Source organism: Acidovorax sp. Root217, assembly GCF_001428645.1.
Lineage (GTDB): Bacteria > Pseudomonadota > Gammaproteobacteria > Burkholderiales > Burkholderiaceae_C > Acidovorax.
In genome coordinates this window covers 239-46,014 of record NZ_LMIH01000018.1, presented here as the reverse complement: position 1 = coordinate 46,014, position 45,776 = coordinate 239, and the positions used below count along the sequence as shown (strand labels likewise).

The window sequence follows — 45,776 nt, the reverse complement described above, 5'->3', positions numbered from 1 at the left end:
AGCGCAAGGCGCGGGCTGCGGCCAAGGCTGGCCGCCTTGGCAAAGCCCGCAACGCCGCGATGCGCCCGCTGCCGCCCCGGCCCGAAGGGTGAGGGCCTGGCAGGGCCGCACTCGTCGTTGCCGTGCTCGCCGGATGTGCAATCCGGCTGCGCCCGCCGCCCAGATTGCGGCCTTGCCAGACCCTCACGCACAGCCGATTCCTCGGTTTCAGTGGACTAGCCCAATCCAGGGCCCGTCTTCCATTGACCCAGGTCAATGGTGTCCAGGGCCAATGGGCCTAACGTGTGTGCACGGCAGGGCTTGGGCGTGCGTCGTCCAAAGCCACGGACCACCACGTAGATCGGAGACAAGCATGCGCATCGACTTTCTGGGCGGAACAGGCACCGTCACCGGTTCGAAATACCTGCTGACCCACCATGGGCGCCGGCTGTTGGTCGACTGCGGTCTTTTCCAGGGGCTCAAGCAGTTGAGGCTGCACAACTGGGATCCGTTGCCAGTGGATGCTGCCAGCATCGATGCCGTCTTGCTCACCCATGCGCACCTGGACCACAGTGGCTATGTGCCGCGGTTGGTGAAATCAGGATTTCGCGGAAAGGTGTATTGCACAGCGGCCACGCGCGAGCTGTGCCAATTGCTGCTGCCCGACTCGGGATGGCTGCAGGAAGAGGACGCAGAGTACGCCAACCGCCATGGCCATTCCAGGCACAAGCCTTCGCTGCCGCTCTACACCCAGGAGGATGCCCGCCTGGCACTCGAGGCGTTCGAGGAGATCCCCTTCGGGCATGAATGCTCGCCCTGGAGCGGCTGGTCATGGCGGCTGCAGCGTGCGGGGCACATCCTCGGGGCCGCCAGTGCGCGCATTGCCTGGGACGGTGGTAGCCTGCTGTTTTCGGGTGACGTGGGGCGAAGCGATGACCTGCTCATGCGGCCGCCGCAAACCCTCGAAAAGGCAGACTACGTGGTGGTCGAGTCCACCTACGGCAACCGCCAGCATCCCGACGAGGATGGGCTCGTCGAGCTCGCCTCGGTCATCAACCGCACGGCGGCCCGGGGCGGCATCGTGGTCGCACCCGCATTTGCCGTGGGTCGGGCGCAGACCTTGATCCATGCCATCCAGTTGCTCAAGTCAGCGCGGCGCATTCCGGACCTTCCGGTCTACCTCAACAGCCCGATGGCTGCGGACGTCACCGGCCTGTACAAGAACCACGCGGACGAACATCGGTTGGGGGCGATCGAGTGCGAGGCGATGAGCGTGCAGACCACCATCGTCAACACCGTGGAGGAGTCACGCCGGCTCAACAGCCTGAGCTACCCCTCGGTCATCGTCTCCGCCAGCGGCATGGCCACTGGCGGCAGGGTGCTGCACCACCTCAAAGCCTATGCGCCAGACCGCAAGAACGCGATCCTGTTTGCGGGCTTTCAGGCCGCGGGGACCCGGGGCCAGGCCCTGGTGGACGGTGCAGATGCCATCAAGATCCACGGCGCGTACGTGAAGGTGCGGGCGGAAGTCACCAACCTGGCGCAATTTTCTGCGCACGCGGACCGCCGTCAACTGCTCGACTGGCTCGGCGTGCAGCATTCACCGCGCCGCGTCTTTGTGACCCACGGAGAGCCGGTGGCAGCGGATGCGATGCGCTTGGCCATCGAGGAAACCTACGGCTGGGACTGCACCGTGCCCGAGTACCGGCAGTCCTTTGAGCTTTGAGTAACTACCGACAGTTGCCGGGCCACCACGGCCAAGGCAGGCAGGATCTGCAGGGGGCCGCACCATGATTGGTCAATTCGCCGCCTGCTTGGCGCTGTCGCGAATGCTCTGTGCCGTCTGCCCGAACAATACCTTCTTCTGCTCGTCCGTCATCGGCTTGCGCAGGTCCTTGGCCAGGTCCAGGCCGCGCTGCACGGCGGGGCGCTCCATCAACGTGTCGTGCCAGCGCTTGAGGTGCGGAAAGTTTTCGAGCGGGATCTCGTACGCCACATGCGAGCGGATCCAGGGCAGGCTGGCCATGTCGGCAATCGAATAGTCGTCGCCCGCCACGTAGGCGCCGGTGCGCTCCAACTGGCCGTCGAGCACGCCGTACAGGCGGTTCACTTCCTTGCCGTAGCGCTCGATAGCGTAGGGCACCTTCTCGGGCGCATACACCTTGAAGTGCCCGTTCTGCCCCGACATGGGCCCCAGGCCCCCCATCTGCCACATCAGCCACTGCATCTGCGCGTAGCGCTGGCGCATCTCGGTGGACCAGAATTGGCCGGTCTTCTCGGCCAGGTACATCAGGATGGCGCCGCTTTCGAACACCGACACCGGCGCGCCGCCGCCCGGCGGCGCGTGGTCCACGATGGCCGGCATGCGGTTGTTGGGGCTGATGGCCAGAAAGTCGGGCTTGAACTGCTCGCCCTGGCCGATGTTCACCGGCAGGGTGCGGTAGGGCAGGCCGCATTCCTCCAGCATGATGGAGATTTTCCAGCCATTGGGCGTGGGCCAGTAATGCAGGTCGATCATGGGGCGCTTCATCGGTGGTGGTTGAAGGAAGCGGCAGCGTAGCAGCCTTGGGGGAAGGTTGCAGGGGAGGGCCCGGCAAGACCATGTGGTGCTTGTCGTTCTGAAGGCGTCTGCGGCTTGCTTGAATCCGTTGGGCACCTTGCAGCCTCTGGCGGGCCGGAGACAGCCCCCAAGGGGGATCTCTGATGAAGGCAGTCTCGGTTCGCGGGGCCAACAGCAAGAGATCGTCATGGCCCCCTGAGGTACCTGCTGTTGCCACCTCAGCCGATGAGTGGCAGCGGCGCCTCGGGATGCACCAGCCCCGCAGCCCGCAGCTCACGCCAGAAATCCGCCGGCACGGCCAGCTGCAGCGCGGCGCGGTCCTCCGCAAGGCGTTCAGGCCGGCTGGCACCCGGGATCACCGCTGCCACGGCCGGGTGCGCCAGCGCGAACTGCAGGCCCGCGGCCTTCATCGACACGCCATGCCGGTCCGCAATCGCCTTGATGGCAGCCACCTTGGCCAGGATGGCGGGCGTGGCCGGGGCGTACTCAAAATTGGGCCCGCCGACCAGCGCGCCCGAGCTGTAGGGGCCACCGACGACGATGGACAGGCCCTGCTCGGCCACCTTGGGCATCACGCGCTGCAGCGCACGGCTGTGGTCCAGCAGCGTGTAGCGGCCCGCCAGCAAAAAGCCGTCCGGGCGCGGGCCCTGCAGGTCCAGTAGCAGCTCGATGGGCTCGACCCGGTTCACGCCCAGGCCCCAGGCCTTGATGACGCCCTCGTCGCGCAAGCGGTCCAGCGCCTTGAAGGCGCCCTTGCGCGCGGTCTCGAACACGCCCAGCCATTCGTCGCCGTAGAAGTCCTGCGCAACGTCGTGCACCCAGGCGATGTCGATGTGGTCGGTCTTCAGGCGTTTGAGGCTGTCTTCGATGGAGCGCAGCGTGGCGTCCTCCGAGTAGTCATTGACGATGCGGTTGGGGCGGCCGTGCCGGAACACGTCGCCTTTTTCGCCCAGGTCGCGCGCGGCCACGTCCTCCACCTCGTCCAGCACCAGGCGGCCGACCTTGGTGCTGATGACGTACTCGTTGCGCGGCCGGTCCGCCAGGGCCTCGCCCATGCGGATCTCGGCGAGGCCTGCGCCGTAGAAGGGTGCGTTATCGAAGTAGCGGATGCCGTCGTTCCAGGCAGCGTCCACCGTGGCGCGCGCCTCGGCCTCGGGGATGGCGCGGAACATGTTGCCCAGCGGGGCGGTGCCAAAGCCCAGCGGGCCGGGAAGAAGGTCTTTGAGGGTTGCTGTCATGGTGTTCTCCTGCGGATGGGTGATGGTAGGGGGCTCAGGCAGCCTGCATGGCCGTGAATTCCGTATAGCTCTCGGCGATCAGCAGGCCGGCGGGTGCACGCTCGGCGTGGTAGCGCGCTGCCAGGGCCGAGGGCGCGCCGTCCATGCCGGCGCGCGAGCGCGTCAGCGGGGCCATGGCGATGCGGTTCTTCACATCAATGGCGCCCAGGCGGGTGGGAGTGAACAGGGTTTCGGTGGTGGTCATGGTGGTTTCTTTCGATGGCAAAAGTGGATGGGTAAAGGCTTGCACAGGACGAAGGATGCGCGCCGCTGACAAATTCATCCAATTTATTTTCTGGATTCCAGATATTCCAGTAAAAGATATCTGATGCGCTACGACCTCAACCTCCTGCCCGTCTTTCTGACCCTGATGGAAGAGCGCAGCGTGACCCGCGCCGCGGAGCGCCTGGGCACCACGCAGCCCGCGCTGTCCAACGCGCTCACGCGCCTGCGCACGCTGCTGCAGGACCCGCTGTTCATCCGCGAGCGCTACGGCATGCAGCCCACCGCACGGGCCTTGGCCCTTGCGCCGCAGATCGCGCAGGCCCTGGCGGTGCTCGATGGCATCGTGCTGGGGCAGCAGGCGTTCGATCCGGCCAGTGCCGACCAGCTCGTGACCATCGCCGCCAACAGCTATATGGAGTTCGCGCTCATGCCGGCCATCGTCGCGCGGTTGCGCGCGCAGGCCCCCGGCATCCGCCTGCGCCTGGTACCGTTCGGCACCGACCTGGCCGAGACGGGCGTGGTCTCCGGCACCACCGCCCTGGTGCTTGGTCGCATCGTGGACGCGCCGGACAACCTGGTCGTGCAGCACCTGGGCGATGACGGCCTGGCCTGCGTGGTGCGGGCCGACCATCCGCAGGTCGCCGGCAACAAGCTGACCAAGAAGCTCTACGAGCAGTTGCGCCACGTCAACGTGCTGCCGCCGGGCCGGCTGCGCGCAGGCCTGTTCCAGGCGCTCGAGCGCCAGGGCCTGCAGCGCGATGTGGCCGTCTCGGTCACGCACTTCCTGGCCATTCCGGAGATGGTGGCCATGACCGACTACTGCACCACGCTGCCGCGGCTGATCTGCCACCGGCTGGCGCACGATGCGCGGCTCAAGGTGCTGCTGGCGCCTGTGGACCTGGGCACCTTTCCGCTGCACATGGGCTGGCACGTGCGCTACCGCGACGACCCGGCGCACCGCTGGCTGCGTGCGCTGGTCGCGCAGGTGGCGCAGGAGCTGGTGGGGGAGCAGGGCCCGAGTGGGGGCGCGCTGGCCACTGCGGCTGCAAGGCCATCCGCCCCTGCGCCAGAAGCACCTCGCAGGCGTCCTCGGCGCTGAAAATCCGCGCGGCCTTCTGAAACCCCAAACCGGTTTTTATTGCGCCATGCGCTTGGACAGGAACCGCATCGCAAACGGCAGCAAAATCCCCAGCGTGATCATGATGAAGCGCACCAGCGTCGGCTGGTTGCCCATGGCCCAGTGGCCGAACCAGGCGACGATGAACACCGAGTACACGTAGATGCGCAGCACCTGCATCACGTCCAGCGGCACGTCCTCGATGAACTCGTAGTTCGTGGTGCGCTTGAAGAAGGGCACACCTTCGCTGCCCAGTTCACGCAGCCGCGCACTGCCCATCGGGAAGATGGGAAAACCGATCAGAAACCACTTGGTGGTGACGAACGAGTCGTCCTGCTCGAATTTGCACTTGCCAAGATACGAGGTGCCTATGCCGTTGTAGGTGTTAGCCATGGAGGACAATCCCCTGCATGTTCCCCCGCCATGGGTGGACAGGGCGGGCTTGCCATCCGGTCGTGCACCGCATCCCGCGATCAAGCCGGCCGCAAAGGGCCATGGCGCCTTGATTCCTCATTGGTATTCCCCTTGTTGGATTTGATTTTTGGTTACCGCGTCCCGTTGCACTGGGGTCAGCCACGGCCAGCGGTGGCGCGATGGTGCCATGGCAGCGGGAGGGGAATCAATCCAGGGCGACAGGCGGACCGTTGTCGGGCGCCAACGGCTTGCGCATGTAGACAGTGAACCCGCCCATGAAGGGCTCCTCGCGGTCCACGGCGAAACCGTGGTGCAGGTACAGGTCGACGTTCGATGCAAACTGCTTGTTGGTGTACAGACGCAGGCCTTGGAGCTGCAGCGCCTTTGCGGTCTGTTCAGCCTGCGCGAGAAGGATGCGTGCACAACCGCGGCCCTGAAAGGCGGGCGCGACCGCCAGGTTCTCGATCAGCAGCCATTGCGGCTCCGGGATCATCTCGACCAGGCCGGCGAGCACGCCGTCGACGTGCAGCAAATCAACCAGGTGTTCCCTGACAGCCGTCTCGTAGTCCGCCTTCATCGGCAGGGGCTCCCGCCCGATCACCGGCACCCACTTGGCATAGGCGGCGCGGGTCAGCAAGGCCACTTCTGGTGCGTCGTTGGCGGTCGCGCGCCTGATTTGAAAGTCCATGGGATGTTTGCCGCTCAGTCTTTGCGCGCTTCGCCGGCCGCATACCACGCAGGCGCCGAACCCGCATGGATGCTGCGCAGCGCCTTCGCCGGCACGAACGGCGTATCCAGCGTGCCCAGCGAGAACGACATCCACGCCGCCGCATCGCCATGCTCGCTGTGCCAGGTCAGCGGCGAGCCGCATTCCGGGCAGAACGTGCGCGTGACGCCCGGCGATGACTCGCGGCGCTTGAGCAGCTCTGCGCCGCGTATGAAGGCAAAGCTGCCCACCGGCACGCTGCCATAGGACCCGAAGGCCGCGCCATGCGCCTTGCGGCACATGCTGCAGTGGCAGTGCGAGGCGGCCTTGATCTCGGCGCGGGCTTCGTAGTGGATGGCGCCGCACAGGCAACTGCCTCGGTACAGCGCAGCTGCGTTGCTGTTCTTGTCCATGGTGCTCTAGCGGTTGGATGTTGTACAGATTCTGCCGCAGGATTGGCTGGCGATACTTGCTGAACCGAGTCCCGTCGCAGCCGTATCGGCGTCGCCTGCAGAAGCGAACGGGTGCCTTTGCTTGTCTGGGAAGCTGCTTTCCACCTACGCCGCACTGGTGTATCTCCTCTCGACAGGGCTGGGCGCACGTGCACAATGTTCCAACAGCCATTGGCTCCGGGAGTGCATATGGCAAAGTTGCTGAAGCTGCGGCGCCGCTTTGAAAGAATGGTGCTCGCGGGTTTCATTGCGGCAACCATCGTGGTTGCCGCCCTGGCCTCGGTCACGTGGACACTTGCGCAGGACGCACGGGATGCGGCGCATCTGGTTTCGCACACCCACCAGGTGGTCAATGCCATCTCGCAGGCAAAATCCGATACGCTGCAGATCGAGCTGAGCACCCAGAACTACAGAATTTCAGGCGATACAAACGCCCTGGCCGATCGCAACAGGAAGATGGACGATCGCGAAAATGCGATGCGCTTGTTGCTGCAACTCATCGCCGACGACCCCGCGCAGGTGGAGCGCTGGACAAAGCTTCGCGCGGTGCTGGACCAGCGCATCACCATCGCCAAACAGGTGGAGGTACTGCGCACCACGCAAGGCGGCGATGCAGCCACAGCGTTCGCAACCCGGGCTCCGCTTCGGGAAACGCGCGAGCGCACCCATGCTCTTTTTGACGCGATGGGCGAGCAAGCACGAGCGGTTCTGCAAGTCCGTACCGCGGACCAGTTGAGGACGCAGGGGTTCCTGGCCGCAAGCGGGTTGGTTGCTGCTCTGCTGCTGGCGGCGCTTCTTGCGGGCACCTACGGCCTCATCCGCCGGCAGTTGATGGACAGCGAGTCGAATCAACGCGCCCTGATGAGAAGCGAGGCGAAACTCTCCACCACACTGCGCTCCCTGGGCGATGCAGTGCTGGAGTGCGATGTCCAGGGCCGCGTGACGGGCCTGAACCCCGTGGCCGAGCACCTGACGGGGTGGACCCTTTGCGACGCCCTTGGCCAGCATGCGGACGCGGTGTTCAAACTCATCCGGCAAGACGGGCAGTTTCTGGATCGGGCGCCGGTGGCCAGGGTGCTCGCCACCAATGAGAGTTATGAAGAAATGGATGGCGTGGCATTGGTGCGGCGCAGCGGTAGTGCGTGCCCCATTGGCGCCACTGCTGCGCCCATCCGCGATGAAACCGGCCAACTGCAGGGCGTGGTACTGGTATTCCGCGACATATCGGCAGAGCAGGAGGCCCGGCAGTTCATCCGCGACCAAAATGCTTTGTTGGAGAAACATGTACGCGAGCGCACCCTGCAACTGCTCGATACGCAGGAGCATCTGAGCAGCGTCATGAGCAGTGTGCCGGCCATGATTGCCTATGTGGATGCACAGCAGCGCTACGTGTACGTCAACGAACAGTACCGCGCCCGGTTTGCGCCGGACGGCGGCGATATCACCGGGCACTCCGTGAGCGAGGTGCTCGGGGAGGACCGCTATGCCATCGCCTCGCCGATCATCGACCAGGTAATGAGCGGTGCGCCCCAGAGCTACGACTGGCAGCCTTTTCCCGGCGTGTGGCAGGCCATCAGCTACGTGCCCAAGCGCGACACGCTCGATGGCATCGTCGGCTACTATGTGCTGGGCTCCGACATTACAGGGCGCAAGTTGTCCGAAGAGCGCATTCATAGTTTGAACGCAGAGCTAGGGCAACGCCTCGGCGATCTCGAGCGCGTAACCCGAGCCTGGAAGACCCTGAGCGCTGGCAACAGCGCCATGCTGCGCGCCACCGATGAACAGCAACTGCTGGAAACCATGTGCAAGGCCATCGTGGATGCAGGCGGATACCCGATTGCCATGGTGTGGTACCGCGTGGAGGACGCAGCGCGGTCCATGCGGCCCATGGCCGAGAGCGGCTTCGCTCCTGGCATAGCGGTGATGCGGACTTTGAACGTCACCTGGAGCGACGGCGAGTTCGGCCGCGGTGCAATTGCAACCTGCTTGCGCACAGGCATGACGCAGGTCGTCGGCGACATGCAGACCAACCCCAACTACCAGCACGTACGATCAATTTTGATGGGCAATGCATCGTGCATCGCCTGCCCGCTGGTTGTGGGAGGAGTCACCATCGGGACGATGGCTATTTTCGCGAAGGAGCCAGACACCTTTGGACCCGACGAAACGCGGCTGCTCACAGAGTCGGCAGAGGATCTGGCCTTCGGCATTGCCAGCTTGCGTGCCAATGCCCAGCACGCCAGAGCGGAACAAGAGATGCGCCGGCTGACCCGATTCGATGTGTTGACAGGGCTACCCAATGAGGCACAGTTCACCGAAATCATCACCCACGCCATCGAAGCGGCGCGGGCAACCCCGGGGGGACAATCGTTTGCGTTGCTGCAGGTGAATGTCGAGCGTCTTCGGGATATCAACGAGGCACTGGGCTTTGCGCATGGCGACCAGTTGCTGCAGGAGTTTGGTGAGCGGCTGCGCTCGGCATCACCCGACGCGAACTGCGTTGCGCGGCTGCGGGGTGACGAGTTTGCACTGCTGCTGTCGGCGGGTGACGAGCGGGCAGCGGTGGGGATGGTCAGCCGCATTCAGGCGCTGTTGCACCAACCATTTGCGATCGCGGACATTTTCCTGGATGTGTCCGCGCGCACTGGTATCGCCTTGTTCCCTGCCCATGGCATTGCCGCAGACGATCTGCTGAGGCACCTGGATTTTGCGGTCCACCAGGCCAAGAGCAGAGAGCTTCAATTTTACCTATACGACCCGCAAACTATTGAGAACCGACCCGAACGGCTCACCATGGCCGGCGAGTTGCGCCGCGCCATCGAGCGTGGAGACCTGCGCTTGTACCTTCAGCCCAAGATCGATTTCACCAGTGGCCGACTGCTGGGCTCCGAAGCCTTGGTGCGCTGGCAGCATGCTGACCGGGGGCTCATGCCGCCCGCTCAATTCATAGAGCTTGCCGAGCAGACTGGCCTCATCAAAAACCTCACGGAGTGGGTGATCGAGGCGGCCATGCGCGTGTGCCGTGAAGCCCAGGGCCGCGGCGATGCCCTGCCCATCGCAGTGAACCTGTCTGCAAGGAATCTGCGCGACGAGGAGCTGCTGGGCAGGGTGCAGCTACTCCACCAGAGCTGGGGTGTAGACCATGGACTGCTCGAATTCGAAATCACGGAAAGCACCGTGATGGATGACCCCGATTCCGCTTTGCGCATCCTGCGCGGCCTGCGCGATGAAGGCATCCCGCTGTACATCGACGACTTTGGCACCGGCTATTCATCACTCAGCTACCTGCTCAAATTGCCGGTGGAGTACATCAAGATCGACCAGTCCTTCGTGCGCGACATGTCCACCAACAACGACTCTGCCGTCATCGTCAAGTCCACCATCGACCTGGCCCACGCCCTGGGCCGCAAGGTGGTGGCCGAGGGCATCGAGACCCAGCGCGACTGGGATCGTTTGGCCGAGTTGGGGTGCGACGTAGCGCAAGGCTACTTCATCGCGCGGCCCATGCCTGCGGCAGAATTCCCGGCGTGGGCGCAGGCATTCGAAGAGCGCAGGGCGGTGGACCGCGCCGATGCGCTGGAGCATTCCTGAGCCGGTCCAGGTGATGCGGTGCATCATCGATCACCCCCGTCGGCAAAACGCAGGAGGCGGGTCAATAGGCGGGTGTGCAGAGGGCTCTCGATGCTGAAGCCAATGGGAATCCTGGCCCAAGAGGCATGTGCGACCCCGTTCGTCCGGGCGGGAATGAACTGGAACTGCCGGACCGATTGCAGCGCTGCCGCATCCAGCGACGGGTGCCCCGAGCTCTGGTGCACCTCCACCCGGCTGGCGGCACCCGATGCGCTGATGAGCACCCTGAGAACGGTCTTGCCCTCTGTGCCCGCCAGCAGTGCCTCAGGGGGATAGTCCGGCTTCTTCATGGCCGCATACCGTGCAGGTTCCTGGCGCAGCGGGGCGAGCGCGGGCTGCACCACGCCGTACAACGCCAGCGCCAGCACCGGCCAGAGTCTGGCCGCCCTGGGAAACTTCGGCATCCGCAAAACCATGGCGATCCCGATCAGGCTGGTGTGGGGCCGCAGGTCGCAGCCGGTGGCGGCGCCTGGCGCCGCCAGGGCGAAGCAGGTGCCGTCCTGGGGAGGCCGTGCTCCCCCGTTCCTGCCTTGCTCGCGCGGATCAATCCGTCTCTTCAAACACCAGCGAAGGCGTGGTCATGATGCGCGCCGTCTGCGACAGGTCCTCGATCATGCGGTTGGCGAAGTAGCTGTTTTGCGTGTCGGGCTCCAGCGCGGCCACGGCCAGGTGGGCCAGGGGCTGGTTCAGGGGCACATAGTAGCTGCCGGCGGGCACATCGATGGCGGCGCGCACGGGGGTGACCTGCACGCGGATGATGTCGGCGCTGTCGCTGATGGTGCCCAGCACGTCGCGGCGCTCCGAGGTTTCGCGCGCGGTCTCGCGGTAGGTGTCGGCCAGAAGCGAGCCGCCTTCGGCGATGCGCAGCACCTGCAGGCCCAGCAGCTTCAGGCGCTCCACCACCGGTGCGGCCTGGTTCGATACCCAGTAGCCGCAGGGGCGGGCGCGGGATTTGAGGGTACGCAGGTTCAGCGACGAATTCCAGTCCACGCGCACCAGGCGGTCCATGCCGGTCTCGGGGTCGATGAAGACCACTTCGCGCTGCGTGGGCGTGGGGCCGGCTTCGACCACCACGTTGTCGCGGCAGGCCTTGGCCGAGATGTCGCGCACCACGAAGCCGCGCACCTGCTCCAGGTTGGCGGCGCGCTCGGCGGTGGAGCGCAGCGCGCTGGCGATGGCCGTGACCTGGGTGTGCACGCGCCGCTGCATGTGCAGCGGGCCGATGCCCACGCCACGCGTCTCGATCAAGAGGCTCACGGTGTTTTTGAGGCCATGCACGTTGCGGCCCGTGTCGGGCTGCACGCCGCCCATCGACAGGGTGCGGTCGTCCGCGCCCGTGGCATTGGTGTAGTACCACTCGCTGGAGAGGTTCTGCGCCTTGAGCGCGGCCTGCATGGGCTGGTGGTACCACTCCTGCGAGGCCTTGGTCAGAAACTCGGGGTAGTTGGCCGTGGTGGTGTACTGCAGCAGCGCGTCATAGCGCTGCACGGCGTTGAACTTCTGCAGGTAGCGACCGGCCACGGTGTACTCGTGCGCGTCCACCACCAGGATGGGGCGGTAGTCGCGCACCAGGCGCGCAATGGCCTGGGCCTCGGGCGTCTTGAGCAGCAGGTGGTCGCGGTTCATGTCGATGCCATTGGCCGTGGCGCGGGTGTCGGCCTGCGCACCGTCGGGGTTGGCGCGCGGCACCACGATCACGTTGATGCGTTCGAGCAGCGGCTCCAGCAGGCCCTGGCCCAGCTCGCTGGCAATGACCAGCAGGGCCTCGGCGCCGGCGGGCTCGTTGCCGTGCTGCTGGCCGATCAGCACCACGGTCGGGCGCTTGCCGGCATCCAGGCTGGCCGGGTCGTCACCGGGGGCGCGGGTGAGCAGCAGGCCCACCAGGGGCTCGCCACGCTGCGAGGTGCCCAGGCGCAGCACGCTGGCGCGCGAAGGGCCGCCTGCCGTGCCCGAGGCCACGGACTGCAGCCACTGCTCCACCTCGGCATTGGTGGTGTAGGCGCGGCGGCCGGGCGCCAGGCCCGGCGTGCTGTAGCGCACCGTGGGGTCCGGGAAGCGTGCCATCACGGCGGGGCCGTAGGGCGGGGTGGCCAGGGGCTCGTTGCGGCCCACCACCGGTGCGGTGGGCGGCAGCGGGGCGGTGATGACGCCTGTGGCGCCGGGCTGCGGCGCGGGCGCCTGCTGCTGGGCGCCCAGGGGCGCGGGCACCACCCTGCCTGGCTGCGCGCGGGGCACTGGGGCGGGGGCATTGGGGCGCGGCGCTGTGGCACCCGGCGCATTCCAGGGCGGCAGCGGCGTGCTGCTGCAGGCCGCCAGCAGCAGGGCCACCAGGGCGGCTGCCGCCGTGCGGCCAGGCCCCCGGCTGGTCTGGGCGTCAGTGTGCTGCTGGGGTGGTGGGGAGATGTGGGCTCTGGGCATGGTCATATAGAGGTCTCGTCGCCCCTTGCTCAATCCGGGGCCTGGCCCGGCATCTTACTGGGCGCCTCGTTACCACATGTGTCAGCCGGCACGCCGTGTTGCAAGGTGTGCCGCAGCGCGGCGCGCCAGGGCGCAATTCCCAGGGTGGATGAGGGTTTTGGCAGCGTGCCTGACCGTTCAAGGGCAGATCGTCTGGGCTCCTACGCGCGAGCAGGTCTTGCCGGTGGCTGCATCCACGAAATCCGGGCCGCTTTTCATATGGATACCGCCCTTGTTGTCGTGGCAGAGGCCGGCCTCGCAGTAGACGAAGGCCACGGGCCCGGAAGCGGCAGGTGCCTTGCCGGCCACTGGCGGCGGGTTGGCGCCCGGTGGCTCGGCACCGCAGGCGGCGGCCACCCGCGTCTCCTGCCCCTGCACCCGGATGCGCTTTTCCTCGGTCGACACGGTGCGCAGGCCCACGAGCAGGGCCATTTCTTCCCTGGCCTTGCGGCACGGCACGGAGTTGGCGCTACCTGCCCCTTGCGCCCTGTTGCGCGCCTGCTCCCAGGCCACTTCCCGCACGCTGGGGTCGGGCAGTATCACCCCGCCCGTCTGGCTGCGGGTGCATGGCTGGTCGCTGTAGACCATCTTTCCGTCCGGCTGTTTGCAGCGGTGTACCTGTGCGCCTGCGGACAGGGCCGCAAGGCCCAGGCACGCGATGGCGATGGTTTTCCAACGCATCTGTCTTGTCCTCGATTTTTTCTCGGAGGAATGTAGCACCGGTATGCACCGGCGTGCGCAGGCAAATGGGTGATGCCGCGCCGCTGGCGGCGGGTGTGCTTTCAGGCCATCGGCGGGGCTGCGGGGGCAGGCTGCGCACGCTGCGGTTCCATCTGCAGCCGCAGCAGCGCACGCACGAACCCATGGTCCGAGCGGGTGCGGTCGCGGCCCTCGTGCAGGTGGTCGTTGAAATAGTCCACCCGGCGCACGTCGCCCAGGCTGTTGCGCCCGCGCGGCAAAAACTCCTCGCTCACCAGGATCTGGTCCAGCACCGAGGGTGAGCCCTGGTGGATGTGGGAAAAGGCCACGTCCTTCTTCAGCGCCATCTCGCCCTGCAGATCGTAGGCGTTGAACAGCGCCACGTCGCGGGCCGAGCGGTCGTAGGCGATTTCGGTGGTGGCGCAGATCAGCTGCGTGGTCACGCTGTCGGGCGTGTCGTTGAAATCGCCCATCACCACCAGCGGCACGCTGGTGCGCTGCAGCAGGTCGATCACCAGGCAGCGCAGGGCCATGGCCTCGGCGCCGCGCATCACCAGCGAGCGCAGCGAGGCCAGGGCGCCCACCTTGCGGTCGTCCTTGTCCTCCAGCGCGTGGCCTTGCGCATCCTGCAGAAACTTGGGGCGCTTGGACTTGAGGTGCGCCGTGAGCACGTTCACCCGCTGCCCATGCTTCATGCGCAGCGTGGCCACCAGGGGCGGGCGCTCGAAGCGCGTGTGCGGGCCCAGGCCCGGCACATCGACCTGAAAGGCCGGCGGAAAGTTCGCGAACGATTGCACCGCCTCCACCTTGAGCCGCGTGGCAATGCCCACGCGCGGCGTGCCCTGGGCTCCATGGCGCGTGGCGTCGTTCTCGGCACCGGGCACCGCCACGAAGTCATAGCGCAGCCCGCTGTGCGCGATGGCCGCCTTCAGCGCCGCCTCGTCCCACACCTCCTGCACGGCCAGCACGTCGGCGTTGAGCGTGCGAAACCGGTTGCCCAGCCACTCCACCTTGCGCCCGTACTCGGCCTCGGTATAGGCGTCCTGGTTGGGGTAGAACATGCGCCCGGGGTTGGCCAGGTTGAGCACATTGCAGGTGGCCACCATCAGCGTGTCCAGGGGCGGTGGCGTGTCGGCAGGGGTGGGGCGCATGGGGGCAGCAGGTGGAGGGTGGGAGGAGGGCGCTTGCCCAGGCGGTGTCTGCAAAGAGCCCATCCTAGCGGGCTTTGGTTGCAATGGCCTGCGCAATGGCCATGTGCGGCAGGCTTGACCAGGATCAAGCGCCGGCCGAATAAAGCAACTCCCAGCGAGATTCGTGCGCCAGCGCACTGACAGCTACCGGGATGGCGCACACAGTGGATTGGCACCCGACCACCCAAAGGACCCCTCACCATGCTCGCCCTCGTGTACCACGGCCCCGGCCAGAAAAGTCTGGACGAACGCGCCAAGCCCACCATCCAGGACGCCACCGACGCCGTCGTGCGCATCACCCGCACCACAATCTGCGGCACCGACCTGCACATCCTCAAGGGCGACGTGCCCACCTGCCAGCCCGGCACCACCCTGGGCCACGAAGGCGTGGGCGTGATCGACTCGGTGGGCCCCGGCGTCACCACCTTCAAGCCCGGCGACCGGGTGCTCATCTCCTGCATCAGCGCCTGCGGGCGCTGCGAGAACTGCCGCAAGGGCATGTACTCGCACTGCAGCACCGGTGGCTGGGTGCTGGGCAACCGCATCGACGGCACCCAGGCCGAGTTCGTGCGCATACCGCATGCCGACACCAGCCTGTATCCCATCCCCGACGGCGCGGACGAAGAGGCGCAGGTCATGCTCAGCGACATCCTGCCCACCGGCTTCGAGTGCGGCGTGCTCAACGGCAAGGTGCAGCCCGGCTCCACGGTGGCCATCGTCGGCGCCGGCCCCATCGGTCTGGCAGCGCTGCTCACGGCGCAGCTGTACTCGCCGTCAGAAATCATCATGGTCGACCTGGACGACAACCGCCTGGCCGTGGGCAAGCGCTTTGGCGCCACGGCCACGGTCAACAGCGCCGATGGCACCGCCGCCCAGCAGGTGATGGCGCTCACCGGCGGGCGTGGTGTGGACACGGCCATCGAGGCGGTCGGCATCCCGGCCACCTTCACGATGTGCGAGGACATCGTGGCAGCGGGCGGCACCATCGCCAACGTGGGCGTGCACGGCGTCAAGGCCGACCTGCACCTGGAGCGGCTGTGGTCGCACAACATCACCATCACCACGCGCCTGGTCGATACCGTGTCAATGCCCATGCTGCTCAAGACCGTGCAGTCCCAGCGCATCGACGCCAAACAGCTCATCACCCACCGCTTCAAGCTCGCGGACATCCTGCAGGCCTACGACACCTTCGGCCGGGCCGCAGAGACCAAGGCGCTCAAAGTGATCATCGAGGCGTAGCCCGCATGGCACAGCCGCAAGGACCGAACGACCCACCAACGCAAGGTGCCGAGGACCTGGCGCGCCTGCTGGGTACCGACCTGGTCAGCGGCCTGCCGGCACACGAAGCCGCGCGCAGACTGGCCCAGGACGGTCCCAACGAACTCCAGGCCACCCCCCGCACGGCCGCCTGGCGCCGCCTGTTGTCGCAGTTTCAGGACCCCCTCATCTACCTGCTGCTGGGCGCGATAGTGGTGTCGCTGCTGGCATGGGTGTTCGAGGGCCTGCACGGCTGGCCCGTGGACGCCATCGTCGTCGCGGCCATCGTCCTGCTCAACGGGGTGCTGGGCCATGTGCAGGAAGCCAAGGCGCACGACGCCGTGGCCGCGCTGGCGCGCATGAGCGCGCCCACGGCCTCGGTGGTGCGCGGCGGCCAGGTGCAGCGGGTGCCGAGCACGCAGTTGGTCAAGGGCGACCTGCTGGTGCTGGCCGAGGGCGATGCCACGCCCGCCGATGCCCGCCTGGTGCGCGCAGCCGCCCTGCGCATGCAGGAGAGCTCGCTCACCGGCGAGAGCGAGGCCGTGCTCAAGGACCCCGCGCCCCTGCCAGGCCCCGCCGCCCTGGGCGACCAGCTGAACATGGTGTTCAAGGGCACCTTCGTCGCCCAGGGCAGCGGCAGCGCACTGGTCGTCGCCACCGGCATGGCCACGCAGATGGGCGCGATTGCCGGCATGCTGGCCGCCACGGTGGAGCAGCCCACGCCGCTGGAAAAGGAAATCGTCCACATCGGGCGCATGCTGGGCGTGGCCGTGCTGGCCATCGCTGCCGTGGTGGTATGCACCATTTTGCTCATCTCCCGGCCCGACAGCATGGCCGAGGTCGTCGGTGTGCTGTTGCTGGGCGTGGCCCTGGCCGTGGCGGCCGTGCCCGAGGGGCTGCCGGCCATCCTCTCGGTGGTGCTGGCCCTGGGGGTGCAGCGCATGGCCGGGCACCACGCCATCATCAAGAACCTGTCGTCGGTGGAGACGCTGGGCGCCACCTCGGTCATCTGCACCGACAAGACCGGCACGCTCACGCGCTCGGAGATGACGGTGGTGCGCATCGTGACCGCCTCGGGCACCACGGACGTCACGGGCGTGGGCTACGCGCCCGGAGGCCAGGTGCAATGGGCCGGCACGCGCCTGCAGCCGGGCCCGCTGCATGCCGAGCAGGTGGTGCTGCTCAGCGGCGGCAGCCTGGCGGGCAACGCATCGCTGCAGCAGGCCGACAACGGCGCGTGGCAGGTCCACGGCGACCCCACCGAGGCCGCGTTCCTGGTGGCCGAGCACAAACTGGGCGCCACCGCGCGGCGCAAGCAGCGGTTCGAGCGCATTGCGGAGCACCCCTTCACCTCCGAGCGCAAGCGCATGTCCACCGTCGAGCGCGACCTGGAACACAGCGGCGAGCGGGTGCTCATCTGCAAGGGCGCGCCCGATGTGCTGCTGGGCCTGTGCACCCATGCCCGGGTGGGGATGGCCGTGGTCGCGCTCGACGCCACCTTGCGCGCGAAGATCCTGGCCGATGTGGACGCACTCTCGGGCGACGCCCTGCGCACGCTGGCGGTGGCCTACCGCCCGCTGGCCGCGCACGAGGAACTGCAAGAGGTGGATGCGCTGGAGCGCGGCCTCATCTTCGTGGGAACGGCAGGCATCATCGACCCCCCGCGCGAAGAGGCGGCGGTGGCGATCCGTGAGGCACGGCGGGCCGGCATACGGGTCATCATGATCACCGGCGACCACCCGCGCACAGCGGCACGCATCGCGGCCGACCTGGGGCTGGTGCCGCCCGGCGCCACGGCGCTCACCGGGGCCGAGCTCGATGTGCTGGACGCTGCGGCCTTCGCCCAGGCGGTGCGCCGCACCTCGGTCTTCGCCCGCGTGGCCCCCGCGCACAAGCTGCGCATCGTGGCCGCCCTGCAGGCCGACGGCCACATCGTCGCCATGACGGGGGACGGCGTGAACGATGCCCCCGCGCTCAAGGCCGCCGACATCGGCGTGGCCATGGGCGTAACCGGCACCGAGGTGGCCAAGGGCGCGGCCCGCATGATCCTGGCCGACGACAACTTCGCCTCCATCATCGAGGCGGTGCGCGAGGGGCGCGGAATCTTCGACAACATCCGCAAGTTCCTGCGTTACCTGCTGTCGTCCAACATGGGCGAGGTGCTGACCGTGTTCCTGGGTGTGGTGGGGGCTGGCGTCATCGGCCTGATCGCTCCGGGCGGCGCGCTGGTGCTGCCGCTGCTGGCCGCGCAGATCCTGTGGTTGAACCTGATCACCGACTCCTGGCCCGCGCTGGCGATGGGCATGGACCCCGCCAGCGACGACGCCATGGCGCGCAAGCCCCGCCACCCGGGCGAGCGGGTGATCGACGCCGCCATGTGGTGGGGCGTGGTGCAGATCGGCATTGTGGTGGCTGTGGCCACCCTGCTCACCATGGACATGTACCTGCCGGGCGGCCTGATCGAGGGCGACCGCGATCTGGCCAACGCCCGCACGGCAGGCTTCACCGTGCTGGTTTTCGCCCACCTGTTCAACTGCTTCAACGCCCGCTCGGAGACCGCCAGTGCGTTCGCCAACCTGGCCGCCAATCCCTGGCTGTGGGGCGCGGTGGCCCTGTCCGCCCTGCTGCAGGTGGCAGTGGTGCACCTGGAGGTCTTGAACCTGGCCTTCGGCACCGCACCGCTGTCGCCTGGCCAGTGGCTGGTCTGCGGCGCGATGGGCAGCACCGTGCTGTGGTTCAGCGAGTTGCGCAAGCTGCTCACAAGGAAACGACCATGAAACCCGCCTCGCCCCTTGTTCCTGTCCTCGTGCCTCCGGTGCTGCCCGTGCCTCCCGCTTCGGGCAGGCATGTTGTGAGAACGGTCGGGCTTTTTCTGGCCGTGGCCGCGCTCCTTGCCGTTCTGTGGATGCCCGCGGCGCAGGGCCTGCCGCCAGCCGGCCAGGCCATGCTGGCGATCCTGGCGTTTGCCGTCATCGTCTGGATGACTGAAGCGCTGGACTACGCGGTGAGCGCCGTGGTCATCGGCGCACTGATGATCTTCCTGCTGGCTGCCGTGCCCGATGCGGCCCGGCCTGCCGGCGCAGCCATGGGGACGGGCGCGGCGCTTGGCCTGGCCCTCTCGGGCTTCTCCAACAGTGCGGTGGCGCTGGTGGCTGCCGCCTGCTTCATCGCGGCGGCCATGACGGCCACGGGGCTCGACCGGCGCATCGCGCTGCTGGTGCTATCCCGGGTCGATGCGCGCACCAACCACATCGTCATCGGGGCCATGGGGGTAGGCTTTCTGCTGTCGTTCATCGTGCCCAGCACCACGGCGCGGGTGGCCTGCCTGGTGCCCATCATGATGGGCTTCATCCTGGCCTTTCAGGTGGACAAGCGCAGCCGTTTCGCCGGCCTGCTGGTCATCACCGCCGCGCAGACCGCCAGCGTGTGGAACGTGGGCATCAAAACCGCCGCCGCGCAGAACATGGTGGCCATCGGCTTCATCGAAAAGCAATTGCAGGCCAGCATCACCTGGCTCGAATGGTTCATCGCCGGAGCGCCGTTCTCCGCGCTGCTGAGCATTGCCGTCTATTTCCTCATGACGCGCATGATGAAGCCCGAGATGAAGGAGATCGCGGGCGGCCAGGCCACGATACGGCGGCAGCTCGACCTGATCGGCAAGACCAGCAGCAGGGAGTGGAAGCTGCTGGCCATCGTGCTGGCGCTGCTGGGCTTTTGGGCGACCGAGAAGGTGCTGCACGACTTCGACACCTCGTCCACCACCATCGCGGCCATCGCCCTGATGCTGCTGCCCCGCCTGGGCGTCATGGACTGGAAAGAGTCCCAGCGCGGCTTTCCCTGGGGCACGGTGGTGCTGTTCGCGGTCGGCATCAGCATCGGCACGGCCCTGCTCAAGACCCAGGCCGCCGGGTGGCTGGCCCACCTTATCGTGCAGAACCTGGGCCTGCAACAGGCCAGCGCGTTCGCCATCCTGATGCTGCTGTCGCTGTTCCTGATCGTGATCCACCTGGGGTTCGCGAGCGCCACGGCGCTGGCATCCACCATGATCCCCATCATCATGAGCGTGCTCCTGGCGGTGCAGACCCCGGGCATCAACGTGGTCGGCATGACCATGCTGCTGCAGTTCGTGGTGAGCTTTGGCTTCATCTTGCCCGTCAACGCACCGCAGAACATGATTGCCTATGGCACCGGTACCTTCGATGCCCGCGACTTCGTGCGCACCGGCATCGCCATCACGCTGGCGGCCACTGCCTTGCTGGTGCTCTTCTCGCTGACCTATTGGCCGTGGATGGGGTACATGACCAAGGCGGCCTGAAGATGCAGGCCGTGTTCAGGACGGCCTGTACTCGGCCGTGACGTCGATGGCCTCCGGCATCGCCTGCGGCAATGCGCCATGGGGGCGCGGCACCTGGCTTTCCAGTGTCCTGATGCGGTGCGTGAGCACCTCGATGCGCTGCAGCCCGTCCATCAGCAGCACCACCGTGAAGATGTCCAGGTCATAGGTGACGCGCAGCTTGACCGCCGCCCGCAGCGGGACGAGGCACTGCGCGCTGAAGTGCAGTTCCTCCTGCTCCGAGGCCAGCGGCGCGATGGCGCCATAGTCGACCAGCTCCGCCAGCTCCTGCGCGGTCAGCCCGCTTGCTCGGGACAGGTCGGACAGGCTTACGCTTGCGCGCTGGTCCAGCCAGTGCCAGTCATGTGCTTGTGGGGCCATTGGCATTCTCCAGGGTCGTTTCTTCACGGGGGTTGAAATCCGATGCACCGGCCAGTTCCTGGAAGAGCTCCCGCTCGCGGGCAGAAAGCGTCTTCGGAATGTCCAGGTGCACCACGGCATAGAAGTCTCCGCGCCCGCCATGGCCATTGGCAAGGCCTTGCCCTCGCACCCTGAGCTTGCGGGCGTGGCGGGTGCCCTCGGGCACCGTCAGCAGCATGGGGTTGCCCAGGGTGGGGATCTCCACCTGCGCACCCAGGGCCGCCTCCCAGGGGCTGAGCGCCAGGTGAAAGTACAGGTCCTGCTGCTGCACCTGGAACAGCGGGTGCGGCGCCAGGGCAATGTGCAGGTAGATGTCTCCATTGGGGCCACCCTGGTGGCCTTTGCCGCCTTGCCCACGCAGGCGCAGCTTCTGGCCGTCGCGCACGCCCGCCGGAATCGTCACTTCCAGCGCACGCCCGGCGCCACCGTCGTCAAGCTCCAGCGTGAGCTTGGCTCCCTGGTGCGCCTGCTCCAGGCTGATGCGGGCCGTGGTGTCGAAATCGCGGCCCGGCACCGGCCCGCGATCACTCTGGCGGCCCGCCCGCCCGTGCCCCATGGCCGCCAGCAGGTCGGCCAGGTCCATGTCCGCGAATGTGGGGCCGTTGCCGCCAGCAGAGCGGTCCCAGGCCGGCGGCGGCTGGAACTCCTCGCCGGGGACGTGCTTGCCGATGTTGTCGTAGGCACTGCGCTTGTCTGCATCCTTGAGGGTCACATAGGCTTCTGCCAGCTCCTTGAATTTTGCCTCGGCATCGGCGTCTTTTGAGAGATCGGGATGGTACTGGCGGGCCAGCTTGCGGTAGGCCTTCTTGATCTGGTCGAGGGTGGCATCGCGGGGCACCCCCAACGTGGCGTAGTAGTCTTTGTATTTCATGGGGAGCAGCGGGCCGCAGGGTTGTGGGTCATGTCACCGCCATAGGGTCGGCCGGCATCCTTTGGCTGCGCTCATGGCGGCTTTTGCAGCCCACGCAGCGCAGTGCCTGGGGTTCAATGCTCAGCCGCTGGAACGGGATGGCCGCCATGCAGTCGATGCACAGGCCGTACTCCTTGGCGTGAATACGTCGCAGGGCACTCACCACCGCATTGAACTCTTTGCTGTGCATGTCGGATAGTACGCCTTCCACCGTGCGTTCGTTCGCCTGTTGCGGTGCATCGCCAGCATCCTGCGCCAGGCCCTCGCGGGCCGAGTAGGCCTGCGACAGCCCTTGTCGGTGCAATGCCTGCAACACCAGCATTTCGGTGCGGCGCACTTGCAAAAGACCTGCAAGGGTTGTGCGCTGGGTGCGGGACAGATGGGCTATGGTGTTCATATCATCGTCCGATGCGGGTCCATCTCGCAACATAGTGCGGGGGTGCGGATGCCGTCTGTGCGTTGGCGGACGCAGTGGTGAAAGAGGCTGGTCTTCCGGGCCTTCATTCGAGCCATTGCTGCAAGGCCTATGGCATGGAATGCCGGGGCAGCGAGATGGTGAACACGAACCCTGAGCCCGGAACATCGCGCACGGTCAGGGTGCCGTGGTCGGCTTCGATGCTCTGGCGGGCAATGGACAGCCCAAGCCCCAGGCCCGCGCGGCTGTCGTCGTTCGGCCGGAACGGGATGAACATCCTGGCGGCGCCCCCTGCGGGCAGGCCGCCGCAATGGTCCTCGACGTCCATGTGGACTTGCTCGCCGAAGGCATAAGTCGTCAGCGTCACCACGGTGTTCTCGTGCGTGAACTTGAAGGCGTTCTGCAGCAGGTTGGCCAGCGCGGCATGCAGCAGGTCGCGGTTGGCTTCGACCGCCAGCGCGGGGTCCACGGCACTGACTTCCAGCACGACTCCTTTGAGGCCTACATCCAGGCGCGCTGCCAGTTCGACGTCGGAGATGAACGCGGCGACGGAAAAAGCCTGGCGCTGGTCCGAGCCCTCGCCGCGCACTTCGGCGGTAGCCCTGCTGATCAGCAGGCCGAGTGTGGACAGGCTGCGCTTGAGCACCGCGCCGGTGGCGCCGCCGATGGGCATGTTGCCCAGTTCGAGCGCCCGCACGGCCAGGGTGGCCGTGCCCAGGGAGTTGCGCAGCTCGTGCACCAGAAACCCGAGCCGCTGCTTTTCGCCGGCGATCTGTTGCACGGACAGCTGCGCGTCGCGCTGGACGCTGAACTCCGTCACCGCGTCGGCGATGGCGTTGTCCAGGCACCGATTCAGGGTGCGAAATTCCACCACCGCAAACGGCGCATCTCGCTCGAACGCAAGGTCGGTGATGGCCTGGCACAGGTCGCCGTAGTCGTGAACCACCTGGTCGACGGTGTAGCCGAGCAGCAGCAGCTCCTTGCCATGCGCGGTAGCGCTCACGCCGATTTCAGACAGGGCCCCCGCGTCGCCGCCAGAGGGGCCCGAGATGGCAACGCTGGTCACCGCGTCGTCATCCTCCTCGGCCGCGAGGGTCCGGGTGAGTTGGTCCAGGAACATGGGCACCCCATGGGCCAGTTGCTGGTCAGTGGCTTTGCGCCGGGGGCGCTCGGCCACCTTGCGTTTGCACCGCGCGATCAATTCGCCGCGGTTGTTGGACAAAAAATGGTGCATGGAAACCTTTGTAGCGGGTGGGCGGCACGCGAAGGACTTGGTGCGGCTCAAAAACCCGGCGAAGCGGTTCTGGCAAGTCGCGGCAACGACAGAAGAGTTTTGTTCGCCGCTATCACGCCAGGGTCATGGTGTCCACCACGCTGCTTACCCCGGGGGTACCCCACGCTGAATTGGTGGCTATGGCGCGGTCTGCCCAGCTTTGGACGGTTCCTGTCAGCGTGACCTCTGCCCCATGCAGCCTGACGGTGATGTTTTTCGCGTTGGAGATCGACGAGCGCATCAACGCCGCCTCGATGTCCGACTGAACCGACCTGGCGGTCAGCGAAAGCTTGAGGTCGATCTTGTCGCTCACGCCGGTGACCCCCAAGAGGTGCCGAACCGCTGCTGCCGCTGCGCGCCGTTGGTACTGCCAGTCCACCGTGCCCGTCAGCGTGACCCAGCCGGCTTCCACAGTCACGTTGACCGCATCGGCGGGAAAGGACGAAGACAGCCCCAGTATGTGCTGCGCCGACCCGGCGATCTGTGCGTCGGTGCGCTGGCTGCCGCCAGGCAGGTGGACCTTGAGTTCAGTGGCGATGGCATGCACCCCCGAGACGCGCTGTGCCGCGCGCTCGGCGTTCCATTTCTCCGCATAGGAGTCAACCTGCCCCGCAAGGATGACCACACCGTCCTTCACTTCCACCCCGATGTGCGCCGCGCAGATGGACGGCTCCCATTGCAGCTCTGCGCTCACGTCCTGCTGCAGTTGGCTATCGGTCTTCATGGGGCCTCCGGGTCATTGAGTGGATCTTGAGCTTGACCCGGCCTGGGCCCTGCGGTCTGTGCGGTGGCGAACGCTCGGGCTTCGAATGCAGTGGGTTGTCTGCTGGCGTGCGCTGTCGAACAGACGCAGCCCCCCGAAGTCCTTACAACCTTGTGCAGGGATGCATCCGCAACCCACCGCTCACAGGCAGCAAACACACGAGGAACTTCACCATGAAGAGTCAATCATCCCCCCTGGCCTTGGCAGCGCTGGCCGTCTGCAGCGCGCTTTGCCTGAACACGCCTGCCTGGTCCCAGGTTGCCGGCGCAACCACCACGCTCGACGCCACTGTGACCGAGTCGGGTACAGCTTGCCAGAGGCTGGAGCGTCAAGAAGACGCTGATGGGCAAGACTATCTACAACGACGCCGGCAAGAAAGTAGGCAAGGTCGATGACCTGATCATTTCTCCCGAACGAAACGTTTCGTACGTCATCGTCAGCGCCGGCGGCTTTGTCGGCATAGGGCGCCACGACGTGGCGATTCCTGTGTCCGCGATCCAGGACCATGCAGGCAGGCTGGTGATGGCTGGCGCGACCAAGGACTCGATCAAATCCATGCCTGAGTTCAAGTATGCCAACGACACGACCAAACGAGACCAGTTCCTGGCCGATGCAGACAAGGACATCGCCAGGGGCAGGGCGAAGGTGGCGGACCTGGAGAAGCGGGCGGGTGTCGCTGCAACCGATGCCAAGGCCAAAATCGACCAGGAAATATCCTCTCTACAGGGCGATGTGAAATCCGCAGAAGCCAAGCTGACGGAGATGAAGCAGGCCACCGTGGCGCGGTGGAAAGAGTTTGAGGCCGGGGTCAGCGCTGCTACCGCCCGCCTGCGCAAATCCATCGACACCGCTACCGGCTGAAAGCCATCGCGGAAGGTGGGCGCGTGGTTTTCCAACTGGCAAAGAAATGGATTGGCAATGAACAAGATGTTGGTATCGATCTTCGACAACGAGATGGCTGCGCAGTCCGGGCTACGGGCCTTGCGAAAGTTGCATGAAGCGGGTGATATCACCCTGTACTCCACCGGGGTGTTGCTCAAGGATGCAGATGGAAAGGTCCTTGTGAAAAAGTCCATGGACCAGGGGGGCGTCGGCGCAGGTGTCAGCCTGGCCGTGGGGGGCTTGATTGGCCTTCTTGGCGGGCCGGTGGGCGTGGCCCTGGGCGCTGTCACAGGCACGGTTGCCGGTGCCATTCGCGACTTCTGGATGGCAGGGGTTGGCCGCGACTTCATTGAGGAGACCGAACGCTTTCTGACCCCCGGAAAGGTCGCGCTGGTGGCCGAGATCGAAGAAGAATGGGTCATTCCGGTGGACGCGGCGCTGGAAGCCGTTGGCGCGCAGGTGTTCCGGCGAAGCCGCACGGAGATGGTCGAGGAGCAGTTCGACCACGACGTCGCTGCGCTCAAGTCAGAAATCAATGAGCTGCAGGCCGAGGCGTCCCGTGCCAGTGGTGCTGCCAGATCAGGATGGCAATCCAGGATCGCCAGCACCAACAGCCGCTTGGACGCCTATGTTCAACGCGTCAAGGACCGGGTCGCCTTTCTTGAGCTGGAGGCCAAGGACAAGGCCAATTCCTTCAAGGAGCAGCTCAGCCGCTCCAAGGGAGACGCCTCCACAATGATCGAGGCGCGCGCAGAACTTGTGAAGGACTCCTACCACAGGCGCGCAGCCAAGCTGTCTCAGGCGTGGGGCCTTGCCAAAGAGGCTTTGGCGGTTTGACGCAGGCAGGCAACGGACAGCGCTGACTCTTCAGCGGTGCTGCAGTACATGGCGCTGCTCCCATCGGTGGCCGATTGCCCGCCCGTGCGGGTCGGCCACCGCTGTCGACTCAATAGGTGACGACGATGTTGTCCACCACGTTCTGTACGCCAGGTGCGCTCCAGGCGGCGTGGCCTGCCAGGTCCCGCTCCGCCCAGGTGTGGGCTGTTCCAGACAGATAGACATCAGCGCCTTTCACGTTCACCGTGATCATCGCGGCATCGTTGTGGGCGCGCCTTTTCAGTGCCGCTTCGATGTCGGATTTGAGCACCGTCACGGAGACCATGGGCTTGATGGTGATCTGGTCGCTGACACCCGTGACACCCATGAGTTTGCGGATGCTGGAAGTCACCTCGCGCCGCTCGAAGTCCCACCGTACCTCGCCCGTCAAGGTGACCCAGCCTTTTTCGACCATGACCTGGATACTGTCCTTGGCAAGCATGGAAGACCAATTGAGCAGGTCGTTCGCCGAGCGGGCGATGTCTGCGTCGTCGCGTTGGCTGGGGCCGGGGAGTCTTACCTCCATCTCCACGGCCAGCCCGGTGACGCCGGCAACGCGCTGGGCAGCGCGCTCGGCATGCCACTTTTCGGTGTAGCTGTCGACATGGCCCGCCAGGGTGACGATGCCATTCTTCACCTCAACGCCGATCTGGGATGCGTTGACTGCGGGTTCCCAGTGGAGTTCGGCGGTGACGTCCTGCTTGAGTTGGGAGTCGCTTTTCATGGTGGTTCCTGAGTGGGGAGGGGCGTTCAGTCTGCGTCCCCTGCGCCCATCCATCTGTGCGCTGCCGCGCTTTGCAGGGGATGCGAAAGTTCTCCCGCAAGCTCGCGCCACTTGCTGGTTGCGCCGGGCCTTGCACCCCCGCGTCACTGGTCGCCAGCGGGTGCAGGCGGTGGCAGATCCTCGTCCTTCTTCCTCTTGGCGCGGTACATGGCGGCATCTGCGCGAAGCATCAGGTCATCAAGCTCCAGCCCATCGTCCGGGTACACGCACACGCCAATGCTGGCCGAGATCACCAGCTGCTCGGTGCCCAGTGTCATCGGCGTGGCAATGGCGGCGGCCACCTTGTCGGACACCAGGTTGACGTCCGACACGTCGGCAATGTCCGTCAGCAGGATCACGAACTCGTCTCCGCCATAGCGGCTCACAGTGTCCACGTCCCGGATCGACGCCTCCATGCAGCGGGCGGTCTGCTGCAGCACCGTGTCGCCGGCCGCATGGCCCAGCGTGTCGTTGATGAACTTGAACCTGTCCAGGTCGATGAACAGCAGCCCCAGCCGGTTGTGGTGCCGTTTGGCGTGTGCAATGGCCTGCACGAAGCGGTCGTGCAGCAACGCCCGGTTGGGCAACTGCGTGAGCCCGTCAAGCTCAGCCGAGCGCGACAGCGCGGTCAGCTCCTGCGTGACCTGCTCGGTATTGGCCTGGCTTTGCAGGGCTGTGACGACCAGGTGAGCGTTGGCTTCCAGCAGGTGTTGGCTGGTGCCAGGCTCGACCAGCGCCTTTGCGTCCTGCAGCTCGGTGTGCAGGTCGGCCAGCAGGCTTCGAGCGTTGTCGATCTGCAGCAGCAGCTCGGTCAGCTCCTGCGAGGCGGTGCGCAGGTCCGTGGCGACCAGCGCCAGGTCATGGGCCAGGGGCGCAGCCTGGGCGGTCAGCGCAGCCTGCTCGGTGTCTGGTTGCAGCATCAGCGCGTCCCCCCGGCGGCTGCGTGGCGGTCAGGCTGGCGCGCGGGGCGCGGGCCCAGCAGGCCCTCGTAGCCCACCAGGCGGTCCTCGATGTGCAGGCCGTCATCATCGATGCGGAACAGGCGCATCTCATCGGAGTGCGCGCTGGCACGTATCTTCACCACTGCGATCATGCGGCGCAGCCGGCTGTCGATCTCGATGTAGCGCTGCATGATGATGGCGTCGGTCAGAAAGGCCGTGCCATAGGGGCTGAAGCGCAGGTCGGTGTAGCGGTCTTCCAGCTCGGACGTCATGAGCACCGTGACGCCCCTGCATGCCAGCGCGCTGACCATGCCCGACAGCGACTCGCGAAAATCCTCTCGGAAGGTCGGCGCCAGCGCCAGCTCGAAGCCCGAGAGCGAGTCGATCACAACGCGGGTGGCCTTCAGGCGCTCTATCTCGGCGATGAGCATGTGCACGATCTCGTCGATGGAAAGGTCTGGTGCGCGGCTGTCCACGATGCCGACCACGCCTTGCGCAATGAGCGCGGCCACCACGGGGTTGCGCGAGCCGCTGGGCTGTTGCTCGAAGGCGGCGATCACGCCGGTTTCTCCCTGCCGCGCTCCTTCGGCCAGGAAGGCACCCGCAAGGATGCTCTTGCCGGAGCCCGAGGGCCCGGCCACCAGAACCGAGTAGCCCCGCGGCAGGCCCCCGCCGAGCATGCTGTCCAGCTGCGGCACACCGATCGACAGGCGGCTCGCACTGCCCACCGGCAATGTGAGCGCAGCAGGTGGCTGCCGCTCCTGCTCCATAGGCGCAAAGACTTGGATGCCCTGGTGTTCGATGCGAAATGTGTGCAGCCCCGGCAGCGTGGGCTGGCCGCGCATCTTCAAGACCTCCATCTTGCGCACCATGGAGTTGCGCTGCACGCTCTGGCGCAGCCAGATCAGTCCGTCGGCCACGGTGCACGCCGGGTTGGCATCGGTGTCGTCGAAATACTCGCCGATCAGGAAGGTGGTGGCCTGCCAGCTCGTCATCAGCATGCCCAACTGGTGCACGAACTGCTGCAGCTCTGCCTGTGACTTGCCCAGCACCTGATTGGCCAGCACCACGGAGCGGAATGAATCGACAAACACCAGTGCCGGGCTTTGCTTTTGCACCTCTTCGGTGATGCGCCACAGCACGGTGTCCAGGTCCCCCTCCAGCGTGGCATCGGACAGGTTGATGAAGCGGATGGAGTGGTTAATTTTTTCGCTGTCGAAGAACCCGAACTGCTGCTGGTAGCGCAGCATTTTCAGCGGCGGTTCACCCAGTACCGTGAAATACAGAGCCGGGCGCTCGGGCGTGGCCAGCGCAAACATGATCTGGTGCGCCAGCGTGGTCTTGCCGCATCCCGGCTGGCCCGCGATCAGGTTGAACGAGAACTCGGAAATGCCGCCGCCCAGCACCTCGTCCAGGCCGGGAACCCCGGTGGCCAACTGCCTGATCGTCACTCTGCTCTTCATGTCTTGGTGTCCTGCGCGGGCGAGCCGCTGAAGATGGGGGACCATACGGAGCCCAGCAGCCGCTGGGTGAGAGAGGTTCCAATCAGGCTGTCCAATAGCCCATGGAAGGTTTGCAGCGACGCATCGGTGGCTGCGGCTGCCGCGTCAGGGCTCTGCTGCGCGAGCACCCGCCGCAAGCGCTTGAAGGTCAAGGGCTCGTCGCTCTCTTGCGCCTCGATCAGGCAAGGGTGCGAGGCGCCTGCCACGCTCAAGGTGCGCCGGTACAGGGCAGCCACCCCCCGTTGACCCAGGATCGGTGTAAGCACCTCGACAATCGCTTCCCAGCGGTGCACTGCGGCCATGGCCACAAACTGCGCCTGTTCAGCGGCTTGTTTTTCCGGGTCGATGGGCTGCTGCATACGGCGGGCTTTCACGGATGTTCTGGCTCGCGGGCGCGCTTGCATCCCAGGGATGCATCACGGGCTTGCGGCTGCATTTTTCAAGAGAGTGCCGTCAGCGCTGGACGGCGCGGGGGCGTTCGTTGCAGCGTGACATTGCCGTGTCGCTGCGTCCGTGCGTTGTCGCACACAAGGGCTGCGGTACTGACACGGATTTCTCCCATCAGGTCGTTATGTGCGATACCGTACAGACTGGGGTGAGCCGTTAGGCCAATCTGGTGTGTTGTTCCATGCGCAGACTGTTGCGCGCGCCCGCTGCCTGACCTAACGCCATCCCCAACGAATCGACCGATGAACGGAGCGCCCGTGACCTTGCCCCATGCTGCCCTGAAGAACCAGTTGCTGGCGGCGCTGCCCAAGGCCGAATGGCTGCGCTGGTTGCCAGTCCTCGAGCCAGTGAAGCTGCCGCTGGGCGAGGTGCTGTACGAGTCGGGTGGCAAGACACCGTACGTGTACTTCCCCACCAATGCCATAGTGTCGCTGCTGTACGTGCTGGAAGACGGTGCTTCGGCAGAGATTGCGGTGGTGGGCTTCGAGGGGGTGGTGGGCATCTCCATCTTCATGGGCGGTGGCTCCACCCCGAGCCGGGCCGTGGTGCAAAGCGCGGGCTCGGGCTACCGGCTGCGTGCCGATGTGGTCAAGGAAGAGTTCGCGCGTTCGGGCCCGGTCATGCACCTGATGCTGCGCTACACCCAGGCCCTGATCACCCAGATGGCGCAGACGGCGGTGTGCAACCGCCACCACTCGCTGGACCAGCAGCTGTGGCGCTGGCTGCTGCTGAGCCTGGACCGCCTGCAGGGCAACCAACTGGTGATGACGCAGGAGCTGATCGCCAACATGCTGGGTGTGCGGCGCGAAGGTGTGACCGAGGCTGCGCTCAAGCTGCAAAAGGCCGCGCTGATCAGTTATGCGCGTGGCCGCATCAGCGTGCTGGACCGCCCGGGCCTGGAAGCGCGTACCTGCGAATGCTATGGCGTGGTCAAAAGGGAATACGACCGCTTGCTGCCCGGCACCGTCGCCACATAGCCCCAGCGCCTATGTGCGCTGGCAGACAGTCAGCCGCTGCTGCTGCTCCCACACTGGCGATCCGCCCCACCATCCGAAGACCAGGCTTGGAGTGGACAGGCGGTGCCTGGCTTTACCGGTGCCGCGCGATAAGAGCACCGAAGGCCATGGCTTCCACCGAAAACCAATTGATAGAGCGGCTTCCCCAGGCCGCGCGCAAGCAACTGCTGGACCAGTGCGAGCCGTTCGAACTCACCCTGTCGGCCGAGCTGAGCGCGCCCGGAACGCCCCTGAGCCATGCCTATTTCCCGCGCGAGGGCTTTGTCTCGCTGGTGGTGGGGGTGGACAAGCACCCCTCGCTGGAGGTGGGCATGGTGGGGCGCGAGGCCATGCTGGGGGCCGAGCTCATTCTGGGTGCTGCCAGCACCCCCTGGCGGGCATTGGTACAGGGCGCTGGCGCCAGCTGGCGCATCGGTGCCGCCGCCCTGCGCACGGAGACCGCCGCCAACCCGGCCCTGCTGCGGCTGCTGCAGTCCAGCGTGCTGGTGCGGCTGCACCAGCAGGCCACCGCCTCGGCATGCGAGCGCTACCACACCATCCGCCCGCGCCTGGCGCGTTGGCTGCTGATGAGCCAGGACCGTGCGGGCACGGACTGCTTTCACGTCACCCAGGAGTTTCTGGCCCTGATGCTGGGCGTGCGCCGCGTGGGCGTCACTGTGGCCGCCAGCGAGCTGCAGGACAGCGGCCTGATCTCCTACCGCCGGGGCGAGATGACCGTGCTGGACCGCACGGGCATGCAGGCCCAGGCCTGCAGCTGCTATGCGGCCGACAAGGCCATCTATACCGAGCTGATGGGTGTGGCCGCATGAAAGCAGCCGGAGAGCAGCCCCTGCCGGGTCAGCGTTTGATCAGCAGTTTGTCATGCACCGTGGCAATGCCCAGGGCGGCGAACACCATGGCCCGGATGCGGGTGCCGTAGCTGGCGTTGGCGCCGTCTCCCGGGTCGCTTGCTGCCGCAGTCGCATCCGCAAGGGGGCGCTGCAAGGGGGAGGAGAGCTCCGCCCGGCCGGTGTCCCCGGTGGCGTCGAGTGTTCCGCTGCGCAAAAAGCCCGCTCTGGCCACGGCAACATCGACTGCCTTGCGTTGCCCCGCATCGGACGCCTGGGTTTGCGAGCGCGTGAGCAGGATGCTTTCGACCCGGACGACGCCCGGCACATGGGTCACCACGAACAGCGCCAGCTCGACCTGCGTCGGGTCGTCTGCGGGCCCGCTGAGCAGCACGGCGCCCTTGATCACATCGACGGCGATGCGGGTGCTGCCCATCACCGGCGAGAGCAGCAGAGCGGTTTCGATGCGGGCCCTGAGCACGCCATCGTCCAGCGTGGCCTCTATGGCCGCGATATCAGGTGGCAGCAACGTCACGCCATCGCCCCACTGGCAACCCGGAACGGCCACCAGAAGGAATACCCCGACCATGGCCCCGGCCATGCAGGCGCCCACACGGACAGCGGTTGCATTCAACATGGCAAGGCCCTCGGAGCAGCGGTTGCATGCGGCAACCATGGGGCCAGTTTCACCCTTGTTCGCACCGGCGTCCGTTCGCAAGCGCACGCAGCGCAGGTCGACGCCTGTGCCGACCCATCAGAACGCCGCCAACTGGTAGCGGCCATACAGGGTGACCGCCAGCACCAGCAGAAAGTACCCGGCCATTGCGCCGGTCACCCCGAACTCGGTGGCCTGCTGCAGGGGCGTGCGCTCCTTTTCCAGCGGGCCGAGCGCCAGCGCCAACAGCAGCGCCGGCATGATGAAGTAGCGCCCCTGCACGCCCGCGATGACGGGCACGGGGTAGTCGTTCCAAGTGACCGCAATGGCAAAGAAGGCCAGCAGCGTGCTGCTGACGGCGCAGGCCGTCAGAACCGCCCGCAGCGGCGTGTACTGCCGCTCTTCGCGCCCCGCGTAGACAGTGGCCAGCAGCGCCAGGGCCGCCAGCACGGCCCAGATCCCCCGCATCGCCGGCTTGGGGATCAAGGTGTCGAGCCAGCCCAGCACCCCGACGAAAGAGTAGATGAGCATGTACCCCTTGTCCTTGTCGGCCAGCGTGCTGCCGACCAGCCCCATGAAGTACAGCGGATCCTCCAGGTAGATCTGCACGATCTGCAGCGTGGTGTGCGAGCGCTCGATGCGCGCATCCATGGTGGTCAGCAGCACGAACAGCGTCCAGCCCAGGCTGGCGGCGCACAGCAGCACGAAGGCCGCCAGCCGGGTGCCCGAAAAGCGCTGGCACAGCAGCAACAGCGGCAGGGCCAGCAAGGGCAGCAGGTTGGTGCGTGAGGTGACCAGCACGAAGGTGAAGCCCACGATGGCGGCAAACCGCCATCGGCAGGTCGGCGTGGTGGTGCTGCCTTGGCACTGGGCCTGGTACTGCGCGATGGCCAGGCCCCCGAGCACCAGCGTCATGGCAATGCACAGGCCGTCGATGGTGGGCGACAGGATCTGGAAGGCCGACATGGGCATCAGCACCAGGGCCCGCACCAGCAGGTTGGGCGGCAGCAGCTGCCAGGCCCAGGCCAGCAGCGCCAGCACCGAGAGCGTCACCACCCCCCGCGTGAACTCGTAGCTGGCCCGCATCGACCAGTCCATCTGGCGCGAGATGGCCAGGCCGGCGGCATGCGGCAGGTAAATCAGCGGCAGGTAATAGGCCGTGCCGACGGCATCGACGAAATGCCGGTCGTGCGCCCAGCTGTGGCGCGAGGCCTCGTCCATCAGCCAGGCGGGAGAAACATCGGTCTTGCGGTTACCGGTGATCGTCGCCATCCAGGTGGCAAAGCGGATCAGGTGCAGGTCGGTATAACCGCCGGTATGGCCCCGGGCATCGGGCGCGGGTTTCTCCAGGAGCAATTGGCCGTTGGCGATCATGTCGGCCCGGTGCAGGTGCATTATCTCGTCCGGCGACTGGAAGGCGGGAATCAACCGCGCCATTACCAGAGCAAAGGCGAATGCGAGGAGGAATAATCCGATGCAGACCGTGTGCTTCCACTGGCCTCGGGTGGCTGCGGCGGATACGGCACGCCGCACCGGGCGCGCCGACGGGGCGCCAGAAGCTGCTGTTGGCGCTGGCGGCACTGCCAAAGGGCTGAGCTGCATTGAATATCTCCCTCCTCTGTTGGATTTGTATTTTTCTGCTTCGATAAAACGGTGCAGCGCCGATTTGAAGGTCCATGCCATGTGAAAGGCAATGGAAGCCCCCGCCTGCATGAAAATGGACGAAAAAACGGTCTGCAGAAATTCAGTGCGAGGGATATCCTCGCCGGGTGCGATCAGAAATTGAAAATGGCGCAATGGGCACCCCGGCAGGGATGCATCAGAAAATCAAAGGTGAGCCATTGTGGCGCGGCCCTGGGTAATTAACGGTGATTTCCGTCACGTCCAGGTTGTGCACAGGCCGTGTCATTGCAGGCGCAGGCAGCAAGCACCCCGCGCTTGAGCTCAGCAGGGCAGGGCGCTGCCTCCTTCACACCTTCCTTGAACAGGCGCCCATACGGATTTGCATTCAACCGTATAACTAGGCGGGAGGTCGCAGACAGTGCTGTGGCACGGCAAGGCGGACCAACGACGTTAGACGGTTGAAGGCAAATCCGTATCAGTCCGCCACGCCATGCAGCGATTGCTGCGTGACCTGGGCATACGCCAGCACTGCGATGAGCTTGTGCAGCAGCGTGCGGTCGTCGCTCTCCAGGGGCCGGGCCAGCAACGGCACCAGGTGCGAGAGCGCCTGCTCGACCTCCTGCGTCGAAAACGTCTGGTCCTCATAGAGGCCGAAAATCCTGTGCAAGAAAAACGAATCGGCGTGCGCGAGCAGGCGCAGGATGGCCGGCAGCTCGTGGTGGTCGATGCTGCCGACATGGTGGGCCGGGTTGCGGATCTGGGGGCCGTTGCCGGCCAGAAAGTCGAATGGCATGGCGATGGAGGGTGTGCGTTGCTCGTGAAAACTCGTGTGGGTCCGCTTCCAAAGCCTGGTCAGGCCACAGAGCGCTTGCCCGCGTGGTACGTGGCGAGTGCCGAGGCGATGGCAGAAGGCCAGTGAAGAATCGCAATCGCCATGACCGTGGCGACCCATCCCAGATAGATGCACCAAAACCGGCATGGACCCGCCAAGGTCGCCTGGCGCCATGTCAGGACGGACTGCAGCAGGAGCAGGGCAGGCAGCATCGCCAGCAGGATGTAGTGCACCCTGAGCGTCGGCGACACCTCTGCATCGGTGACTACGCGGGTCAGGAACGCGCCTGCGCTTTGCAGGAAGGACATGCCGGAGGAGGCATCCGGTGACAAAAGGGCGAACCAGACGCCAAGGGGAAGGATGGCGCTGAAGGCAAACCCCAGGCTGGCAATTCGCTGTTCGGATAATTTCATTTTTTTGGCAGCGTGGTGAAGTTCAGGCGATGGGGCACGCAGGGCGGGCTGTTGACGCTGGCCAGCGGCGCCATGCCGCGCGGCCCACCCAAGGCAATGGCTGCGAGCAGGGCGATCAGCAGGATGGCGGGGATCATCATCAGCATGGACGGGACGCGCTGGCGCAATGGCCTGAGTGGATGTGCGCGCCATTTTGGCGAGATTCCCCGCGCTCGGGCAGTACGCAAATGGGTGATACGGTGCCCGGGGCGCAAGCTGCCATCGTCTGCTTCGGGGGCAAGATCAAGTCAGCGCAAGCCAGGCCCATTACCCCTGCGCACCTTGACATCGGTGTTTGTGGCAGCATGTTCCCAAGAACATGTTTCCGGGCGCCTGCGTACGAGTGCCCGGTATGAAAAGCCACAGACCTGACCCGAACACAAGATGAAAACCATCGACGAGATGCTGCACCTCGAGCTGCTCACCCATGAGCAGCACTTTGAAATCAGCGCCTGGATTGCGCGCTCTGCCTCGCCGGAAGAGATACTGCAGATGCCCGCGCCCCTGTGGCAGGCCGTGGAGCGCGCCAGCCAGACCATGGGCATCAACGAGGACCTTTCGCGCCCGCCGTCGCTGGACGCGGGGAACCTGGTCTTCGGTTAGGGCGAGAAATCGCGCAAGGGTCGTGCCGGGATCGCTGCATGGTGCCGCCCTGAGGTGCGCTGGCGCATTTTCACAAGGCAGCTGACACATGACCGACTGGCGCCTGCAAGGGCATGAAAAATACCTCCAAGGTGCGGTGCTCGAACGCAAGGCCTATCAGCCGTACCGTCCTGAATGGGAGCACGACCACTGCGAGTTCTGCTCGGCCGAGTTCTCGCTGGATACCCCGGTGCGCTGCGCGAGGGCTATACCACGTCTGACCACTATCGTTGGGTCTGCGCTGTCTGTTACGAAGACTTTCAAGAAATGCTGGGCCTGCGCCGGGGGTGAAGTGAGCAGCGCGGCATATCCTTCCTGCCTTAAAGGGAGGGAACACAATGATCAAGAGGAACGCCAGCGCGGCCGCTATCGCAATTGCCATCACCGCCGCCATGGCCGGCTCGCTGCCGCAGGCCCATGCGCAAACTGCTGCAGTGCGCGACGTCGCCGTCGTGGCCGAGGCCGATGGCCCGCAGGCCGCTCGACTGGGTGCCCTGGTGACCGAGGGCATCCGCAAGAGCGGCTCCATGCGCTACAAGGAGCCAGCGTCCAAGGCGCAGCTCACCGTGCGCATCGCCACCATGTCGGCGCAGGACGCCGGCTCCATCGTTTATTCAGCGAGCTGGGTTTCTACCGGCAAGGACACGCTGATTGACCGGCAGTTGGCCACCTGTGATGTGGAGCGCATCGCGGCGTGCGCGGAGACTGTGGTGGCCAAGACGGATGCGGTGCGTGCATCGCTGGCTGGCAAGAAGTAGGGAGCGGGGCCTGCCGCAAGTGCAGCAGCGCTTGTGCTCTCAGGCTGCGGGAACCCAGTTGTCCAACTGCAGGCCGGGCACCTTGGTAAATTCACGGGTGTTGTTGGTGACCAGCGGGGCCTTCTGGCTCAAGGCATGGGCCGCAATCATGGTGTCGAGCGAACCAATGGGTGTGCCACGGCGCTCCAGATCGGCGCGCAGGTCGCCATAGGCCCACAGGGCCGCCTCGTCGAACGGCGCAATGGTGAGTGGGGCCAGGAACATCTCCAGCGCCTGGCGGTTGCGTGCCGAGCCGCTCTTGGCGACGCCATAAGCGAGTTCTGCCGCCACCACGCTGCACATCCCGATGTCGCCGAGCCGGTATTGGCGAAAGCGCTCCAGCACCGCAGGCGGCCTGGCATTGATGATGTAGATGCAGATGTTGGTGTCCAGCAGGATCATGGGGTGATCTCTGCGCGCATCTGGTCGTCAGGCTGCTGGCGCTCCAGCACAAAGCCTGGCTCGAATGCCGCCAGCCCTTGCTCCAGCGTTTGCCAGGGAGCCTCCACCGGCAGCAGCAGCACGCCGTTGCCAAAGTGCTTGACGACAACCTCGCTGCCGGAAAAGCGGTATTCCTTGGGCAGCCGGACGGCCTGGCTGCGGCCTGACTGGAAGAGGCGTGCGGTATCCATGGGGGGTCCCTTCAGGTGGTAGCTATCAATGGTAGCTACCAAGCCCCGGTTCGTCAACGCGACGGCTTCATTCCAGCCCTCGCCCCATGAGCACCCGTACCTGCGGCACTCCTTCGTGCGGCCCCGCCTGCACGGCCCGCACCAGCGCCCGCGCCACATCCGCACCCGGGCGGGCGCGGTAGTTTGCGGGAATCACCGGATCGAACCACTTGAAGGCCTGGATGGAGAAGGATTCGGCTGCGCGCGGCGCCTGGCCCAGGGCCTCGCGTTCGCCCAGCAGCAGGGAAGGGCGCGCGATCACCAGCGTGGCAAAGCCCAGGCTCTTGAGTACCTGCTCGACCTCGCCCTTGACGCGGTTGTAGAAGATTTTGGAGTGGGCATCGGCGCCCATGGCGGTGACCACGCCGCAGCGGGTGGCACCGGCCGCGAGGGCCATGCGCGCCGTGGCGATCACGGCATCCAGGTCTACGGCGCGAAACGCAGCCTGGCTGCCTGCGGCCTTGATGGTGGTGCCCAGTGTGATGTAGACGTCATCGACATGCGGCAGGGCCGGCACCACGGGCTTGGCGCCCAGAACGGCAAAATCCACGGCATGCAGGTGCAGCCGTGGGTGTGACATGTCCGGCGTGCGCCGGCCGAGGGCATGCAGGGCATGCACCTCGGGTGGCAGCGCGCCGTTGCCGGGCGCTGCGCTTGCGTTGCTTGGTGTAGTGCTTTTGGCTGCCGACGGATCAGCGGCCAAAAGAGCCGCGAGAACCGCCCGGCCCACGAGACCCGTTGCCCCGGCCACCAGAACCACCCGTGCCGCCACCGCCATAGCCGCCACCTCCAGAGTTGCCACCACGATAGCCACCGCCACGGCGGCCGCCGCCCATGCTGTCTACGCTGGTGCGCATCGGGTCGGGCTGGCCACCGGCACCGCCACCGGCATGGCCGGAGCTGCGGTGGTTGGGATTGGCGTGGCCCATTTGCGTGCCCAGGTGGGCGTTGGGGCGTGGTGGCTGGTCGTCGTAGCGGTTGCCGCCACCACCACCTTCGTAGCCGCCGCCACCGGAATTACCACCACCACCGCCGCCGCCGGAACGGCCGCGTGCAGGTGCCTGGCCACCGGCGCGTGCGCCGCCGCCCTGGCCACCGCCGCCACCACCGGCACGGGCGCCGCCGCGCGGGCCATTGCCGCCACCGCCGCCGCCAGCTGCTGCGCCGCCACCGGCACGGCCGCCTCGGCCGCCGCCGCCACCACCATTGCCACCGCCGGCAGGGCGGGGGCCACGGTCGCCACCACCACCACCACCACCACCACCACCGCCGCCAGCACCCTGGCCGGCCTTGTTGGTGCGGATGCGTTCCATCATTTCGCTGCGGGCGGCCTTGGCAGCGGCCTGCATCACGTCACGGCTCGGGGGCTTGCCTGCGCCGCCCCAGATGGTCTGGCGCCCCATGGCGATGGGCTCTGCCTTCTCGCCGGCGTCGGGGCCGAAGCCTTCGATGATCTGGACAGGGATCTGCTGCTTGGTGAAGCGCTCGATGTCCATCATGAAGCCTTCTTCGTCCATGCAGACCAGGCTCACGGCTTCGCCGCTGTTGCCGGCGCGGCCGGTGCGGCCAATGCGGTGGACGTAGTCTTCCGAGACGTTCGGGATTTCGTAGTTCACGACGTGCGGCAGCTCGTCGATGTCGATGCCGCGGGCTGCGATGTCGGTGGCCACCAGGGCGCGGATGTCACCGCTCTTGAAGCCGGCCAGCGCCTGCGTGCGGGCGCTCTGGCTCTTGTTGCCGTGCAGGGCCATGGCGTTCACGCCGTTCTTGGTCAGGAACTCGGCCACGTTGTTGGCGCCGAACTTGGTGCGGGTGAACACCAGCACCTGGCTCCAGTTGTGCTGCTGGATGATGTGCAGCAGCACCTGCTTTTTCTTGCCGCGGCCCACGGGGTGGATCACCTGGGTGATGCGCTGCACGGTGGTGTTGCTCGGCGTGACCTGGATGCTTTGGGGGTTCTTGAGCAGGGTGTTGGCCAGGTCGCGGATTTCGTCGCTGAAGGTGGCCGAGAACAGCAGGCTCTGCTTTTCGCGGGGCACCAGGGCCAGCACCTTCTTCACGTCGTGGATGAAGCCCATGTCCAGCATGCGGTCGGCTTCGTCGAGCACCAGCACCTGCACGGTCGACAGGTCCAGGAAGCCCTGTTGCTGCAGGTCCAGCAGGCGGCCGGGGGTGGCCACCAGGATGTCCACGCCGCGCTTGATGCGGTCGATCTGCGGGTTCATGCCCACGCCGCCGAAGACGACGGTGGAGTTGATATCAAGGTATTTGCCGTATTCGCGTACGGACTCTTCCACCTGGGCGGCGAGCTCACGGGTGGGGGTCAGCACCAGGGCGCGGATGCCCTTGCCGCCGAACTTGTTCTTGGGGGCAGCGCTTTGCGACAAGCGGTGCAGCAGGGGCAGGGTGAACGCGGCGGTCTTGCCGGTGCCAGTCTGCGCGCCGGCCAGCAGGTCGTGGCCTGCGAGAACGGCGGGAATGGCCTGGGCCTGAATGGGCGTGGGGGTCTCATAGCCCGTTTCGTGCACGGCCTTCAGGATGGCAGGAGCCAGGTTCAGTTCGTCAAATGTCATGTCGTTGAATGCGCCCATCCGGGGCGCTGGGTATCGGCCTGTCGTACAACCGGGGGGTTGACGAGCCAGTCTCAAGCCGACGAGGTTCAAGGGTGGGAGCCCAGAGGTTGGAATGCCTCCTTCGTCCCCAGCGGTGTGCTGATGTGGCGGGCAACTGGAGCCCGTCACGGTGCGTATTGTCGCATGGCCCGATAATGGGTGTTTTGAAAGCAGAATTCTTCTGCCCAATTTCCGCAAGTTTTAAGACAAGCAAATGGCCCAATACGTATTTTCCATGAACCGCGTCGGCAAGATCGTGCCGCCCAAGCGCCAGATCCTCAAAGACATCTCCCTGAGCTTCTTCCCGGGTGCCAAGATCGGCGTGCTGGGCACCAACGGCTCGGGCAAGTCCACCCTGCTCAAGATCATGGCCGGCGTGGACAAGGAAATCGAGGGCGAAGCCATCCCCATGGCCGGCCTGAACATTGGCTACCTGCCCCAGGAACCCCAGCTTGACCCCGACCAGACGGTGCGCGAAAGCGTGGAAGCCGCCATGGGCCGGGTGATGACCGCCAAGGCCCGCCTGGAAGAGGTGTACACCGCCTACGGTGAAGAAGACGCCGATTTCGACGCCCTGGCCGCCGAGCAGGCCGAGCTCGAGGCCATCATCGCCACCGCCGGCACCGATTCCGAGCACCAGCTCGAAATCGCCGCCGACGCCCTGCGCCTGCCCCCGTGGGACGCCAAGGTGGGCATGCTGTCCGGCGGTGAAAAGCGCCGCGTGGCCCTGTGCCGCCTGCTGCTGTCCAAGCCCGACATGCTGCTGCTTGACGAACCCACCAACCATTTGGACGCCGAATCCGTGGACTGGCTGGAGCAGTTTTTGCAGCGCTACTCGGGCACCGTGGTGGCCATCACCCATGACCGCTACTTCCTGGACAACGCGGCCGAGTGGATTCTGGAACTGGACCGGGGCTCCGGCATCCCCTACAAGGGCAACTACAGCGACTGGCTGACCCAGAAGCAGGCCCGCCTGGAGCAGGAGCAAAAGGGCGAGGAATCGCGCGCCAAGGCCCTGAAGAAGGAACTGGAATGGTCGCGCCAGAACCCCAAGGCGCGCCAAGCCAAGAGCAAGGCCCGCCTGGCCCGCTTTGAGGAACTGTCGGACTTCGAGTACCAAAAACGCAACGAAACCAACGAAATCTTCATCCCCGTGGCCGACCGCCTGGGCCATGAAGTGATCGAGTTCGAAAACGTCACCAAGTCCTTCGGCGACCGCGTGCTCATCGACAACCTGAGCTTCAAGGTGCCCGCCGGTGCCATCGTCGGCATCATCGGCCCCAACGGCGCCGGTAAATCCACGCTGTTCCGCATGATCGCGGGCAAGCAGGCACCCGACAGCGGCACCGTCAAGATCGGCTCCACCGTGAAGATGGCTTTCGTGGACCAGACCCGCGACGACCTCTCGGACGACAAGACCGTGTGGGAAGACGTCTCGGGCGGCCTCGACATCCTGAACGTGGGCAAGTTCCAGATGGCCAGCCGCGCCTACTGCGGCCGCTTCAACTTCAACGGCGGCGACCAGCAAAAGAAGGTTGGCATGCTGTCGGGCGGTGAACGCGGGCGCCTGCACCTGGCCAAGACCCTGATCGCAGGCGGCAACGTGCTGATGCTCGATGAACCCTCGAACGATCTGGACGTGGAAACCCTGCGTGCGCTGGAAGACGCGCTGCTCGAGTTCGCCGGCTCCATCATGGTCATCAGCCATGACCGCTGGTTCCTGGACCGCATCGCCACCCACATCCTGGCCTGCGAGGGCGACAGCCAGTGGACCTTCTTCGACGGCAACTACCAGGAGTACGAAGCCGACAAGAAGAAGCGCCTGGGCGAAGAGGGTGCCAAGCCCAAGCGCATGCGCTTCAAGGCGCTGAAGTAAGGCGCCGGGGCCCCTGTACGTGACCTTGCGCACGGCAGCGGCGGTTCGGACCGGCGGCCGGGGTGTTATGGGTGCCAATAGCCCGGCTATCGGCACCCAAGTGAACCTGGCCGACCGCCCAATGCCGTGCCGCAGCCGACTGGCAGGGAATTGTGCAGATGGCCCTCAGGTCAAGTAGCATTGCAGCTGGAAACCTTTTTCCCATCCCCATCCCACCATGTCCCAGGCTGCGCCTTCTTCGAAAACCGTTTTCCGTGCCTGTGTCGTCAACGCAGTGCGTGGGGGCGAGGCGCTCATGGACAAGCTCATTGCGGTCACCCGCAGTGCGCTGACGGCCGAAGAGAGCACGGTGCGCAACATCCAGCAGCGCAACCTGGCCAGTGACAGCCTGCGCCTGCTGGGCCAGCATGAGGCCGCGCTGGTCAAGGGCTACTCCATGGCCCTGCTGGAGATCTTTGCCGAAGGCCCGCCCGCCGCGGCGGGCAAATCCCGCTCCGCAGACGCTTCGCCCCTGGATTTTGGCGAGCTTTCGCTCATGGACGAGAGCGAGATGCAAAGCCAGGTGGAGCTGGCCCGCGCCCAGCAACTGGCCTCGCACGCCACCGAGGCGATACTGGCCGAGCTCAACACTCTGGTCAGTTCGGCCCAGGGCCTGCGCAGCGTGCAGCCCGAGCGCAACCCCCTGCGGCCCGAAAGCTACATCCGCGCCCTGCAGCAGGTGGTGGGCGAGACCGGCGTGAACGCCGAGGTGCGCGGGCTGTGGATGCAGCACATGCGCGACCTGCTGGGCAAGCTGCTGGTCGACGAATACAAGACCATGGTCAAAACCCTGCGCGACAACGGCGTGGAGCCCGTGGGCTACGCCGTGCTGGGCGCACCCGGCGCCGGCGCGCGCACGGGGGGCAGCATGCAGGGTGGTGGCGGTGGCAATACCGGCTATGGCGGCGGCTACGCGGGCACGGGCTATGGCGGCCCCATGGGCGGCCCCAGTGGCTACGGCAACGCCGGCTATGGCAACACGGGCTATGGCCGCGGCATGGGCGGCGGCCAACACAACAACTGGAGTGGCGACCCGAACAACAATTGGAGCGGCGAGGCCCAGATGCCCGCGCCCATGATGTCCCCGCAGGCGGCGGCTGCCGAAGAGGCGCTGCTCACCGTGGGCATCCTGCGCCAGATGCTGGCCGGCGGCGACCCGTTCGACCCCCGCGGCTACGGCGGCATGGGTGGTGGCGTGCCCTCGCAACCCGCCGCCATGCAGTCGGCGTGGGCCGGCGGCGGCGGTGCTGCCAGCGGTGCGGCCAGCATGCATTCAGGCTTGGGCGGTGCCTACCACCCCGGCAACGCGGTGGCCGAGGCCATGGAAGACATGGCCCAGCTCGAACGCCTGGTGGGCCGCCTGGCCGGCGTGCCGCAGGCCGTGCCCCAGGTGATGCACCAGGTTCCCCAGGGCGGCTGGGCACCCACCACGCCGGGCACTGCACCCCAGCACCTGTACACGGTGCCGGGCATGCCGTACCAGCAGATCTACACCGTGCCCGTGGTGGCCCCGCAGGACCCGCCGGCCATGGCCGCCGAGGTGGTGGGCCGCATGATGGAGAACATCGCACGCGATTCGCGGCTGCTGCCCTCGGTGCAGCGCGCGGTGCAGAACCTGGAGCCCGCGCTCAAGCACCTGGTGCGCCGCGACCAGACCTTCTTCACGGAGCCTGCGCACCCCGCGCGCGTGCTGCTCGACGAGATGACCCAGCGCAGCCTGGCCTTCCCGGACGAGAAGGCGCCCGGCTTTGCCCGCTTCATCCGCCTGCTCAACGAATCCGTGGGCTACCTGGCCGGCATCGAGATCAAGGACGCCACCCCGTTCGAGACCGTGCTCAAGGCCCTGCAGGCCGCCTGGAACTCGCAGGTGCAAAAGGCCAAGGCCCGCCAGGCCGAGAAGGACAAGGCTGCGCTGCAGGCCGAGCAGCGGGAGATGCTGGCCGGCAAGATCGCCGCCGACATCCGCAAACTGCCCGACCTGGAGCGCGTGCCCGCCGACGTGCTCGACTTTGCCGCCGGCCCCTGGGCCGAGGTGGTGGCCCTGGCCCAGGTCGCGCAGGCCGCTGGCGGCGAGGACGACCCCGGCGGCTACCTGGCCCTGGTGCCCCTGCTGCTGTGGAGCGCCCAGCCCGAGCTGACCCGCGCCGAGCCCGACCGCCTGTCCGAAGCCATTCCCGGCCTGCTCGTCAAGCTGCGCGAGGGCCTGCAGACCATCGACCACCCGGCGGCCAAGACCAGCGCCTTCCTGGAGCGCCTGGTGGGCCTGCACCAGGACGCCTTCGAGCGCGCCGCCTTCGCCAAGATCACCCTCGACCCCGAGGACTCGGTTCAGGACTCGCGCGACCCCAACGACTCCGTGGCGGCCGTCGCCGGCTACGACGACAGCGCCCAGGCCCTGGTGGACATCGGCCAGCCCGAACCGGCCGCTGCCGCGCCCACCAAGGCCGAGCCCTACGCCGAATTCGTGGTGGGCGCCTGGGTGGAGCTCATCAGCAACGGCCGCGCCGTGCACACCCAGCTCACCTGGTCCAGCCCGCATGGCACGCTGTTCCTCTTTACCGCGCCGGACAACAGCACCCAGTCCATGACGCGCCGCATGCGCGACAAACTGGCCGACGAAGGCGCCCTGCGCGTGGTGCCCGCCCCCAAGGCCCGGCCCCCGGCCGCTGCAGCCACCGCCACGCGCGCCGGCGGCATCGCCACCACCCGGGGCAGTCTGCCCGCACCGCTGGAAACCTCGCGCGGCAAGCTCGGCAGCGCACCCAGCAGCAGGCAGGCACCGCTGGGCGGCAAGCCACCTGCCAAGGGGCGGTAGGCGGGGCTGTCTCGGACGGCGGGTGCGGATTTTTTACCGCCGAAGCACTGCGCTCAGCCGCTGTCGCTTTCAGTCCTGGTCGCCTCGGGTATCAGCGCATCGTCGCAGCCCTGCTTTCCCTTCACGGGCAGCACCAGGTACTGGTGCTGCTGGCCTGGCAAATGGCCAAGCACGATGGCGCAGCGCATCTCGCTGGCCGTGCGGGCCATCTTTTCGTCCGCAAAACCCAGGGTGGCCTCGAAGCCTGACATCAGCATGTCTGGCCGCTTGAAAGCCTGCGCCACGTCGGGACGCTCGGTGCTGACCAGCGAATCCAGGCGTACCCGGATATCTGGGGCTGAGACCCCCAAGGCCATCTTGCGACCGGGCCCCAGGGTCGGTGTCCAGCCTTTCACATGCAATTGGGTGCCCTCGATGGTGATCGAATCGATCGATCCGCCGTAGCCGTGCGCCATGCGCGGGAGCGGACCGTGCATGGGCAGTGCCGTGGTGGAGTTGGCCAGGTGGTTGTGCAGAATGGACTCTTGCTCCCCGGGTGGGCGGCTGTCCAGCCGCACCAGGCACAGGCAGTCTTCGTCCCAAACCCGGATACGGGCGCGCTCGGCTGCATTGGCGGGTTCCCAGCGCACCAGCGCCGGCTCTGCATGGGGCCTGCCGGGCTCCAGGCGCTTGAACGCCGCATGTGCATACATCATCTGGATGACGGTGGAGGTCGCGGAGGCGAGCTCGTAAGGCACCAGCACCTGATCGGGCGGGGGGGTCCGCGCGAAGGCGTAGTGGGTATCGAACATGGCGTTGGCGGCACGGTCGTGCTCGCGCTGTGACAGGGACTGCAGCCCCACTGCCGTGGCGAAGACCAGCAAGGCCGCGGTGTGCCAGCGCGCCAGCGAGGCAGGCCACTTCAGGCTCCACAGAACGCACAGGGCGACCCAGGGCGCCCACAGATAGCGCGTATGGCCCTCCGGGTCAACACCGGGGTGCACCACGAACACCAGCGGGAAGACCACTACCAGTGCGACCGCACCCAGCCCCGCCAGCATCGCCAGGCGGCCCCGCTCCGGCTGTGCCGCAAGTCCGGCCACCAGGCACACCAGGCACAACAGGACCGCAGTGGCGCCCAGCACCCCGCTGCCCATCAGGCCCTGGACGAGCCAATGGACCAGTTTGCTGGCGAAGACCGGCAGGTCTTGCCAGCTGCTCAGTGCGATGCCGTGGTACCCGCCCATGCCGGAAAACACGCTGATGCGCAGCACGGCATATGCCAGGGCCACGGCCAGCGTGGGCAACGCGAAGCGCCAGCGCGCCATGCCCGAAGGCGAGCCAGCAGGCAGAGGCAGCAGCAGGGTCAACGCCACCCAGGGGACATACACCTCCTTGCACAGCGTGGACAGCAGGTAGAACCCCGCTGCCAGGACGGCCCAGCGCCATTGC

At 66.3% G+C, this 45,776-nt stretch carries 43 protein-coding genes; 14 read left to right on the top strand and 29 right to left on the bottom strand.

What is annotated here, in order from left to right; genetic code table 11:
• The first annotated feature begins 352 nt into the window (after positions 1-352).
• Positions 353-1,705, top strand: a complete 1,353-nt coding sequence (locus ASE31_RS18690) for an MBL fold metallo-hydrolase RNA specificity domain-containing protein (RefSeq protein ID WP_057203335.1) — start codon at positions 353-355, stop codon at positions 1,703-1,705.
• Positions 1,706-1,777: 72 nt separating this feature from the next.
• Here ASE31_RS18690 and ASE31_RS18685 read toward each other — a convergent pair whose 3' ends face one another.
• The 3 genes from ASE31_RS18685 to ASE31_RS18675 form a co-directional block, all read right to left on the bottom strand.
• Complete coding sequence (locus ASE31_RS18685) at positions 1,778-2,497, bottom strand: glutathione binding-like protein (RefSeq protein ID WP_057203442.1); 720 nt, start codon at positions 2,495-2,497, stop codon at positions 1,778-1,780.
• Positions 2,498-2,757: 260 nt separating this feature from the next.
• On the bottom strand, positions 2,758-3,777 hold the full coding sequence (locus ASE31_RS18680) for an aldo/keto reductase (RefSeq protein WP_057203334.1): 1,020 nt from the start codon (positions 3,775-3,777) through the stop codon (positions 2,758-2,760).
• A gap of 34 nt (positions 3,778-3,811) precedes the next feature.
• Positions 3,812-4,021: a hypothetical protein gene (locus ASE31_RS18675; protein ID WP_057203333.1), complete on the bottom strand. Its 210-nt coding sequence runs from the start codon at positions 4,019-4,021 to the stop codon at positions 3,812-3,814.
• Positions 4,022-4,144: 123 nt separating this feature from the next.
• Here ASE31_RS18675 and ASE31_RS18670 point away from each other — a divergent pair, with 123 nt between their 5' ends.
• The gene (locus tag ASE31_RS18670; protein WP_057203332.1) at positions 4,145-5,140 is read left to right on the top strand and encodes a LysR family transcriptional regulator; all 996 of its coding nucleotides are present in this window, start codon (positions 4,145-4,147) and stop codon (positions 5,138-5,140) included.
• 36 nt (positions 5,141-5,176) lie between these two features.
• Here ASE31_RS18670 and ASE31_RS18665 read toward each other — a convergent pair whose 3' ends face one another.
• The 3 genes from ASE31_RS18665 to ASE31_RS18655 all read right to left on the bottom strand — a co-directional run bounded on the left by ASE31_RS18665 (position 5,177) and on the right by ASE31_RS18655 (position 6,691).
• Entirely contained in the window at positions 5,177-5,551 is a 375-nt protein-coding gene (locus ASE31_RS18665; protein ID WP_057203331.1) for a hypothetical protein, read from the bottom strand.
• Between the two features lie 226 nt (positions 5,552-5,777).
• Entirely contained in the window at positions 5,778-6,260 is a 483-nt protein-coding gene (locus tag ASE31_RS18660) for a GNAT family N-acetyltransferase (protein ID WP_057203330.1), read from the bottom strand.
• Positions 6,261-6,274: 14 nt separating this feature from the next.
• A complete protein-coding gene (locus ASE31_RS18655; RefSeq protein WP_057203329.1) occupies positions 6,275-6,691 on the bottom strand; it encodes a GFA family protein in 417 nt (138 codons plus the stop codon).
• Between the two features lie 228 nt (positions 6,692-6,919).
• Here ASE31_RS18655 and ASE31_RS18650 point away from each other — a divergent pair, with 228 nt between their 5' ends.
• On the top strand, positions 6,920-10,321 hold the full coding sequence (locus ASE31_RS18650) for an EAL domain-containing protein (RefSeq protein ID WP_057203328.1): 3,402 nt from the start codon (positions 6,920-6,922) through the stop codon (positions 10,319-10,321).
• A 23-nt stretch (positions 10,322-10,344) separates the two neighbouring features.
• On the opposite strand, the gene ASE31_RS18645 is transcribed toward ASE31_RS18650, so the two are convergent.
• The 4 genes from ASE31_RS18645 to ASE31_RS18630 form a co-directional block, all read right to left on the bottom strand.
• Entirely contained in the window at positions 10,345-10,920 is a 576-nt protein-coding gene (locus tag ASE31_RS18645) for an energy transducer TonB (RefSeq protein WP_057203327.1), read from the bottom strand.
• Positions 10,904-12,784 (bottom strand): M14 family metallocarboxypeptidase, encoded by a 1,881-nt coding sequence (locus ASE31_RS18640; protein ID WP_057203326.1) that lies wholly within the window; start codon positions 12,782-12,784, stop codon positions 10,904-10,906. The genes ASE31_RS18645 and ASE31_RS18640 overlap by 17 nt, the downstream gene beginning before the upstream one ends.
• Before the next feature lie 171 nt (positions 12,785-12,955).
• Positions 12,956-13,498 (bottom strand): DUF4124 domain-containing protein, encoded by a 543-nt coding sequence (locus tag ASE31_RS18635; RefSeq protein ID WP_057203325.1) that lies wholly within the window; start codon positions 13,496-13,498, stop codon positions 12,956-12,958.
• 101 nt (positions 13,499-13,599) lie between these two features.
• A complete protein-coding gene (locus tag ASE31_RS18630) occupies positions 13,600-14,667 on the bottom strand; it encodes an endonuclease/exonuclease/phosphatase family protein (protein ID WP_057203324.1) in 1,068 nt (355 codons plus the stop codon).
• A gap of 240 nt (positions 14,668-14,907) precedes the next feature.
• Here ASE31_RS18630 and ASE31_RS18625 point away from each other — a divergent pair, with 240 nt between their 5' ends.
• The 3 genes from ASE31_RS18625 to ASE31_RS18615 are packed head-to-tail and all read left to right on the top strand — an operon-like array spanning position 14,908 to position 20,278.
• On the top strand, positions 14,908-15,945 hold the full coding sequence (locus ASE31_RS18625; protein ID WP_057203323.1) for a zinc-dependent alcohol dehydrogenase family protein: 1,038 nt from the start codon (positions 14,908-14,910) through the stop codon (positions 15,943-15,945).
• Between the two features lie 5 nt (positions 15,946-15,950).
• The gene (locus ASE31_RS18620; protein ID WP_057203322.1) at positions 15,951-18,740 is read left to right on the top strand and encodes a cation-translocating P-type ATPase; all 2,790 of its coding nucleotides are present in this window, start codon (positions 15,951-15,953) and stop codon (positions 18,738-18,740) included.
• A complete protein-coding gene (locus ASE31_RS18615) occupies positions 18,737-20,278 on the top strand; it encodes a DASS family sodium-coupled anion symporter (protein WP_082604247.1) in 1,542 nt (513 codons plus the stop codon). Before ASE31_RS18620 ends, ASE31_RS18615 begins: the two co-directional genes overlap by 4 nt.
• A 15-nt stretch (positions 20,279-20,293) precedes the next feature.
• On the opposite strand, the gene ASE31_RS18610 is transcribed toward ASE31_RS18615, so the two are convergent.
• From ASE31_RS18610 to ASE31_RS18590, 5 genes are all read right to left on the bottom strand, one after another.
• On the bottom strand, positions 20,294-20,677 hold the full coding sequence (locus ASE31_RS18610) for a chaperone modulator CbpM (protein WP_082604246.1): 384 nt from the start codon (positions 20,675-20,677) through the stop codon (positions 20,294-20,296).
• Positions 20,658-21,587, bottom strand: a complete 930-nt coding sequence (locus tag ASE31_RS18605; protein ID WP_057203320.1) for a DnaJ C-terminal domain-containing protein — start codon at positions 21,585-21,587, stop codon at positions 20,658-20,660. The genes ASE31_RS18610 and ASE31_RS18605 overlap by 20 nt, the downstream gene beginning before the upstream one ends.
• A gap of 28 nt (positions 21,588-21,615) precedes the next feature.
• Positions 21,616-22,023 (bottom strand): TraR/DksA C4-type zinc finger protein, encoded by a 408-nt coding sequence (locus ASE31_RS31110; protein ID WP_162261413.1) that lies wholly within the window; start codon positions 22,021-22,023, stop codon positions 21,616-21,618.
• 127 nt (positions 22,024-22,150) lie between these two features.
• Positions 22,151-23,275 (bottom strand): HAMP domain-containing sensor histidine kinase, encoded by a 1,125-nt coding sequence (locus ASE31_RS18595; protein WP_057203318.1) that lies wholly within the window; start codon positions 23,273-23,275, stop codon positions 22,151-22,153.
• 112 nt (positions 23,276-23,387) lie between these two features.
• Complete coding sequence (locus ASE31_RS18590) at positions 23,388-24,038, bottom strand: BON domain-containing protein (protein ID WP_057203317.1); 651 nt, start codon at positions 24,036-24,038, stop codon at positions 23,388-23,390.
• 381 nt (positions 24,039-24,419) lie between these two features.
• Between ASE31_RS18590 and ASE31_RS18585 the strand changes: the two genes are divergently transcribed.
• Positions 24,420-24,938 carry a PRC-barrel domain-containing protein gene (locus tag ASE31_RS18585; protein ID WP_235514617.1) on the top strand — a complete coding sequence of 173 codons (519 nt, stop codon included), beginning with the start codon at positions 24,420-24,422 and terminating at the stop codon, positions 24,936-24,938.
• 57 nt (positions 24,939-24,995) lie between these two features.
• Positions 24,996-25,796 carry a DUF1269 domain-containing protein gene (locus ASE31_RS18580; protein ID WP_082604244.1) on the top strand — a complete coding sequence of 267 codons (801 nt, stop codon included), beginning with the start codon at positions 24,996-24,998 and terminating at the stop codon, positions 25,794-25,796.
• 109 nt (positions 25,797-25,905) lie between these two features.
• Here ASE31_RS18580 and ASE31_RS18575 read toward each other — a convergent pair whose 3' ends face one another.
• The 4 genes from ASE31_RS18575 to ASE31_RS18560 form a co-directional block, all read right to left on the bottom strand.
• A complete protein-coding gene (locus ASE31_RS18575) occupies positions 25,906-26,559 on the bottom strand; it encodes a BON domain-containing protein (protein ID WP_057203315.1) in 654 nt (217 codons plus the stop codon).
• 143 nt (positions 26,560-26,702) lie between these two features.
• Positions 26,703-27,518, bottom strand: a complete 816-nt coding sequence (locus tag ASE31_RS18570; RefSeq protein WP_057203314.1) for a GGDEF domain-containing protein — start codon at positions 27,516-27,518, stop codon at positions 26,703-26,705.
• Positions 27,518-29,002, bottom strand: coding sequence for an ATPase domain-containing protein (locus ASE31_RS18565; protein WP_057203313.1), 1,485 nt, complete (start codon positions 29,000-29,002; stop codon positions 27,518-27,520). Before ASE31_RS18565 ends, ASE31_RS18570 begins: the two co-directional genes overlap by 1 nt.
• Positions 28,999-29,415, bottom strand: coding sequence for a hypothetical protein (locus ASE31_RS18560; protein ID WP_157412554.1), 417 nt, complete (start codon positions 29,413-29,415; stop codon positions 28,999-29,001). Before ASE31_RS18560 ends, ASE31_RS18565 begins: the two co-directional genes overlap by 4 nt.
• A gap of 315 nt (positions 29,416-29,730) precedes the next feature.
• Here ASE31_RS18560 and ASE31_RS18555 point away from each other — a divergent pair, with 315 nt between their 5' ends.
• Both ASE31_RS18555 and ASE31_RS18550 read left to right on the top strand, forming a co-directional pair.
• Positions 29,731-30,465, top strand: a complete 735-nt coding sequence (locus tag ASE31_RS18555) for a Crp/Fnr family transcriptional regulator (RefSeq protein ID WP_200961131.1) — start codon at positions 29,731-29,733, stop codon at positions 30,463-30,465.
• A 146-nt stretch (positions 30,466-30,611) separates the two neighbouring features.
• Positions 30,612-31,313, top strand: a complete 702-nt coding sequence (locus ASE31_RS18550; RefSeq protein ID WP_057203311.1) for a Crp/Fnr family transcriptional regulator — start codon at positions 30,612-30,614, stop codon at positions 31,311-31,313.
• A 28-nt stretch (positions 31,314-31,341) separates the two neighbouring features.
• Here ASE31_RS18550 and ASE31_RS18545 read toward each other — a convergent pair whose 3' ends face one another.
• The 5 genes from ASE31_RS18545 to ASE31_RS32270 all read right to left on the bottom strand — a co-directional run bounded on the left by ASE31_RS18545 (position 31,342) and on the right by ASE31_RS32270 (position 35,000).
• The gene (locus ASE31_RS18545) at positions 31,342-31,968 is read right to left on the bottom strand and encodes a BON domain-containing protein (RefSeq protein WP_235514615.1); all 627 of its coding nucleotides are present in this window, start codon (positions 31,966-31,968) and stop codon (positions 31,342-31,344) included.
• Between the two features lie 117 nt (positions 31,969-32,085).
• Positions 32,086-33,588, bottom strand: a complete 1,503-nt coding sequence (locus ASE31_RS18540; protein WP_255357692.1) for a DUF2142 domain-containing protein — start codon at positions 33,586-33,588, stop codon at positions 32,086-32,088.
• Between the two features lie 496 nt (positions 33,589-34,084).
• Positions 34,085-34,402, bottom strand: a complete 318-nt coding sequence (locus ASE31_RS18535; protein WP_057203308.1) for a hypothetical protein — start codon at positions 34,400-34,402, stop codon at positions 34,085-34,087.
• Between the two features lie 59 nt (positions 34,403-34,461).
• Positions 34,462-34,854 (bottom strand): hypothetical protein, encoded by a 393-nt coding sequence (locus ASE31_RS18530; protein WP_057203307.1) that lies wholly within the window; start codon positions 34,852-34,854, stop codon positions 34,462-34,464.
• Positions 34,851-35,000 carry a hypothetical protein gene (locus tag ASE31_RS32270; RefSeq protein ID WP_200961130.1) on the bottom strand — a complete coding sequence of 50 codons (150 nt, stop codon included), beginning with the start codon at positions 34,998-35,000 and terminating at the stop codon, positions 34,851-34,853. The genes ASE31_RS18530 and ASE31_RS32270 overlap by 4 nt, the downstream gene beginning before the upstream one ends.
• 277 nt (positions 35,001-35,277) lie before the next feature.
• Here ASE31_RS32270 and ASE31_RS18525 point away from each other — a divergent pair, with 277 nt between their 5' ends.
• Together ASE31_RS18525 and ASE31_RS18520 are read left to right on the top strand one after the other, a co-directional pair.
• Positions 35,278-35,496, top strand: coding sequence for a hypothetical protein (locus ASE31_RS18525; protein WP_057203306.1), 219 nt, complete (start codon positions 35,278-35,280; stop codon positions 35,494-35,496).
• A 377-nt stretch (positions 35,497-35,873) separates the two neighbouring features.
• Positions 35,874-36,293: a hypothetical protein gene (locus ASE31_RS18520; RefSeq protein ID WP_057203305.1), complete on the top strand. Its 420-nt coding sequence runs from the start codon at positions 35,874-35,876 to the stop codon at positions 36,291-36,293.
• Between the two features lie 39 nt (positions 36,294-36,332).
• Here ASE31_RS18520 and ASE31_RS18515 read toward each other — a convergent pair whose 3' ends face one another.
• From ASE31_RS18515 to ASE31_RS18500, 4 genes are all read right to left on the bottom strand, one after another.
• Entirely contained in the window at positions 36,333-36,734 is a 402-nt protein-coding gene (locus ASE31_RS18515; protein WP_057203304.1) for a type II toxin-antitoxin system VapC family toxin, read from the bottom strand.
• The gene (locus ASE31_RS18510; protein WP_057203303.1) at positions 36,731-36,964 is read right to left on the bottom strand and encodes an antitoxin; all 234 of its coding nucleotides are present in this window, start codon (positions 36,962-36,964) and stop codon (positions 36,731-36,733) included. The genes ASE31_RS18515 and ASE31_RS18510 overlap by 4 nt, the downstream gene beginning before the upstream one ends.
• Before the next feature lie 67 nt (positions 36,965-37,031).
• Positions 37,032-37,583, bottom strand: coding sequence for a nucleoside-diphosphate sugar epimerase (locus ASE31_RS18505; RefSeq protein ID WP_369819469.1), 552 nt, complete (start codon positions 37,581-37,583; stop codon positions 37,032-37,034).
• Between the two features lie 112 nt (positions 37,584-37,695).
• A complete protein-coding gene (locus tag ASE31_RS18500; RefSeq protein ID WP_057203440.1) occupies positions 37,696-39,576 on the bottom strand; it encodes a DEAD/DEAH box helicase in 1,881 nt (626 codons plus the stop codon).
• Between the two features lie 253 nt (positions 39,577-39,829).
• Between ASE31_RS18500 and ettA the strand changes: the two genes are divergently transcribed.
• Positions 39,830-41,491 carry an energy-dependent translational throttle protein EttA gene (gene ettA, locus ASE31_RS18495; protein ID WP_057203301.1) on the top strand — a complete coding sequence of 554 codons (1,662 nt, stop codon included), beginning with the start codon at positions 39,830-39,832 and terminating at the stop codon, positions 41,489-41,491.
• A gap of 217 nt (positions 41,492-41,708) precedes the next feature.
• The gene (locus tag ASE31_RS18490; protein ID WP_057203300.1) at positions 41,709-44,345 is read left to right on the top strand and encodes a DUF1631 family protein; all 2,637 of its coding nucleotides are present in this window, start codon (positions 41,709-41,711) and stop codon (positions 44,343-44,345) included.
• Positions 44,346-44,398: 53 nt separating this feature from the next.
• Here ASE31_RS18490 and ASE31_RS18485 read toward each other — a convergent pair.
• Positions 44,399-45,776 (bottom strand): hypothetical protein (locus tag ASE31_RS18485; protein WP_082604241.1); only part of this gene is annotated, 1,378 nt, incomplete at its 5' end.

What these genes read in the sequence shown, in the direction of transcription:
- ASE31_RS18595 (WP_057203318.1), bottom strand. Translation starts at nt 23,275, where the DNA reads ATGCACCATTTTTTGTCCAACAACCGCGGCGAATTGATCGCGCGGTGC.
- ASE31_RS31110 (WP_162261413.1), bottom strand. Translation starts at nt 22,023, where the DNA reads ATGAACACCATAGCCCATCTGTCCCGCACCCAGCGCACAACCCTTGCA.
- ASE31_RS18685 (WP_057203442.1), bottom strand. Translation starts at nt 2,497, where the DNA reads ATGATCGACCTGCATTACTGGCCCACGCCCAATGGCTGGAAAATCTCC.
- ASE31_RS18540 (WP_255357692.1), bottom strand. Translation starts at nt 33,588, where the DNA reads ATGCAGCTCAGCCCTTTGGCAGTGCCGCCAGCGCCAACAGCAGCTTCT.
- ASE31_RS18675 (WP_057203333.1), bottom strand. Translation starts at nt 4,021, where the DNA reads ATGACCACCACCGAAACCCTGTTCACTCCCACCCGCCTGGGCGCCATT.
- ASE31_RS18585 (WP_235514617.1), top strand. Translation starts at nt 24,420, where the DNA reads ATGGGCAAGACTATCTACAACGACGCCGGCAAGAAAGTAGGCAAGGTC.
- ASE31_RS18605 (WP_057203320.1), bottom strand. Translation starts at nt 21,587, where the DNA reads ATGAAATACAAAGACTACTACGCCACGTTGGGGGTGCCCCGCGATGCC.
- ASE31_RS18655 (WP_057203329.1), bottom strand. Translation starts at nt 6,691, where the DNA reads ATGGACAAGAACAGCAACGCAGCTGCGCTGTACCGAGGCAGTTGCCTG.
- ASE31_RS18610 (WP_082604246.1), bottom strand. Translation starts at nt 20,677, where the DNA reads ATGGCCCCACAAGCACATGACTGGCACTGGCTGGACCAGCGCGCAAGC.
- ASE31_RS18590 (WP_057203317.1), bottom strand. Translation starts at nt 24,038, where the DNA reads ATGAAGACCGATAGCCAACTGCAGCAGGACGTGAGCGCAGAGCTGCAA.
- ASE31_RS32270 (WP_200961130.1), bottom strand. Translation starts at nt 35,000, where the DNA reads ATGCTGATGATGATCCCCGCCATCCTGCTGATCGCCCTGCTCGCAGCC.
- ASE31_RS18660 (WP_057203330.1), bottom strand. Translation starts at nt 6,260, where the DNA reads ATGGACTTTCAAATCAGGCGCGCGACCGCCAACGACGCACCAGAAGTG.
- ASE31_RS18550 (WP_057203311.1), top strand. Translation starts at nt 30,612, where the DNA reads ATGGCTTCCACCGAAAACCAATTGATAGAGCGGCTTCCCCAGGCCGCG.
- ASE31_RS18650 (WP_057203328.1), top strand. Translation starts at nt 6,920, where the DNA reads ATGGCAAAGTTGCTGAAGCTGCGGCGCCGCTTTGAAAGAATGGTGCTC.
- ASE31_RS18510 (WP_057203303.1), bottom strand. Translation starts at nt 36,964, where the DNA reads ATGGATACCGCACGCCTCTTCCAGTCAGGCCGCAGCCAGGCCGTCCGG.
- ASE31_RS18565 (WP_057203313.1), bottom strand. Translation starts at nt 29,002, where the DNA reads ATGAAGAGCAGAGTGACGATCAGGCAGTTGGCCACCGGGGTTCCCGGC.
- ASE31_RS18665 (WP_057203331.1), bottom strand. Translation starts at nt 5,551, where the DNA reads ATGGCTAACACCTACAACGGCATAGGCACCTCGTATCTTGGCAAGTGC.
- ASE31_RS18570 (WP_057203314.1), bottom strand. Translation starts at nt 27,518, where the DNA reads ATGCTGCAACCAGACACCGAGCAGGCTGCGCTGACCGCCCAGGCTGCG.
- ASE31_RS18525 (WP_057203306.1), top strand. Translation starts at nt 35,278, where the DNA reads ATGAAAACCATCGACGAGATGCTGCACCTCGAGCTGCTCACCCATGAG.
- ASE31_RS18490 (WP_057203300.1), top strand. Translation starts at nt 41,709, where the DNA reads ATGTCCCAGGCTGCGCCTTCTTCGAAAACCGTTTTCCGTGCCTGTGTC.
- ASE31_RS18690 (WP_057203335.1), top strand. Translation starts at nt 353, where the DNA reads ATGCGCATCGACTTTCTGGGCGGAACAGGCACCGTCACCGGTTCGAAA.
- ASE31_RS18530 (WP_057203307.1), bottom strand. Translation starts at nt 34,854, where the DNA reads ATGAAATTATCCGAACAGCGAATTGCCAGCCTGGGGTTTGCCTTCAGC.
- ASE31_RS18545 (WP_235514615.1), bottom strand. Translation starts at nt 31,968, where the DNA reads ATGTTGAATGCAACCGCTGTCCGTGTGGGCGCCTGCATGGCCGGGGCC.
- ASE31_RS18635 (WP_057203325.1), bottom strand. Translation starts at nt 13,498, where the DNA reads ATGCGTTGGAAAACCATCGCCATCGCGTGCCTGGGCCTTGCGGCCCTG.
- ASE31_RS18515 (WP_057203304.1), bottom strand. Translation starts at nt 36,734, where the DNA reads ATGATCCTGCTGGACACCAACATCTGCATCTACATCATCAATGCCAGG.
- ASE31_RS18575 (WP_057203315.1), bottom strand. Translation starts at nt 26,559, where the DNA reads ATGAAAAGCGACTCCCAACTCAAGCAGGACGTCACCGCCGAACTCCAC.
- ASE31_RS18615 (WP_082604247.1), top strand. Translation starts at nt 18,737, where the DNA reads ATGAAACCCGCCTCGCCCCTTGTTCCTGTCCTCGTGCCTCCGGTGCTG.
- ASE31_RS18625 (WP_057203323.1), top strand. Translation starts at nt 14,908, where the DNA reads ATGCTCGCCCTCGTGTACCACGGCCCCGGCCAGAAAAGTCTGGACGAA.
- ASE31_RS18640 (WP_057203326.1), bottom strand. Translation starts at nt 12,784, where the DNA reads ATGACCATGCCCAGAGCCCACATCTCCCCACCACCCCAGCAGCACACT.
- ASE31_RS18580 (WP_082604244.1), top strand. Translation starts at nt 24,996, where the DNA reads ATGAACAAGATGTTGGTATCGATCTTCGACAACGAGATGGCTGCGCAG.
- ASE31_RS18555 (WP_200961131.1), top strand. Translation starts at nt 29,731, where the DNA reads ATGAACGGAGCGCCCGTGACCTTGCCCCATGCTGCCCTGAAGAACCAG.
- ASE31_RS18500 (WP_057203440.1), bottom strand. Translation starts at nt 39,576, where the DNA reads ATGACATTTGACGAACTGAACCTGGCTCCTGCCATCCTGAAGGCCGTG.
- ASE31_RS18520 (WP_057203305.1), top strand. Translation starts at nt 35,874, where the DNA reads ATGATCAAGAGGAACGCCAGCGCGGCCGCTATCGCAATTGCCATCACC.
- ASE31_RS18535 (WP_057203308.1), bottom strand. Translation starts at nt 34,402, where the DNA reads ATGCCATTCGACTTTCTGGCCGGCAACGGCCCCCAGATCCGCAACCCG.
- ettA (WP_057203301.1), top strand. Translation starts at nt 39,830, where the DNA reads ATGGCCCAATACGTATTTTCCATGAACCGCGTCGGCAAGATCGTGCCG.
- ASE31_RS18620 (WP_057203322.1), top strand. Translation starts at nt 15,951, where the DNA reads ATGGCACAGCCGCAAGGACCGAACGACCCACCAACGCAAGGTGCCGAG.
- ASE31_RS18630 (WP_057203324.1), bottom strand. Translation starts at nt 14,667, where the DNA reads ATGCGCCCCACCCCTGCCGACACGCCACCGCCCCTGGACACGCTGATG.
- ASE31_RS18505 (WP_369819469.1), bottom strand. Translation starts at nt 37,583, where the DNA reads ATGTCACACCCACGGCTGCACCTGCATGCCGTGGATTTTGCCGTTCTG.
- ASE31_RS18680 (WP_057203334.1), bottom strand. Translation starts at nt 3,777, where the DNA reads ATGACAGCAACCCTCAAAGACCTTCTTCCCGGCCCGCTGGGCTTTGGC.
- ASE31_RS18670 (WP_057203332.1), top strand. Translation starts at nt 4,145, where the DNA reads ATGCGCTACGACCTCAACCTCCTGCCCGTCTTTCTGACCCTGATGGAA.